Source organism: Streptomyces sp. NPDC026092 (genome assembly GCF_040638605.1).
Classification (GTDB): domain Bacteria; phylum Actinomycetota; class Actinomycetes; order Streptomycetales; family Streptomycetaceae; genus Streptomyces.
Window position 1 is genome coordinate 267138 of record NZ_JBEZYN010000005.1, and the last position, 57671, is coordinate 324808.

Below are 57671 nucleotides of genomic sequence, written 5' to 3' on the forward strand. Positions count from 1 at the left end.
AGCGCGGGATGGAGCTGGTGGACCAGGCCGTCGGCGCCGGTCTCGCACAGCAGCGGGAGGCGCTGGAGACCGCGCTCACGGCCGAGGAGGCGGAACAGCTGGCGGGGCTGCTGCGCAAGCTCCTGGCGACGACGGTGGTCTGAACGGGGGCGAAGGGCGGGGCCTCGAGCCCCCCGTGGGAGTACACACGAGGGCGCCGCGCCGGTACGCGTGTACCGGCGCGGCGCCCTCGAAAAGCGACGGGGTCGTCAGGCCTTCTTGGGCCTGTCGGACTTGTCGAGCACCATCACGAGACCGGCGATCACCAGGAACAGCACGATCGGCGCGGCCACGAACAGGCCGAGGGTCTCCACGACACTCAGCTTGGGGGCCGGGTCGTCACCGTCGTCGCGGGTCAGCGCGAGCGCGGGGGACGACATGAGCAGCATCATCAGCGTCGTACCGGCCGCGACAGCACCGGCGCGCAGGGCGTTCTTCTTGTCCACGGTGCAAACGTAGCGAACAGCTAAACGGGGCGCGCGTCCGGGGGTGCCGTACGGGACCCGGCGAGGGGGGCGAAGACCTCGAACAGGCGGTGTGCCCGGGGCGAGGCGGCCAGCTCCTCCAGGGTCGTCGGCTGCCCCTCCGGGCCCGCCACCGGCAGCCGCCAGTTGGGGTACTGGTCCCAGGTCCCGGGCAGGTTCTGGGGCCGCCGGTCCCCCACCGCGTCCGGCAGCCACACCCCGACCATGGCGGCCGGGGTCCGCAGCAGGAACCGGTGGACGGCCCTGACCTCGGCCTCCTCGTCGCCCGGGCCCTCGGGCAGCAGCCCGAGCAGCTCCAGGTACGTCAGCCACTCGCCGACCTCCGCCGCGTCCCTGGCGCGCTCGTGCCCCAGGTCGCCGGTGAGCAGCCCGAGCCGGTGGCGCAGGGCGACGTGGTCGCCGGAGAGCCGGGCGGCGGTGGAGGGCAGGTCGTGCGTGGTGGCCGTGGCCACGCAGTCGGTGCGCCACTCCTCGGGGGCCAGCGGGCGGCCCGTGCCCGCCCAGTCCCGTTCGAACCAGAGCACGGAGGTGCCGAACACCCCGCGCCGCGCGAGCGCGTCGCGGACCCCCGGCTCGACCGTGCCGAGGTCCTCGCCGATGACGACCGCTCCGGCCCGGTGGGCCTCCAGGGCGAGGACCGCGAGCATCGCCTCGGAGTCGTAGCGGACGTAGGTGCCCTCGGTGGGTTCGCGGCCCTCGGGGACCCACCAGAGCCGGAACAGGCCCATGACGTGGTCGATCCGCAGCGCGCCCGCGTGCCGCAGGAGCTCCCGCAGCAGGCCGCGGTACGGGGCGTAGCCGGAGGCGGCGAGGGCGTCAGGGCGCCACGGCGGCAGACCCCAGTCCTGGCCGCGGGAGTTGAAGGCGTCGGGCGGGGCGCCGACCGACATGCCGGCGGCGAACGCGTCCTGGAGCGCCCAGGTGTCGGAGCCGTCGGGATGGACGCCGACCGCGAGGTCGTGGACGATCCCGACGGCCATCCCCGCCTCCCGCGCGGCCGTGCTCGCGGCGGCCAGCTGGCGGTCGGTCAGCCAGGCGAGCCGGCAGTGGAAGTCGACCCGGGCCGTCAGCTCCTCGTCGGCGCGGACGGCCGCGGCGGCGGAGAGCGGATCACGCAGCTCCTCGGGCCAGGACCGCCAGTGGTGGCCGTGCCGTTCGGCGAGGGCCTGGTAGGTGGCGTGGTCCTCCAGGGCGCGGCCCCGCTCGGCGAGGAAGTCGCGGTACTCGGCGCGCCGGCCGGGGCCGAGCTCCACCGTCGCCACCAGCGCCAGGGCGCGCCGCTTCAGCTCCCACACCGCGTCCCGGTCGATCAACGCGCCTTTGCGCAGCACGCGTTCACGCAGCTCGGCGGCGTCGGCGAGGATCGCGTCCAGGCGGTCGCGGTACTCGGGGCCCACGAAGTCGTACTCGGGGATGTCCTCGATCCGCAGATGCACGGGGTCGGGGAAGCGGCGGGAGGACGGGCGGTACGGGGACGGGTCGGAGGGCGCCCCGGGCACGCCCGCGTGCAGCGGGTTGACCTGGACGAAGCCGGCGCCGTGCGTCCGGCCCGCCCAGGTGGCGAGTTCGCGCAGGTCGCCGAGGTCGCCCATGCCCCAGGAGCGGGCGGAGAGCACCGAGTACAGCTGGGCGAGCAGCCCGAAGACCCGCCCTTCGGGCCGGGGCACGCGCGCGGGGGCGACGATCAGCGTGCCGGTGTCGCTCCGGCCGTCGGGGGCCTCCGCCTCGATCCGGTGGACGCCGAGCGGCAGGCCGGCCCAGTCGGGCCCGTCCACCCGCTCACCCCGCTCCGTCGTCACACGGAGCCGGGTGCCGGGCGGCAGGCCCTCGGGGGGCCGCGCGGGGCCGTCCTGCCGGTGGACCAGCGTCGGCGGGAGCAGCCGGGCCTCCCCGGCCCGCCGCGCGGCTTCCAGGGCGGCGGCGACCGCCTCGGGCGTACCGGCGTCGACGTCCAGGGCGGCGAGCACGGCCACGACCGTGGCGTCGGGCACCTGGACGGTGACGCCCTCGGACGGCTCGTACGCGGTGGCGACGCCGTGGAGGGCGGCGAGGCGGGCCAGGGTCACTTCACACTCCAGAGGTCTGGGTCGGTGGTGGACCTCGCCTGCGGCCCGGCGCGGCCCGGCGGTCACATGCCGGGGGACTCCGGGCCGCCCGAGGTCCAGGGGGCGGTGGGTTCGCTGGTGAGCGGGGCCGCCGGGGTCAGGGGCGGTTCGCTGGTGAGGGGGGCCGCGTCCGCGAGGGGCGGTTCGCTGGTCAGGGGCGCCGCGTCGGCGAGGGGCGGCTCGCTGGTGAGCGGGCCCTGTTTCGGTACCGGTATCTCGGCGAGGTGGGGGGTGGTCACGGTCACGGGGGTACTCCCGGCTTCGTCTCGACAGGTGGAACGAGCAAGCCCTACCCACCGCACCCCGTTTTACCGGCGGAACTTGGCGCGGCGGCGCCACCTCGCCGAAAGCCGGGCGGGCAAACCGGGCACATCGGCCACGCACGTTGACACCCCGCCGGACGGGTGGTGGGGTCGTGACCTACTCGTGACCAACGGGGGAGCAGAGAGGAGTTCGGCGTGCACCTCGGGCGCAGGAAGCGGACGGCGACGGCCGTGGCCGCCGCCGTGATCGGCGGGCTCCTCGGCGGCGGCGTCCCCGGCGCGGCCCAGGCCGCCCCGGTCTCCCCCGTCACCACCCCCGACGCGCCGCAGAGTCCGGCCCAGCCGGCCGTGTGGCCCCGCCCGCAGTCCCTGCGGGCGACGGGTCCCGCCGTGCGGCTCGGCGGCGAGGTGACGCTGCTCGCGGACCCCGACGCCGACCCGTACGCGGTCGCCGCGCTGCGCGAGGCGCTGCGGACGGCGGGCGTACGGACCGTCCACACGACCCTGCCGGGCGGCGGCCCCGTGCTCCGCGTGGGCGCCGCGGCCTCCCATGAGGCCCTGCGGGCGCTGCGCGTGGCCGATCGGGGCGATCTGCCGCGCGGCGGCTACCGGCTCGCCACGGGCCCGGTGGGCGGCCGGGACACCGTCGCCCTGGACGGCGTCGGCCCGGAGGGCCTCTTCCACGGCGTCCAGACGCTCCGTCAGCTGATCGAGGGTCAGGACGAAGGTCACGCCGCAGGTCAGGACGCACGTCAGGACGCCGACGAGGGGCTGATCCCCGGCGTCGTCGTCCGCGACTGGCCCGCGACCGCCGTGCGCGGCCTCACCGAGGGCTTCTTCGGCCACCCCTGGAGCCACGAACAGCGGCTCGCCCAGCTCGACTTCATGGGCCGCACCAAGCAGAACCGGTACCTCTACGCGCCCGGCGACGACCCGTACCGCCAGACCCAGTGGCGCGACCCCTACCCCGCCGAGCGGCGCGCCGAGTTCCGCGCGCTCGCCGAGCGGGCCCGCGCCAACCACGTGACCCTCGCCTGGGCCGTGGCACCCGCCCAGTCCATGTGCCTGGCGTCGGACGCCGACGTGAAGGCGCTGACCCGCAAGGTCGACGCGATGTGGGCGCTGGGGGTGCGCTCCTTCCAGCTCCAGTTCCAGGACGTCAGCTACAGCGAGTGGCACTGCGAGAAAGACCGGGAGACCTTCGGGCGCGGGCCCGAGGCGGGCGCGACCGCCCACGCGCGCGTGGCGAACGCGGTGGCCCGCCACCTGGCCGAGCGGTACCCGGACGCGGAGCCGCTCACGCTGATGCCGACGGAGTACTACCAGGACGGGGCGACCGCGTACCGCACGGCGCTCGCCGCCGGCCTCGACACCGGCGTGCAGGTCGCCTGGACCGGCGTCGGCGCCGTGCCGCGCGCCATCACCGGGCGCGACCTGGCGGGCGCCCGCGAGGCGCTGCGCAGGCCGCTGGTCACGATGGACAACTACCCGGTCAACGACTACGCCCAGGACCGGCTCTTCCTCGGCCCCTCACAGGGCCGTGAGCCGGCCGTCGCGGCCGGTTCGGCCGCGTTCCTCGCCAACGCCATGGAGCAGCCGGCGGCCTCCCGGATCCCGCTCTTCACCGCCGCCGACTACGCCTGGAACCCGAAGGGTTACCGGCCCCAGGAGTCCTGGCGGGCCGCCGTCGACGAGCTGGCGGGGCCGAACCCGGCGGCCCGCGAGGCGCTGCGGGCCCTGGCCGGCAACGACGCCTCCTCGCTGCTCGACCCGGCGGGCGAGTCGGCGTACCTGAAGCCGCTGATGACCGCGTTCTGGAACACCCGTACCTCGCAGGACAAGGCGGTACGGGAGAAGGCGGCGCGCGAGCTGCGGGCGGCGTTCACCGTGATGCGGGAGGCCCCGCAGCGCCTTGCCGGGGCCGCCGACGGCACCCTGGACGACGAGGTCGGGCCCTGGCTGGAGCAGCTCTCGCGCTACGGCCTCGCGGGCGAGACCGCCGTCGACATGCTGCTCGCCCAGGGCCGCGGCGACGGCGCCGAGGCCTGGCAGGCCCAGCTGCGCCTGGAGCCGCTGCGCGAGGCGGCGAAGGCGAGCGGGGCGACCGTCGGCGCGGGCGTCCTCGACCCCTTCCTCACGCGCGCGGTGACGGAGGCCGCGGCCTGGACGGGCGCCGACCGCGAGCGCCGGACCGGACGTCAGCCGGACGTGGCCGTCGAGCCGGACGCGTACACCCTGCGCCTCGACCGCTCACGGCCGGTGGAGACGGTGACCGTGATGACGGAGCCCGGTTCGGACGACTCCGCGCGCGTGGAGGCGTTGGTCCCCGGCGAGGGCTGGCGGGCGCTCGGCCCGGTCTCCCCGACCGGCTGGACGCAGACGGACATGAAGGGGCTGCGCGCGGAGGCGGTCCGGGTCGTGTGGGACGGCGCGGCCGGGCCGGTCGCCCCGAAGGTGCGCTCCCTGGTGCCCTGGTTCGCGGACGAGCCGCGCGCCGAGCTGGAGCTGGCCCGGTCCGCGACGGACGCCGAGATCGGCGGACCCGCGCAGAGCGTGGACGTCCGGCTCGTGGGCCGGTCCACGGACGAGGTGCGCGGGGCGCTGACGGCGCGGGCGCCGAAGGGCATCCAGGTACGGATGCCGTCGGAGGCCCGGATTCCGCGCGGCACGCGCGCGACGGTGCCGCTCCAGGTGTCGGTCGCCCCGGACGTGCCCGTGGGCGAGTACCGGGTGCCGGTCTCCTTCGCGGGCGAGGAGCGGGTCCTGACGGTCCGGGCGTTCCCGCGCACGGCGGGCCCGGACCTGGCGCGCACGGCGACGGCCTCGTCGTCCGGTGACGAGACCCCCGACTTCCCGGCGGTCTCGGCCCTGGACGGCGATCCGGCCACCCGCTGGTCCTCCCCGGCGGAGGACGGCGCCTGGTGGCAGCTGGAGCTGGCGGACCCGGCCCGGATAGGGCAGGTGGTCCTGCACTGGCAGGACGCGTACGCCACCCGCTACCGCATCCAGGTCTCCCCCGACGGCCGCACCTGGCGCACGGCGGCCACGGTCGCCGAGGGCCGGGGCGGCCGCGAGAGCGTCCGCATGGACGCGGCGGACACCCGCTTCCTGCGGGTCCAGGGCGACACGCGGGCGACACAGTACGGCTACTCGCTCTGGTCGGTGGAGACGTACGCGGTGGCCCCTCCGGCCGCACCGAGGACCTCCGAGACGCCGGAGACACCCGAGACGCCCGAGGCACCGGAGGGCACGGAACAGCCGAAGACCCCCGAGGGAGCGCGGTAGCGCCAGGGGCGCCTCGGTGAGGCGCCCCTGGCGTACGGCACGGCGTGACGACGACGAAGGCCCGGCTCAACCCGCCTTCACGGCCCCCGTGGGGGCGGTGGAGACGGCGTCGATCCGGGCCATCACGTCGTCGGCGCCGTACGGCTGCAAGTACGGCAGCCAGCGTGGGTCCCGATGTCCGGTCCCGATGATCCGCCAGGCCAGGCCGCTGGGCGGCGCGGGCTGATGGCGCAGCCGCCAGCCCAGGTCGTGCAGGTGCCGGTCGGCCTTGACGTGGTTGCAGCGGCGGCAGGCCGCCACGACGTTCTCCCAGGCGTGCGTGCCCCCGCGGCTGCGCGGAATGACGTGGTCGACGCTGGTTGCGACGCCACCGCAGTACATGCAACGCCCGCCGTCACGGGCGAAGAGGGCTCTGCGGGTCAGAGGAACGGGCCCCCGGTAGGGGACCCGCACGAACCGCTTCAGCCGGACCACACTCGGTGCGGGGATGACGCGGGTCTCGCTGTGCAGGAAGGCGCCGGACTCCTCGAGGCAGAGTGCCTTGTTCTCGAGGACGAGGACGAGCGCGCGGCGGAGCGGTACGACGCCGAGGGGCTCGTACGACGCGTTGAGGACCAGGACATGCGGCACGGATGCCTCCTAATACGCCGGCGGCGCGTGGCTCGCGCCGGGACGAACTGCTCTCAGTCTCTCCTCATGCCTGGTCGGAGCGCCACCACGTACCCGTAACGGGCTTGGAGTGTTCTCGACCACATCGGCATCGTCACCGGGTACATCCCCGCGTGAGGTCGGTCTCTCCCCCGAACAGCACAACAGGAGCACTCCTTGTGCCCCGTTAGTGTGGATGTTCGCGTACACCACGCCTGGAGGTTTCTCGTGCTCTGGTCCGCCCCGCAGACCGCCGACGATCCGCAGAAGGTCCCCGTCACCCTCGACGAGGCCGCGGAGAAGGCGACGAACGCCGCGGGCTGGGTGGAGGAGAACTGGTCCACCTGGCTGAACACCGGCCTGCGGATCCTGCTCATCCTGGTCGTCGCCCTGCTGCTGCGGATGGCGATCCGGCGCGCGCTGACCAAGCTGATAGAGCGGATGAACCGCTCCGCCCAGGCCGTGGAGGGCACCGCGCTCGGCGGGCTCCTGGTCAACGCCGAGCGGCGGCGCCAGCGCTCGGAGGCGATCGGCTCGGTGCTCCGCTCGGTCGCGTCGTTCGTGATCCTGGGCACGGCGGGGCTGATGATCCTCGGCGCGTTCCAGATCGACCTGGCACCGCTGCTCGCCTCCGCCGGTGTCGCCGGTGTCGCGATCGGCTTCGGCGCGCGGAACCTGGTCACGGACTTCCTCTCCGGCGTCTTCATGATCCTGGAGGACCAGTACGGCGTCGGTGACTCGGTGGACGCGGGCGTGGCCTCGGGCGAGGTCATCGAGGTCGGTCTGCGGGTGACGAAGCTGCGCGGCGTCGACGGCGAGATCTGGTACGTCCGCAACGGCGAGATCAAGCGGATCGGCAACCTGAGCCAGGGCTGGGCGACGGCGGCGGTCGACGTGACGGTCCGCCCGACGGAGGACCTGGACCGGGTGAAGTCGGTGATCGACGAGGCCACCGCGTCCATGGCGAAGGAAGAGCCGTGGAACGAGCGGCTGTGGGGTCCGGTGGAGATCCTCGGCCTCACCGAGGTGCTGATGGACTCCATGACCGTCCGGGTCTCGGCGAAGACGATGCCGGGCAAGGCCCTGGGCGTGGAGCGCGAGCTGCGCTGGCGGATCAAGCGCGGCCTGGACGAGGCCGGCATCCGGATCGTCGGCGGCATCCCGCTGCAGGCGGAGGACTCCCCTTCGGCCGACCCGACCGCCGGCATGGCGGCGCCCTCGGCCTTCGCCTCGGCGACGTCCCCGCAGGGCATGGCGGCCAGCCCGCTGCCGAAGCCGGACCTCACGAAGTAGCCCACCGCCCGTTTCACGGAGCCCCCGCAGGTAACGCTTTGGTTGCCTTCGGGGGCTTCGCGCGTACCCGGGTATTGACGCCCCGGTGACGGCCGCCCTACCGTCCTCCCACCGAATAGGAAACTTTCCTAACAGTGCACCTCACGTGCAGAGAGGCAGGTGCGTCGTCATGGCCGGTACGACCCCGGGCACCCCCGGCACCCCGCGCGTGCTGCGAGCCATGAACGACCGCGCCGCCCTCGACCTGCTCCTGGAGCACGGCGCGCTCTCCCGCACCCGGATCGGCAAGCTCACCGGCCTGTCGAAGCCGACCGCCTCCCAGCTGCTCGCCCGCCTGGAGGCCGCCGGGCTCGTCGTCGCCACCGGCACCACCGCGGGCCGGCCGGGCCCCAGCGCGCAGCTGTACGCCGTGAACGCCCGGGCCGCCTTCGCCGCCGGCATCGACGCGAACCCGCACCGGATCCGCGCCGCCGTCGCCGACGTCACCGGCACGGTCGTCGGCGAGTTCGAGCTGCTCACCCCCGGCCGCGGGAACGACGGCGTCGTCCGCCAGGTCACCACCGCCCTCGACGGCGCCGTCAAGGACGCCGGGATCACCCGCGCCGACGTGCACCGGCTCGTCATCGGCACCCCCGGCGCCTTCGACCCGGCCACCGGCCGCCTGCGGTACGCCTCCCACCTGCCCGGCTGGCACTCCCCCACGCTCCTGGAGGAGCTGGCGGCCGTGCTGCCGATGCCGTTCGAGTACGAGAACGACGTCAACCTGGTGGCCGTCGCCGAGCAGCGCCTGGGCGCCGCCCGGGGCCACGAGGACTTCGTGCTGCTGTGGAACGAGGAGGGCCTCGGCGCCGCCCTCGTCCTCGGCGGCCGGCTCCACCGCGGCTTCACCGGCGGCGCCGGCGAGGTCGGCTTCCTGCCCGTGCCCGGCACCCCGCTCGTACGGCAGGTCACCAAGGCCAACTCCGGCGGCTTCCAGGAGCTCGCCGGCGTCCAGTCCGTACCCCGGCTCGCCCGGTCGCTCGGGATCGAGACCGCCGAGCAGCCCTATGTGGCCACCGCCGCCCGGCTGCTCCGGCACGCCGCCGCCCACCACGGGGACGACCCCCGGTACGCGGCGCTGCTCGACCAGTACGCCGAGCGCGTCGCCACCGGTCTCGCCTCTCTCGTCGCCGTACTCGACCCCGAACTCGTCGTCCTCTCCGGTGACGCGATCGTCGCCGGCGGGGAGCCGCTGCGCGAGCGCGTCCAGTCCGAACTGGCCGAGCTCGCCGCCTCCCGGCCGCGGCTCGTCCTCGGCGACGTCGACCGGGACCCCGTCCTGCGCGGGGCCCTCGAGAGCGCCCTCGCGACCACCCGCGACGAGGTCTTCGACACGTCCCGGTAGCCCCGACCCTCGATCTCCCCTCTCCGAGAACAGCCAGCACTTCCCCCGCCCGCAGTTCCCCTCCGTCCGCCCCAGGGAGTCCTTGTCATGCCCGCACGCACGCGCAGAGCAGCCGTCGCGCTCGCCGCCACCGCCTCCGTCGCCCTCCTCGCCTCGGCCTGTACCGGCTCGGCGGACAACAAGGCGAGCGACGACCCGAACGCGCAGACCACGATCACCTTCTGGCACGGCTGGTCGGCCCCCTCCGAGGCCAAGGCGATCCAGGACAACGTCGCCCGCTTCGAGAAGGCCCACCCGAACATCAAGGTGAAGGTCGTCGGCAACATCAACGACGACAAGCTGAGCCAGGCGCTGCGCGCGGGCGGTTCGAACGGCCCGGACGTGGCCGCCTCCTTCACCACGTCGAACGTCGGCAAGTTCTGCCACACCGGTTCGTTCGCGGACCTCAAGCCCTTCCTGGAGAAGGACAAGGTGGACCTGGACAAGACCTTCTCGAAGGTCCTGCAGGACTACACCCAGTTCGAGGGCAAGCGCTGCTCGCTGCCGCTGCTCTCCGACGCGTACGGGCTCTACTACAACAAGGACGCCTTCAAGGCGGCCGGCATCACCGCCCCGCCGAAGACCTGGTCGGAGTTCTCCCAGGTCGCGAAGAAGCTGACCAAGGAGAAGGGCGACAGCTACGAGCAGCTCGGCTTCATGCCGAACTACCTCGGCTACGAGACCGTCCCCTCCCACTACATGTCGCAGTGGAACCACAAGTACTTCGACGAGAGCGGCACGTCGCTCCTCGCCAAGGACCCGGGCTTCGCCGAGATGCTGACCTACCAGAAGTCGCTGGTCGACGGCCTGGGCGGGTTCGCGAAGCTGGACAAGTACCGCACCACCTTCGGTGACGAGTGGGGCGCGAAGCACCCCTTCCACACCGGCCAGGTCGCCATGCAGCTGGACGGCGAGTGGCGGCTGAACTTCATCAAGGACGCCAAGGTCGGCTTCGAGGTCGGCGTCGCGCCGCTGCCGGTCGCCGACGACGAGGTGGCCGAGTACGGCAAGGGCTACCTCTCCGGCACGATCATCGGCATCGCGCCGCAGAGCAAGAAGCAGAACGCGGCCTGGGAACTGATCAAGTACATGACGATGGACACCGACGCGGTGGTGGACTTCGCCAACGCCATCGGCAACGTCCCCTCCACCCTGGAGGCGCTGAAGTCGCCGAAGCTGAAGGCCGACGCGAACTTCAAGGTCTTCCTGGACATCGCCCAGCACCCGCAGTCCTCCACCTCCGACGGCGCGGTGAACGGCTCGACGTACCAGGACACCTTCCAGGACTTCGCCCAGAAGTACGAGAAGGGCCAGGTCAAGGACCTGAAGAAGGGCCTTGAGGACACGGCCGCCCAGATCGACCGCGACATCGCCCAGGCGAAGTAAGACCCGGGACCGGTACCTCATGTCCTCCGACACCCTCGACGGGCGTCAGGCGGCGCTGCGGTCGAAGCGCGTGCGCAACGCGCTTCGCACCGCGGCGTTCATGTCGCCCTGGCTGATCGGCTTCAGCGTCTTCTTCGCGTACCCGCTCGTCTCGACCGTCTACTTCTCCCTGATGAAGTACGACGGGCTGAACCCGCCGACCTGGCGGGGCCTGGACAACTGGACGTACGTCTTCTCCGACCTGCCGAAGTTCTGGCCGGCGATGCAGAACACCCTCTGGCTCGCGGTCGTCATGGTCGCCTGCCGGGTGGCGTTCGGTCTCGGCATCGGCCTGCTCATCACCAAGATCAAGCTGGGTGCCGGGGTCTTCCGCACCCTCTTCTACCTGCCGTACCTGGCCCCGCCGGTCGCGGCGACGCTGGCCTTCGTCTTCCTGCTCAACCCGGGCACGGGACCGGTCAACTCGGTCCTGGAGGCCGTCGGCATCCCGGCGCCCTCCTGGTTCAACGACACCGCCTGGGCCAAGCCGGCCCTCACCGTCCTCGCCGTGTGGGGCGTCGGGGACCTGATGGTCATCTTCATGGCCGCACTGCTCGACGTACCGAAGGAGCAGTACGAGGCGGCGGAGCTGGACGGGGCCTCGGCCTGGCAGCGCTTCCGCTACGTCACCCTGCCGAACATCTCGCCGATCGTCCTCTTCGCGGTCGTCACCGGGATCATCGGCGCGATGCAGTACTACACGCAGCCGATCGTGGCCGCGAAGGTCGCGTCGGGTGTGATGGGCGGCTCCGGCCAGACCTTCGAGCCGGGCTACCCGGACGACTCGACGCTGACGCTGCCGCAGCTGGTCTACAACCTCGGCTTCGGCCGCTTCGACTACGGCGCGGCCAGCGTCGTGGCCCTCGTCCTGTTCGCGCTCTCCATGGCCTTCACCGCGCTGCTCATGCGCCGGCGGGGCGGCCTGATCGGCTCGGGTGACTGACCATGAGCTCCCTTTCCACGCTCGACCGGCCCGTGCGCGAGGCGTCCGCGGGCGCAGCCGAGAAGACGGCCCGCCGCAAGGCGCTCCTGCACTGGATCGCCGTGCACTCCCTGGGGATAGCCGCGGCCCTGTTCTTCGTGCTGCCGTTCGTCTTCGTCTTCCTGACCTCGCTGATGAGCGACCAGCAGGCGCTGACCCGCGACCTCACCCCGAACAGCTGGCACTGGGACAACTACGTCCGGGTCTTCAAGACCCCGGGCTTCCTGGACTGGTGGAAGAACTCCCTGCTGTACGCCGGGCTCGGCACCGCGCTCGTCGTGGTGTCCTCGATCCCGGTGGCGTACGCGCTCGCCAAGTTCCGCTTCCGGGGCCGGCATCTGTCGCTGCTGCTCGTCATCTCGATGATGATGCTGCCGCCGCAGGTGATCATCATTCCGATGTACCTGTTCTGGGCCAAGCAGATGGACCTCTCCGGCACGCTGTGGCCACTGATCATCCCGATGGCCTTCGGTGACGCCTTCGCGATCTTCCTGCTGCGCCAGTTCCTGCTGACGATCCCCGACGAGTACATCGAGGCCGCGCGCCTCGACGGCTGCGGCGAACTGCGCACCCTCCTCAAGGTCGTGCTCCCGATGGCGAAGCCCGGCATCGCCGCCGTGGCGCTGTTCCAGTTCTTCTACTGCTGGAACGACTACTTCGGACCGCAGATCTACACATCGGAGAACCCGGCGATGTACACGCTGAGTTACGGCCTGGAGTCCTTCAAGGGCGCGCACCACACCGACTGGAACCTGACCATGGCCGCGACCGTACTGGTCATGGCCCCCGTGATCCTCGTCTTCTTCTTCGCCCAGAAGGCGTTCGTCGAGGGAGTCACCCTGACCGGAGTGAAGGGCTAGCTGAACGATATGAAGCTCGCTGTCGTGGGGGGCGGCTCCACCTACACCCCCGAACTGATCGACGGATTCGCGCGGTTGCGCGACACCTTGCCCATCACCGAACTCGTCCTCGTCGACCCGGCCGCCGACCGGCTCGAACTGGTCGGCGGGCTCGCCCGGCGGATCTTCGCCAAGCAGGACCACCCGGGAAAGATCGTCACCACCTCCGACATCGACGCCGGCGTCGCGGGCGCCGACGCCGTCCTGCTCCAGCTGCGGGTCGGCGGGCAGACCGCCCGGAACCAGGACGAGACCTGGCCGCTGGAGTGCGGCTGCGTCGGCCAGGAGACCACGGGCGCCGGCGGTCTCGCCAAGGCGCTGCGGACCGTGCCGGTGGTCCTGGACATCGCCGAGCGGGTCCGGCGCGCCAACCCGGACGCCTGGATCATCGACTTCACCAACCCCGTCGGCATCGTCACGCGCGCGTTGCTCCAGGCCGGCCACAAGGCCGTGGGCCTGTGCAACGTGGCCATCGGCTTCCAGCGGAAGTTCGCGAAGCTGCTCGACGTGGCGCCGTCCGAGGTCCACCTCGACCACGTCGGGCTCAACCACCTCACCTGGGAGACCGCGGTCCGCCTCGGCGGCCCCGAGGGCGAGAACGTGCTGCCGCGGCTGCTCGCCGCGCACGGCGAGACCATCGCCGACGACCTGCGGCTGCCGCTGTCGGTGGTGGACCGCCTCGGCGTCGTCCCCTCGTACTACCTGCGCTACTTCTACGCGCACGACGAGGTCGTACGGGAGCTGGGCACCAAGCCCTCGCGGGCGGCCGAGGTCGCCGCGATGGAGAAGGAACTCCTGGAGATGTACGGCGACCCGGCGCTCGACGAGAAGCCGGCCCTGCTCGCCAAGCGCGGCGGCGCCTTCTACTCGGAGGCCGCCGTGGACCTCGCGGCCTCGCTGCTGGGCGGTGGGGGCTCGCCGTACCAGGTGGTGAACACGTACAACAACGGCACGCTGCCGTTCCTCGCCGACGACGCCGTCATCGAGGTGCAGGCGGCGGTCGGGCCGAACGGCCCGGTGCCGCTGCCGGTCGCCCCGCTCGACCCGCTGTTCGCCGGGCTGATCGCGAACGTCACGGCGTACGAGGACCTGGCCCTGGACGCCGCCCTGCGTGGCGGCCGCGACCGGGTGTTCAAGGCGCTGCTCGCGCACCCGCTGGTCGGGCAGCACGCGTACGCCGACGGGCTCACCGACCGGCTGATCGCGCACAACCGGGAGCACCTGGCGTGGGCGTGAACCTCAACGGCACGCTGCTGGCGGTCGACGCGGGCAACAGCAAGACCGACGTGGCGGTCGTGGGCGCGGACGGGAGCGTGCTCGGCTCGGCGCGCGGCGGCGGGTTCCAGCCGCCGGTGGTCGGGGTCGAGGAGGCGGTGGACGCGCTCGCGGAGATCGTCGGCCGCGCCGCGGCCGAGGCGGGCCTTCCCCTGGAGTTCGCGCACGTCTCCGCCTGTCTCGCCAACGCCGATCTCCCCGTGGAGGAGGCGGAGTTGACCGCCGCCCTGGAGGTTCGGGCCTTGAGCCCCTCGGTCCGGGTGTACAACGACACCTTCGCCATCCTGCGCGCCGGGCTCGACGAGCCGCGCGGGGTCGCCGTGGTCTGCGGCGCGGGCATCAACTGCGTCGGCATGCTGCCCGACGGGCGCACCGCCCGGTTCCCCGCGATCGGCAAGATCTCCGGCGACTGGGGCGGCGGCAGCGGACTCGCCGAGGAGGCGCTCTGGTTCGCCGCCCGCGCGGAGGACGGCCGGGGCGAGGCGACCGCGCTCGCCCGGACGCTGCCCGCGCACTTCGGGCTTCCCACCATGTACGCGCTGATCGAGGCGCTGCACCTGGGGTCCATCCCCTACGAGCGGCGCCACGAGCTGACGCCCGTGCTGTTCCGTACGAGCGCGGAGGGCGACCCCGTCGCCCGCTCGCTGGTGCACCGGCTGGCCGAGGAGGTCGTCGCGCTGTCGACGGTCGCGCTCGGCAGGCTCGAACTCCTCGACGAGGAGGCGCCGGTGATGCTGGGCGGCAGCGTGCTTGCCGCGCGGCACCCCGAGTTGGACGACCGGATCGCCGAACTCCTCGCCGTCAAGGCGCCGAAGGCCGTGATCGGGGTGGTCACGTCCCCGCCGGTGCTGGGCGCCGCGCTCCTCGCCCTGGACGCGGTGGCGGCCGGGCCGGAGGCAGCGGCGCGGCTACGAGGCCACTACGCCTGAAGTCCCACAGGCGTGGTGACACCGGGGCGCTCCCTTCGCGGGGGCGCCCCGGTCGTCGTTCGCCCCGGGTGTCATTCACCCCGGTCGTCGTTCACCGCGGTCGTCGTTCGCCCCGGGTGTTCACCCGTTCGAGGAGGCGCGCGAGGGAACCGATCGCGTCCGAAAAGCGTATTCATGGCAGGGGATTCGCCCACGGGGGTGGCGCGCGATGGGGCACGATAGAAACAAGATCCAGTCAATCCTGGTGTGCGGGCAGGGTCCCTGACGCCATACTGCTGGCCGGGAACGTCGGACCGAGGGGGAGGCCACGTTGACACACCCGCCGAATGCGCCTGCCGCCTCGGCAGCGGGTTCCACGCCCGTGCGCCCGGGGAGCGGTGTGCCCGCGCAGGCGACTCCGCCCGGCGCGTCGCCCGCCGCCGCCTACGTCGTCTCCACCTCCCCCGGCTCGTCGCCCGCGGCCGCGCCCGGCGGCCGCGGGGCCTGGGGCGAGGTCCGGGTGGTGCTGCGCCGCGCCGCCACGACGGAGCCGGGCAGGCTGCAGATCCTGGGCGCCGTACTGGCCCTGCTGGTCGTCGCGTTCGGGGCCGTCACCGCCTACGAGGTGTCGGACCGGGCCGGTTCGGCCGACGACGTGGTGAGCCGCAGTCAGCCGCTGAGCGCCGACGCCGCCGCGATCTACCGCTCGCTCGCCGACGCCGACACGGCCGCCGCCAGCGGCTTCCTCTCCAAGGAGCGGGACCCCGCCGGCCTCCAGAAGCGGTACAGGGACGACATCGGCACCGCGTCCCGCCTCCTGGTGAAGGCCGCGGCGAGCACCGAGGGCTCGGCGCAGTCGGCCCGCGAGATCACCGTCCTGAACGAACGACTGCCGCAGTACACGGGCCTGATCGAGCGGGCCCGCGCCGCCAACCGGCAGGGCCTGCCCCTCGGCGGCGCCTATCTGCGGTACGCGAACCAGCTGATGACCACGCAGCTCCTGCCGGCCGCCGAGCGGCTCTACGAGGCGGAGACCGCGCGCCTCGCCCAGGACGACGAGGACGCCCGCGACTGGCCGTTCCTCTCGCTCGCCCTCGGCATCGCCGTCCTCGCCGTCCTGGTCTGGGCCCAGCGCCGCACGTACGCGCGGACGAACCGGGTCTTCAACCAGGGACTCCTCGCCGCGACGGCCGCCTCCGTCGTCGTACTGCTCTGGCTGGCGGCGGCGCACACCGTCGCCCGCGCCGGCCTCGACGACGCCCGCACGCAGGGGCAGAGCTCGCTCCAGGTCCTCAACACCGCCCGGATCAGCTCCCTGAAGGCCCGGGCCAACGAGAACCTGACGCTGGTCGCGCGGGGCGCGGTCCTCACCGACGACGGCAAGAACGACAAGTACGAGACCGACTACGCGGCGAGCATGAGGACCCTGACGGACTCGCTCGCCGAGGCCCGCGAGCTCGCCGACGACGACGCCGGGCGCGACCCGCTGGCCGCCGCCGCCGAGCGTACGGCCGAGTGGCAGACACGTCACAAGAGCGCCCGGGAGAAGGACGACTCGGGCGACTACGAAGGCGCGCGCGTCAGCGTCGTCGGCCCCGACGACTCCGGTGCCGGCCCCGACGAGTCCACCGGGCAGACGTTCGACCAGGTCGACGCGGCGCTGAAGAAGGCCCTCGACCACGAGCAGCGCGAGTTCACCCAGGCCGCCGAGGGCGGCAGGGGCGCGCTCACCGCCCTCCCGCTCGGTGCGGCGGCGCTCGGCGCCCTGGGCGCCGCGGGCGCGATCATGGGCATCAACCGCAGGCTGTCGGAGTACCGGTGAGAGGGGGCGGGATGCGGAAGAGCGTCGACGGCGCGAGGCACGGCATGGCCGCGCTCCTGAGCGGTCGGCGCCCCCTGGCGCGCCCGCGCGGCTGGGGCGGGGTGGCCGCGATGGCCGTGGCCTGCGGCCTCACGGCCTCGCTGACCCTGCTGCCGCTCGCGCACGGCGGAAGCGACTCCGCCGCGGCGCCCCAGGTGACCGGCCCCGGCGTCGGCACGGGCGTCCAGGTCAAGGCGGACACCTGCCAGAACCCGGAGGCCTCGCTCACCCCGGACACCCAGGACGGCCCGGCCGTCCAGGCGATCAAGGCGCGCGGCAAGCTCGTCGTCGGCGTCGACCAGAACAGCTACAACTGGGGGTACTTCAACCCCGAGAGCAGGCAGCTGGAAGGGTTCGACATCACGCTGGCCAAGGCGATCGCCAAGGATCTCCTGGGCAGCGAGGACGCGATCATCTACCGCACGATCCCCACCAACCAGCGGGTCGCCGCCCTGGATTCGGGCAAGGTGGACCTCGTCGTCCGCACGATGACGATCAACTGCAAGCGGATCCAGCAGGTCGCCTTCTCCACCGCCTACTTCCAGGCCGGCCAGCAGGTCCTGGCCGCCAAGGACGACTCCACGATCACCGGGTACGACTCCTCCCTCGCCGGGAAGCGGGTCTGCACGGCGGAGGGCTCCACGGCGTACGAAGCCCTGGAGAAGAACTCCTTCGGCGCCACCTTCAAGGACGAGGGCGACGGCACCAAGGCGGACAAGGACCTGTACACCGTCCCGAACCAGCTGGACTGCCTCGCCCGGCTCCAGATGGGCGAGGTGGACGCCGTCGTCACGGACAACGCGCTGGCGGCGGGACAGGCCGCGCAGGACCCGGCCGTGGAGCTGAAGGGCGAGCCGTTCACCACCGAGTACTACGGAGTCGCCGCCAAGCTGGGCAACGACGACCTGGTCCGCCGGGTCAACCAGGTCCTCGTCGAGTACCGCAAGAGCGCGTGGCAGGCCGCGTACGACGACTGGCTGAAGGCGGACCTGCCCGGGATACCCGGGCCGCCCGCACCCCTGTACAAGTAGAGCGAGAGGTGATCGATGGGCGTCGCGGGCACCCCCGGCCCTGTGATGGACCGGGACGAGGTGGACCGTGCGCTGGCGCGGCTCGGCGCGGAGCACAAGGCGATCGAGGACTCGCTGCTGGCGCTCCAGGACCACGCGGGCCGCAGGCTGCTCGAAGGCGCCGAGCTGACCGGGACCACCCGGGACCGCTGGCAGACCACCGAGCGCACGATCACCCTGCTCTGGACGTACTTCGAGGCGTACACCGGCGCCCTGTACGGCGCCCGTGAGCTGCGGGCGCGCCGGCGCTGGGCCAGTCGCGAGGACCTCGTGGAGCTGACCGACCGGCTGCGCGGGGAGAGCGTGCTCGTCGCGGGCGGTGCCCAGGCGCCGGCCGCGCCGACGCTGACCGGTCCCGCCCGGCTCTCCGAGCGGTTCAGCCTGGAGCGGCTCGTCGCCCGGATGAACGAGCTGTACGCGTCCTCGCTCGACATGGTGGTGACGGCCGACGCGGTCTGGTCCGCGCTGCCCGCGCGGATAGACCTTCTCGCGGCCGAGCTGGGCCGGACGCGCTCGCTCGCGCACTCCGTCGGGGTGCGGCCGGGAGAGCATCCGGCCGGCGACGAGCTGGAGTCGATCACGGCCGAGCTGACCACGCTGCGGTCCCAGGTCGTCACCGACCCGCTGGCCTTCTGGCGGCCCGCCGTCGGGAGTTCGGCGCCGGGTGGCGGCCGTCCCGACACCGAGCGGTACGACCGGGCCGCGCGCGCCCTGGAGGACATCCGGCGGGAGATCGAGGCGGTCCTCGCCGTCCGGCAGGACTCCGAGGAGCGGCTGCTGCGGCTGCGGGACGTCCTCTCGCGTGCCGACCGGACACTCGCCGAGGCACGGGTGGCGCGCGGCGAGGTCCTCGCCAAGATCGCCGCCTCCGAGGTGCCGGCCGTCAGCGGCCCGCCGACGGTCCTCCACGAGCGTCTGGCGACGGCCGCCGAGTACCGCAGGCACGCCCAGTGGCACCGGCTCTCGCCGCTCCTGGAGTCCCTGGAGGTGGAGGCCGAGGACGAACTGCAGCGCGCCCGCGCGTCCTTGACCGCCGTCACCGCGCCGCTCGCCGTCCGCGCCGAGCTGCGCGGCCGGCTCGACGCGTACAAGGCGAAGGTGGCCCGGCTCGGCGCGGCGGAGGATCCGCTCCTGATCGAGCGGTACGACGCGGCGCGCCGAATGCTGTGGAGCGCGCCCTGCGACCTGCGGGTCGCCGAGCAGGCGGTGTTGCGGTACCAGCACGCGGCGGCCGAGGTGCTGTCCGGCCCGAGAGACGTGAGGGGGAACCAGTGGTGAGCGGGGAGTCCGTGGTGAGCAGCTGTCAGCGTCCCTCCTGCGAGGGTTCGTACGAGGACATGGGTGGCGGCGAGCTGTACTGCGACACCTGTGGGCTCGCCCCCGTCGTCTCGTCCGGGGGCATGCTCCAGTCCAATCCGACCGGCATGGCCGTGTCCGGCAAGGAGTCCGGTGCGTCGCGGTCGAGTTCGCGGGCCTCGGGCCGGGCCTCCTCGCGCTCCTCCCGCTCCTCGACCTCGCGCCGCTCGGTCTCCGGCCGGCTCTCGCGCTCGCTGTCGGGCGGCTCCACCGGCCGTTCGGTGTCGGTGCGCAGCTCCGGCTCGTCGACGGCGCAGTCCGGCCGCAACCGGCTGGGCGCGGGCCTGGTGACGATCCCGGAGGTGCCGCGCCCCGACCCGCGCGCCGCGGTGATGGAGAACCCCGAGGTTCCCGAGCGGAAGCGATTCTGCTCGCGCTCCGACTGCGGCGCCCCGGTGGGCCGTTCTCGGGGCGAGCGGGCGGGCCGTACGGAGGGCTTCTGCACCAAGTGCGGCCACCCGTACTCCTTCGTGCCGAAGCTGACCGGCGGGGACGTCGTGCACGGGCAGTACGAAGTCGTGGGCTGCCTCGCGCACGGCGGTCTCGGCTGGGTGTATCTGGCGGTCGACCGGGCGGTCTCCGACCGCTGGGTGGTCCTCAAGGGCCTGCTCGACACCGGCGACCAGGACGCGATGGCCGCGGCGATCTCCGAGCGCCGCTTCCTCGCCGAGATCGAGCACTCCAACATCGTCCGCATCTACAACTTCGTCGAGCACCTCGACCCGCGGACCGGCTCCCTCGACGGCTACATCGTCATGGAGTACGTCGGCGGCAAGTCGCTCAAGGAGATCGCCAACGACCGCCGGTCGCCGGACGGCCGGCGCGACCCGCTGCCGGTGGAGCAGGCCTGCGCGTACGGGATCGAGGCCCTGGAGGCGCTCGGCCACCTGCACAGCCGGAACCTGCTGTACTGCGACTTCAAGGTCGACAACGCGATCCAGACCGAGGACCAGCTCAAGCTGATCGACATGGGCGCGGTCCGGCGGATGGACGACGACGAGTCCGCGATCTACGGCACGGTCGGCTACCAGGCGCCGGAGGTGGCCGAGGTCGGTCCGTCGGTGGCGAGCGACCTGTACACGGTGGCGCGCACGCTCGCCGTGCTGGCCTTCGACTTCCAGGGCTACACCAACGTCTTCGTCGACTCGCTGCCCGACCCTGAGAACGTCCAGGTCCTGCGGACCTACGAGTCGTTCTACCGCTTCCTGGTCCGGGCGACGGACCCCGACCCGGCGCGCCGTTTCGCCTCCGCGCAGGAGATGGCGGAGCAGCTGACGGGCGTCCTGCGCGAGGTCGTCGCCCTCCAGACCGGCCGTCCGCGCCCGGCGCTCTCGACGCTGTTCGGGACGGAACTGCGGGTCACGGACACGGAGTTGTTCACCGAGCTGACGGGTGACGTCTCGGCCCTCGGCGCCCGGACGGGCGGCGGCGCGCGCGGCGGCCGCAAGGCCCTGCCGGCCGCGCCGGTTCCGGTTCCGGTTCAAGGTGGCGCGCTCGCCCCCGGAGCCGTACCGGACGGGCCCTTCCTCGCGCCGCTCGACGGGCGGGCCGCGGCGCTCGCGCTGCCCGTGCCGCGCGTCGACCCGACCGACCCCAACGCAGGTTTCCTGGCCGGCCTGCTGGCCTCCGCGCCCGCAGAGCTGATCGGCGCCCTGCAGACCGCGCCCGCCCCCTCCCTGGAGCTGCGGCTGCGCGAGCTGCGGGCCCGCCTGGAGATGGACGACCCGGGCGCCGCCGGGCGCGCCCTGACCACGCTGGAGGAGCGGCACCCGGACGACTGGCGGGTCGTCTGGTACCGGGGCATCACCTCGCTGGTGACCGGCGACCACGAGAACGCGGCGCTGTCGTTCGACGCGATCTACGACGCCTTCCCCGGCGAGCCCGCGCCCAAGCTGGCCCTCGGCATCTGCGCCGAGGTGCTCGGCCAGTTGGACAACGCGGCCGAGTACTACCACCTGGTGTGGGCGACCGACCCGAACCATGTCAGCGCGGCCTTCGGGCTCGCCCGGGTCCGGCTCGCGGCCGGCGACCGTACCGGAGCCGTGGGGACCCTGGAGTCCGTACCGGAGGCGTCGATCCACTACACGGCGGCCCGGGTCGCGGCGGTGCGCGCGCGGCTGCGCCGGCGGGCGGCGCACGAGCCGCTCGGCGCGGACCTGACGGCCGCCGCCGCGCAGGTCTCCGCGCTCCAGGACTTCGGTCTGGACGCGGTGCGTCAGGAGCGGCTGTCGACGGAGGTCCTCGGTTCGGCGCTCGACTGGGTACTCTCCGGTAGTCCCGGCGCGGCTCCGGACGGCGCGCGGCTGCTCGGCAGCGAACTGGACGAGCGCGGGCTGCGCTTCGGCCTCGAACGCTCGTACCGGGTGCTCGCCCGGCTCGCCCAGCGGGGCGAGGAGAGGATCGAACTGGTGGAGCGGGCCAACCGTTTCCGCCCCCGGACGTGGGTGTGAGTATGTCCCAGTTGCCCCAGCACGACCTGTCCGCCTGCCCGGGCTGCGGAGAGCCGCCGGCCTCGGCCGACCGGTTCTGCGGGGCGTGCGGCCACGACCTCACGGCCGTACCGGAGGCGGCCGCGGGGCCGGACCGTCCGACCGTCGCCATCGGTACGCCCGTGGCCTGGCCCGACCCCCCGGCGCGCGACCCGAACTCCCTCACCACGGCGACCCAGCACCCGGGCGACCTCCCGGGCACCGACTCGGGCGGCCGTGACCTGCCGACGATGGCGGTCCGCACGGACACCCCGAAGGCGGCCCCGGAGGAGGGCGACTTCACGCTGGCCGCGCCCGACCCGCGGGCCGCCGCCGCGCAGAGCGCCACCCCGCCCGCCGGGACGCCCGCCGGGGCCAAGCTGTGCGTGGCCTGCCGGTCCGGGGCAGTGGACCCGGACGGGTACTGCGAGAACTGCGGGCACGCCCAGCCGCGCGAGCGCGACCACATGGAGGAGGAGCTCTCCTCGGTCGCGGCCGTCAGCGACCGGGGCCTGCGCCACCACCGCAACGAGGACGCGTTCGCGGTCTCGGCCACCGCACTGCCCGACGGCTCCCCCGCCTCCCTGGCGATCGTCTGCGACGGCGTCTCCTCGGCGACCCGCCCCGACGAGGCCTCGGCCGCCGCCGCCCGCGCGGCCGGCCAGGCGCTGCTCACCGCCCTGCCGCGCGGCACGCACCCGCAGCAGGCCATGCACGAGGCGATCGTCGCCGCCGCGGAGGCGGTCAACTCGCTGGCCGAGGAGCCCGGCCAGGACGGCCAGGACCACGACCCGCACCGCCACCAGAACGCCCCGGCCTGCACGATCGTCGGCGCGATCGTCGCCGACGGCCTGCTGATCGTCGGCTGGGTCGGCGACAGCCGGGCGTACTGGGTGCCGGACGACCGCACCTCGCCGCCCGCGCGGCTGACCCAGGACGACTCCTGGGCCGCCCAGATGGTCGCGGCGGGCCTGATGAACGAGGCGGAGGCGTACGCCGACGAGCGCGCCCACGCCATCACCGGCTGGCTCGGCGCCGACGCGTACGAACTGGAGCCGCACACCGCCGCGTTCAAGCCGGACCGGCCGGGCGTGGTCGTGGTCTGCACCGACGGGCTCTGGAACTACGCCGAGGCCGCCGACGAGATGGCCCGGGTGGTGCCCGCGGACGCCGCCGGGCGACCGCTGCACGGCGCCCAGGTCCTGGTCGGCCACGCCCTGGACGGCGGTGGCCACGACAACGTAACAGTGGCGCTGCTGCCGTTCACCCTCTCTCCACAAGGGGCAGGATCGGCCTGAGCGGTCGCCGGCCTTCTGTCCCCCTTCACACTTGTTTGTCGAGGAGCCTCAACCCATGGCGAACTTCTCCAAGTCGCACGCGCCCCAGTTCTCGGTGGACGTGTACCAGAACGAGTTCCTGCCCGAGGGCGGGCGGGACGTCAGCGCCATCGTCACGGTCTCCTCGACCGGCGGCGGGACCAGCCGCGGCGCGGGCCTCGGCGGTAACAGCGCGAGCAGCGGCGCGGCCGTGGTGATCATGATCGACTGCTCCGGTTCGATGCACTACCCGCCGACCAAGATGCGCGGCGCCCGGGACGCGACCGCCGCCGCCATCGACGCCCTGCGCGACGGCACCCTGTTCGCCGTCGTCGCCGGCACGCACGTCGCGAACGAGGTCTACCCCGGCAACGGCGGGCTCGCCGTCGCCTCGCCCGCCACCCGCGGCCAGGCGAAGGACGCCCTGCGCCGGCTCAGCGCCGGCGGCGGTACGGCGATCGGCACCTGGCTGAGCCTCGCCGACCGGCTGCTCGGCTCGGCCGACGTGTCGATCCGGCACGGCATCCTGCTCACCGACGGCCGCAACGAACACGAGGCGCCCGAGGACCTGCGCGCCGCGCTCGAAGCCTGCGCGGGCCGCTTCACCTGTGACGCGCGCGGTGTCGGTACGGACTGGGAGGTCAAGGAGGTCACCGGGATCGCCTCGGCGCTGCTCGGCACGGCCGACATCGTGGCCGATCCGCAGGGCCTCGCCACGGACTTCACGGTGATGGTGGAGAACGCCATGGGCAAGGAGGTCGCGGAGGTCGCGCTCCGGCTGTGGACCCCGGTCGGTGTGGAGATCGTCTTCGTCAAGCAGGTCGCCCCGACGGTCGCGGAGTTGACCGCGCGCCGCACGGAGGCCGGGCCGCGCGCCGGGGACTACCCCACCGGCTCGTGGGGCGACGAGTCCCGCGACTACCACGTCTGCGTGCGGGTCCCGCAGGCCGGGATCGGGCAGGAGATGCTCGCCGCCCGGGTCTCGTTGATCGTCCCCGACCGGCTCGGCGGCACCCCGACGACACTCGGCCAGGGCCTCGTACGGGCCGTGTGGACGGACGACATGGCGATGTCCACGTCGATCAATCCGCAGGTCGCGCACTACACGGGCCAGGCCGAGTTGGCGCAGGTCATCCAGCAGGGGCTGGACGCCCGCAAGTCCGGGGACCACGACGGGGCGACGGCCAAGCTGGGGCGCGCGGTGCAGTTGGCGGCCGCTTCCGGCAACGAGGACACTGCGAAACTGCTTTCGAAGGTGGTCGACGTCGTCGACGCGGCGACGGGTACTGTGCGTTTGAAGGCGAAGGTCGCGGAAGCGGACGAGATGACTCTCGAGACCCGCTCCACCAAGACGGTTCGCGTCAAGAAGTAGCCCGGCCAGGGGGCCGGACGACGAGAGGGGGAAGCACCGACATGCCGACCTGCCCGAACGGACACCAGTCGGTCTCCGACGACTGGTGCGAGGTCTGCGGACACCGCATGACCGGGGCGGGTGCGCCGGCGGGTGCCGTACCGCCGCCTCCCCCGCCGCCGCCCGCCTTCGGCTACCCGGGGCCCGGCGGCCCCGGCGCTCCCGGTGCTCCCGGCCAGGGGCCCGGTCCCGGGGGTTACGACCCGAACGCGACCGCCCAGGCCGAGCTCTGCCCGCAGTGCCGCACCCCGCGCGAGGCCATGGCCCCGTTCTGCGAGGAGTGCCGCTGGAACTTCCTGACCAACACCGCGACCTCGTACACGCCGGTGGCACCGCCCACGCCGCAACAGAGCCCGCCGCCCGGGCTCAACCTGCCGCCCGGCTTCCAGACCCCGCCCCGGCCCGTGCAGCCGCAGCCTCAACCGCCGCAGCCGGATCCGTACGAGTACCAGGGCTCGCGGCCCTCGCAGATGAACCGGCCGGCCGAGCCGCTCTCCGCCGACCCCACGCCGCCGCCGCAGATGCAGCCGCCGCAGGGGTTCCAGCAGGGACCGCCGCCGCCGCCGTCCTTCTTCCAGGCGCCGCCGCAGGCCCCCGCGCCGCCCGCGCCCCCGCAGCACCAGGGGCCGCCGCCGGGCGGCGACGACTGGGTGCTGCCCCCGCCCTCGCAGCACCAGGCTCCCCCGCAGGCTCCGCAGTCCCCGCAGAGCCAGGCCCCGCAGGCCCCGCAGCCGCAGTACCAGCCGCCGCGGCCCGCCGGGGGCTGGTCGGCGTACATCGGCCCCGACCGCGACTACTTCCTGGCGATGATGCAGCGCAGCGGTCCGGAGGCGACGGGCCTGAACCTGCCCGCGTACTCCCCCGCACAGCACCTGCCGCTCCAGGGCAACCAGATCAGCATCGGCCGGCGCCGCCACTCCACGGGCGAGTCCCCGGACATCGACCTGTCGGTGCCGCCGGAGGACCCGGGCGTCTCGCACCAGCACGCCGTGCTCGTGCAGCAGCCGGACGGTTCGTGGGCCGTGGTGGACCAGAACTCCACCAACGGCACGACGATCAACGGCGCCGAGGAACCGATTCAGCCCTATGTGCCGGTCCAGCTCCAGGACGGCGACCGGGTGCACGTCGGCGCCTGGACGACGATCACGATCCGACGCGGATAGCGGAGCGCGCGTCCCGGTCAGCCGGCGGGAAGGGGCCAGGCGTACGGCCCCTCCGGGTCGTCCAGCCAGGCCCACTGCCGACCGCCACTCACCGTCACCCCGAAGCGCTCCCGCTCCGGCCGCCCCTCGCGCTGCCAGAGCGAGAGCGCTTCGCGCACGTCGAGGGTCTCCTCGGTCAGCGTGCGCAGGAACTGGAAGCGGTCGTCCTCGAAGACGTGCCGGGGCAGCCCCATCGGCCGCCCGCGCGGGAAGCGGGCGTTGCCGCCGCGCAGGGCGACGAAGTACGCGGACGTGGCGAGGAAGCGCCCCTCGGCATGCGCCTCGTCGCCGACCCGGAGCAGGAGCAGCCCCGTGGAGAGCGGGGTCAGGACGAGCGCGTCGGGGCGGCACTGCGCGAGCCAGGCGTACGGGACCGAGGGCACGGTGCAGGTAGCGACGATCCGGTCGAAGGGGGCGCGGCCCGGGCAGCCCCGGGCGCCGTCGCCGGTGAGCACGGCGGGCCGGTGCCCGGCGGCGGCGAGATGGGCGCGGGCGGACTCGGTGATCTCCTCGTCGATGTCGACGGTGGTGACGTGCTCGCCGCCGAGCCGGTGGCTGAGCAGGGCGGCGTTGTAGCCGGTGCCGGCGCCGATCTCGAGGACGTCGTCCCCGTCTCGCACGTCGAGCGCCTCCAGCATCTGGGCCATGAGGGAGGGCTGGCTGGAGGAGGTGACCAGCTCCCCGTCCCGTACCCGGGTCGCCAGCGGCACGTCCCGGTAGGCCCCGCGCAGCCAGCGGGTGCGGCGGGCCGGGTCGGGGTCGCCGGACCAGCGGCGTTCGTAGCCGGCGGACCCGGAGACGTAGTAGTAGGGGACGAACAGGTGCCGGGGCACGTCGGAGAAGGCCGCGTGCCAGGCGGGGTCGTGGAGCACGCCGTACGCCTCAATCTCCCGCACGAGCGCCCGTCGCGCCCGAGCGCCCGCATCGGCGTAGTCGTCCCGCTGAGCGCCCATGCCTCCACTGTCCTGCGTGCGGGGTGGTGGGGCGAGCGCTCCCGGCGGGAGTCCTGAACCCTCGGGTCCGGGAGTCCTGGACCTCCGGTCCTCGGCCCGGGCATCTGAGACGATGGAACGGTGAACGAGATTCCGCGCGGCACGCTTCAGGAGCAGACCTTCTACGAGCAGGTGGGTGGCGAGGAGACCTTCCGACGTCTCGTCCGCCGCTTCTACCAGGGGGTCGCGGAGGACCCCCTGCTGCGCCCGATGTACCCGGAAGAGGACCTCGGACCGGCGGAGGAGCGTCTCGTGCTCTTCCTGATCCAGTACTGGGGCGGCCCCCGGACGTACAGCGACAACCGCGGCCACCCCCGGCTGCGGATGCGGCACGCGCCGTTCCAGGTCGACCGGGCCGCGCACGACGCCTGGCTGAAGCACATGCGCGCGGCGGTGGACGAGCTCGGTCTCGCCCCCGAGCACGAGAGTCAGCTGTGGAAGTACCTGACGTACGCGGCGGCCTCCATGGTGAACACCGCGGAGTGACGGCACCAACGGACGGATCCGGCGCGGAATGACCCGGCACGCGGCCTGACGGCGCGGACTGACAGATTCCGGAGTGTGAACGCCGGATAACGGTCACGATCCAGTCAAGGTCCGCCTGCAAGCGGTTTCCAGCGGCACGTGCCCTCTGAAAACATCGGACGAACGTTCGGCGGGGTTCAGGGGGATGCGTGACCGGTTTTGTACTGCTGCGTGTCAGAGCCCACCGGTTGCTGCTCGCCGCCGCGCTCCTCGCGGTCCTCCTGACCACGTCCGTCCTCGCCTCCCTCGCCGCCTTCTCCGGCTCCATCGGCAACGCCGCCCTGCAGGGCACCCTCCAGGGCCGGGCCGCGCCCGGCGCCGCGCTCGTCGTCACCGGGCAGGTGCCGGTGGACAAGCGGGAGAGCGCCGACGCCGCCGTGCGCGCGTCGGCCGGCCGGACCTTCGACGGGCTGCCGGTGGGCGTACGGAAGCTGGAGCGCTCGGGCCCGTACGCACTCCCCCGCACCCTCCAGAGCCCGGCCGCGCGCCAGGGCGAACCGGACCTCACCCATGTCGCGGCCCTCGACCGGTCGCGGCTCGCGCTCGTCAAGGGCGCCTGGCCGGGCACCGGCGCGAACGGGTCCACCATCGACGTCGCCGTCCCCGAAGAGGCGGCGAAGCGGCTGCGGATCAGGCCCGGTACCCTCCTCGACCTCGCCGACCGGCTCGGCGGGAAGCCCGTGCGGGCCCGGGTCACCGGGCTTTACCGGCCCGTCGACCAGAGCGACCTCTACTGGCAGCTGGACCCGGCGGGCGGCCGCGGGGTGAAGACCGTCGTCTTCACGACGTACGGCCCGCTGCTCGCCGACCCCGCCGTGCTCGCCGCCGGGCGGGTCAGCTCGGGCGAGACGTCCTGGATGGCGTCCGCCGACTACACCGGCGTCACCACCGAGCGCATCGCCGCCCTGAGTGCCGCCGCCTCGGCCGAGCCGAAGGCGCTCGCCACCGCCACCGCTCCGTTCGGCACGACCGTCACCGCGCGCACCTCGCTGCCCACGGTCCTGGCGCAGACCGAGCGGGCGCTGCTCGTCTCCCGTTCCACGCTGATGATCGTCGCGGTGCAGCTGGTGCTGCTCGCCGCGTACGCCCTGCTGCTCGTCGCCCGGCTGCTCAGCACCGAGCGGTCCGGGGAGACCGCGCTGCTGCGGGCCCGGGGCGGTTCGCGGCGCCGGATCGCCGGGCTCGCCGCCGTGGAGGCGCTGCTGCTCGCGCTGCCCGCCGCCGTGATCGCCCCGCTGCTCGCGGGGCCGCTGACCCGGCTGCTCGCGGACCGCTCCGCGCTCGGCGCGCTCGGGGTCCGGCTCGACGACATCCCGCTCGGTCAGGTGTGGCTGGTCGCGGCGCTCGTCGCCGTGTGCTGCGCGGCCGCCGTCGTGGCGCCCGCGCTGAGCACCGGGGACGGCGCGGGCGTCAGCCTGCGCAAGAAGCGGGCCGCGTCCCTGCCGGCGCCGGTGCGGGCCGGGGCCGATGTCGGCCTGCTGGTCGTCGCGGCCGTCGCGTACTGGCAGCTCGACCGGCAGACCGGCGGCGCCGAGGGCGTGGACTCCGTCGACGGGGGTTCCGGGGCGCTCACCGGTGACCGCGCGGGCGCCCTCGGCATCGATCCGCTGCTGGTCGCCGCCCCTGCGCTCGCGCTGCTCGCCGGTACCGTCCTGACCCTGCGGCTGCTGCCGCCCACGGCCCGGCTCGCCGAGCGGCGCGCCGCGAGCGGCCGGGGGCTGCCGGCCGCGCTCGCGGGCTGGCAGTTCAGCCGTCGGCCGCTGCGCGGCGCGGGCCCGGTGCTGCTGCTCGTGCTCGCGGTCGCGATGGGCATGCTGGCCATCGGGCAGAGCGCCTCCTGGGAGCGTTCGCAGGAGGACCGGGCCGACTTCCGTACGGGGACGGCGGTACGGGTCCTGACCAACGGCGCCGCCGAACCGGCGCAGGCCGGGCAGTTCACGGCGCTGCCCGGGGTCGGCTCGGTCGCCCCCGCGCACCGCTCCACGACGAGCCTCGCGGGCAACCGCACCGGGACCGTCCTCGCCCTCGACATCGAGCACGCCGCCGACGACTTCCGGCTCCGCGAGGACCTCGCGGACGTCCCGACCGGCCGGCTGCTGTCCTCGCTCACGGGCCGGGACGAAGCGGAATCCGGGATCGCGCTGCCGAAGGGCACCCGGGGCCTGGCCCTCGACCTGCGGCGCACGGCGCCGCGCGACACGGCGCCGGTCCAGGTGACGGTCGTCGTGGAGGACCAGTACGGGATTCCGTACCGCAGGCTCGCCGGCCGGCTGCCCTCCGACGGTCAGCGCCACCGGCTCACGCTCGACCTCGCCGCGACGCCGCAGGGCACCCGGAACGTCGGGCCGATGAGGCTGACCGGCGTCGAAGTCGACGGGACGGTCCTCGAAGGGAGCGGCGGGCCGCAGACCTTCGCGATCGAGGGGCTCCTCTCCCGCCACGAGGACGGCACCGAGCGCCCGGTCGAGGCCGTGCGCTCCCTCGCCTCCTGGCCCACCCACTACCAGGCGGTCGAGGACGGCGAACCCGAGAAGCCCGTCGCGCTGACCGGGCGTACCGCCGGGGCGACGCCCTACACGGTCGGGTTCACCGCCGGCTGGTCCGCCGGCGCGACGACACCGGACCCGATGTGGGGCGAGCAGGAGTACGGCCTGCGGATCACCGCCCCGCGCCCCGCGCCGCCCAAGACGCTGAGCGGGGTGGCCACGGACGCCTTCCTCACCGCCGCCGGAGCGAAGAAGGGCGACCAGGTCGAGGTGTCCCTCGGCGGTCTGCGGCTGAACGTGACGATCGTGGGCACGGCCCGCGAGCTGCCGACCACGGGCCCCGGCGCCACGGCCGTGACCGCGGGCGCCCCGGCCGCCACGCCCGACGACGGGGGCGCGCTCCTGGTGGACCTGCGGGCGGCCAACACCTTCCTCTCCACCGACCCCACCGCGAGCCTCGCGCCCACCGAGTGGTGGCTGACCACCGCGCCAGGCCGCGCCGGCGAGGTCGCCGACGCCCTGCGCGCCCGGCCCGACGCGGACCCCGCCCAGGTGCTCGTACGGGACGAGGCGGCGGCCGAGCTGCTCGGCGACCCGCTCGGCGCGGGCCCCAACGTGGCGCTGATGGCCGTCGCGGCGGCCGCGGCGGCGCTCGCGGCGGTCGGCTTCGCGGTGAGCGCGGCCGGCTCGACGCGTGAACGGTCGGCGGAGTTCGGGGTGTTGCGGGCGCTCGGCGCCCCGCGCCGCCAGCTCGCCCGGCTGATCGCGGCCGAACAGGGCCTGCTCGTGGGCATCGGCCTCCTGGTGGGCGTGGCCCTCGGCACCGTACTGACCCGGGCCGTCGTGCCCCTGATCGTGCTGACCGGTCAGGCGGCCCAGCCCGTCCCGCGCGTCCTGGTCCAACTTCCGCCCGGTCATGTGGCCCTGCTGCTCGCCGGGGTCGCCGCGCTGCCGCTGCTGATCGTCGCCGGGATCGCGCTCCGCCGCACGGACCCGGTCGTGACCCTGCGCCACCAGGGGGACCAGTGAAGCGCGGCGACACGACCGGCGAGTCGGCCGACGACGGCACGACCGGCTCGGAAGCCGTCGCCGACACGACCGGCTCGGAACCCGTCCCCGACACGACCTCCAAGGCCTCCGTCGACGACACGACCCGCACGGCCTCGGCAAGGAAGGCGACCGACACCATGCCCCGCAAGGACGGCCGATCGGCCTCCCCGTCGGCCGCCGGCCCCCGTAGCCGTCCCGCCCGCGCCGTCGCGCCCTGGGTGCGGACCCGGCTGCGGACCGCGCCGGGGACGGCAGCGGCCTTCGCGCTCCTCGTCCTGGTCACCGCGTTCCTCGCCGCCGCGCTCCCCAGGACCGTCGACCGGTACGAGACATCGGGTCTGCGCCACGACATCGTGACCGCCAGGCCCAGCACCACGGTCCTCGACATCACCGCCGCACAACCGACCGGGGACCTCCCCCCGGAGACCCGCGCGGACATGGTGTCTCCGGAGCACCTCGCGCGGAAGGGGGCCGAGCTGCGGGACCTGCTGCCCGCGCCGCTGCGCGTCGACCCGACCCAGTCGGCGCACGGCGTCCGTACCACCAAGCGGGTCGCCGGGCTCGACCCCTGGCTCCCGAAACCGTCCGGGCTGCCCCCGGAGTTCACCCTCACCACGGTCCCGGAGCTCGACCGCCACACGACCGTACGGGAGGGCAGGCTGCCCACCGGTGCCGAGCCCGGCCGGGCGAGCGAGGTCGCCGTCACCGCGGAGACGGCGAAGTCGCTGCGCCTGAAGGTCGGTTCGGTCGTCCACGTCCCGGAGCTGTTCGCCAAGGAGCCGCTCGCCCTGACCGTCGTCGGGATCGTCGAACCCCGCCTCCCCCAGGGCTCCTACTGGTCCGCCGACACGCTCCTGCGCACCCCGGTGCTCGCGTCGAAGGTCAGCGGCGGCGGCACCTACTTCTACTGGCAGGCCGGCCTGCTGCTGCCGCCCACCGGCACCACCACGATCCTCGCGAGCCCCGGCGAGCCCGAGGTGTACTGGCGTTTCGCCCCCGACGTCGGCGAGCTCACCGCGCAGGACGAACCCCGGCTGACCGCCGTCCTCGCCTCCGTCGCCACAGGACCCGACCTGGTGCGGATCAGGGAGACCGTCGGCGGGACCGCCTCGACCGCCACCGGCCTCGACGACATCGTCGAGGCGTACGACGGGATGCGGTCGGCGATCACGCAGGTGGTCACCGTCGCCGCCTTCGGCATCGGCGCGGTCGCGGCCGTGGTCCTCGCCATGACCGGCGGCCTGTTCGCCGCACGACGCGCCGCCGAACTCGCCCTGCTGCGCTCGCGCGGCGGTTCGCTGACCGGGATCGGCATCCGGCTGCTCGGCGAGACGGCCGTCCTGGCCCTGCCCGCCGCCGCGCTCGGGCTGCTGCTCGCGGTCCTCGCCTTCCCCGAGGCGCGGTTCCTGCCCGCGCTCGCCGCGGCCGGGGCGGTCGCGCTGCTCGCCGCGCTCGCGCTGCCCCTGCGGGCGCTGTTCCTGCACCGCAAGCCGCTCACCCACGGCGGGCGCGAGGACCTCGTCGACGCCCGCCCCTCCCGGGGCCGTACCGTCGCCGAACTCACCGTCCTCGTCCTGGCCGTCGGCGCGGTCGTCGCGCTGCGCCGGCGCGGCACCGGGGACTCCGGTGACCACCTGGTGAGTTCGGCTCCGGTGCTCGTCGCCCTGATCGCCGCGCTCGTCCTCGTACGGCTGTATCCGCTGCCGCTGCGGTGGGCGGCCCGGCCCGCTCGCCGGCTGCGGGGCGCGGTCGGGTTCCTGTCGCTCGCCCGGGCCGGGCGTTCCTCGGCGACGGGCGTGCTGCCGCTGCTCGCCCTGCTGGTGGCGCTGACGACGGCCGCGTTCGGCGGTTCGGTGCTCGCGGGGGTCGCCGACGCGCGGGACCGGGCGGCGCTCCTGGAGACCGGAGCGGACGCACGGGTGACCGGGAACGCGGACCTGGTGCCGCTCACGGACGGGCTCACGACGGCGGTGCGCGGGACGGCGGGGGTGACGGACATGACCACGGCCCAGGTCGAGTACGGCGTCGAACTGCCGAGCGGGACGGGCCTGTCGCCGGAACTCCGGACGACCGCCCTGGTGGGCGTGGACCCGGAGTCGTACAACCGGCTCGCGGGCCGGACCGGCTTCGGCCCGTTCCCGCCGGGGCTGCTCAAGTCGTCGGGCAAGGCGGGCGGCAAGCCGGTCCTGCCGGCGATCGCCTCGCCCGCGGTCGCGGAGCGGCTCGGGACCGAGCCGCGGGACCTGGTGGCGGCGGCCGGCGAGTTCGCCGTACGGGTCGTGGCGGTACGGACCAGCACGCCGGCCCTGCCCGAGCAGGACTTCCTGCTGGTCAACAGCGCCGACCTGCCGCGCGGCGAGGACACCGTCGTGCTGGCCTCCGGGCCGGCGCTGGACGCGGCGGCGCTCCGGAAGGCCGTCGCGGCGAACTCCAAGGACTTCGCGGTGGTGCTGCGGGCCGAGCGGCGCGCGGCCTACGTCGACTCGCCGATGCAGAAGGGCGCCGAGCGGATCTACCTGGCGGCGATCGGGGCGGGCGCGGGCTACGCCGTCCTCGCCCTCCTGTTGTCGCTGATGCAGTCCGCGCCGGAACGGGCCACGCTGCTCGCCCGGTTGCGGACCATGGGCCTCACGCGGCGGCAGAGCAGAAGGCTCCTCGGTCTGGAGGCGCTGCCGCAGGCGCTGCTCGCGGCGGTCGGCGGCACGCTCGTCGGCTGGGCCACGATCCTGCTGCTCGCACCGGGCGTGGACCTGGTCCGGCTCTCGCTGGCGGCGCCGCCGGGGATCGCCACGCTGGACACCGCGCCGCTGCGGGCGGACGCCTGGTCGCTGGTCCTTCCGGCGGCGGGCGTGGTGCTGCTGGCCGCCCTCGCGGCGGGGCTTCAGGCGTGGTGGTCGGCCCGTACCGGATCGATCAAGGAACTCAGGGCAGGAGACGCACGATGACGACGACCGACACCACGCTGGCCGAGCTGGAGCAGCGGGCGACGGCGCACCGGGACCGGCCCTCGTACGGGCACGACGCCCTGATCGCCTGCGATCGGCTCGTCCGGATCTTCACCACGGACGGCGTGGAGGTGCAGGCGCTCCAGGGTCTCGATCTGCTCGTCAGGGAGGGCGAGTTGATGGCCCTCGTCGGGGCGTCCGGCAGCGGCAAGTCGACGCTCATGAACATCCTCGCCGGCCTCGACGTGCCGACGGCCGGCGCGGCGAAGGTCGCGGGCTGCGACCTGCTCGCGATGGACGCGAAGGCACGGCTGCGGTACCGGCGGGACGTGGTGGGCTTCGTCTGGCAACAGACGGCGCGCAACCTGCTCCCGTACCTGACGGCCGCTCAGAACGTGGCGCTGCCGATGCAGTTGCGGGGCGGCCGGGTGCGGTCCAGGCGGAAGGCGGAGCGGGCGGAGGAGCTGCTCGCGATGCTGGAGGTGGCGGACTGCCGGGACCGCAGGCCGCACCAGATGTCCGGCGGCCAGCAGCAGCGGGTGGCGATCGCCGTCGCGCTCGCCAACTCCCCCTCGGTCCTGCTCGCCGACGAGCCGACGGGCGAGCTGGACTCGGCGACGGGCGAGCAGGTCTTCGCGGCCTTCCGGCGTGCCAACGAGGAGCTGGGCACGACGATCGTGATCGTCACCCACGACCAGGCGGTCGCCTCGGAGGTGCGCCGCACGGTCGCCATCCGCGACGGCCGCACGTCCTCGGAGGTGCTGCGCCGCACGGAGGTCGACGCGGAGGGCCAGGAGTCCCTGGTGTCCCGCGAGTACGCGATGCTCGACCGCGCGGGGAGGCTGCAACTCCCGGCAGAGTACACGGAGTCCTTGGGGATGGAGCACCGCGTTCTTCTGGAGCTGGAGCAGGACCACATCGGGGTGTGGCCGGACGAGAAGAAGAGCTGAGCGCCGTCCTTCGCCTTGTGGCTCAGGCGAAGGGCAGGGAGGACGGAAGGGTCCGTACGGCTATCGACCCGTAGGGCGTACGGAGCCGGAGCCACGGACCCGAGGCGAGCAGGGCCACCGGCACCCCCTCTCCTGGCAGGAAGCCGAGGGACTGCGCGGCGTGGACGGCGCGCAGCGGAAGCCCGGTCGTCTCGACCGTACGCGACCAGATCTCGCGCCCGATCCGGTCCCGCTCGGCGCGCGTGCGCCGTTCCGCGGGCAACTCCTCGTCCCGCGCCCGGAATTCGGCGACGGCGACGGCGACGGCGCCCCGCAGACCGGCCGCGCCGGGCAGTCCGGCGACCGGCTCCCAGCCACCTCGGGGCGGCAGGACGCCGGCCCAGGGCGGCCCGGTGACGGCGTCGGGGACGACGGCCTTGCCGGCCGACTCCTCGATGCCTTCGAGGAGTTCACCGGCGGAGACGGTGACGTCCAGCTCCACGGCGTCGACGAGGCGTGCCGTACGGATCGCGAGCACCTCGAACGACGGCGGCCGCCCGAAGACGGCGAGCGCGCCGCCACCGGCCTGGAGGCGGACGGCGGCGGCGCGGTCGTAGTGGATCAGCCGGGCCAGGAAGGCGGCGAGGTCCGCCGCCTCCCTGGCGTCGGCGAAGTGCAGCGGCGCGATCATGCTGCGGCGGCCCCGCCCTGCATCCCGTCGTCCATGTACTCCTCCAGGAACGACCGCTCCTCGGCGGAGATGCGACGCGGCCGCTGGGCCTCCAGGTCGAAGGGGACGACGACCGTCGAGGCCCGTACGTACGTCGTCTCCGGGTCCTTGATCTCGTACGCGATCGTCAGGGACGCCGCGCCTATCTTCGTGACCCAGGACTCGATGGTGACCGGCGCGTGCCGGTGCACCAGCGGACGCACGTAGTCGATCTCGTGCCGGGCCACGACGGACCCGCCGGAGAACGACGGCGAACCGTCGCCCGGCGCGAGCCGGAACATGAAGTCGATCCGCGCCTCTTCCAGGTACCGCAGGAAGACGACGTTGTTGACGTGCCCGAAGGCGTCCATGTCCGACCAGCGCAGGGGACAGCTGTAGATATGTCGCACGCTCAGCCTCGGGTCAGCTTCTTGTACGTCGCGCGGTGCGGACGGGCCGCGTCCGGGCCGAGGCGCTCGATCTTGTTCTTCTCGTAGGACTCGAAGTTGCCCTCGAACCAGTACCACTTCGACTCGCCCTCGTACGCGAGGATGTGCGTGGCGACTCGGTCGAGGAACCAGCGGTCGTGGGAGATGACCACGGCCGCACCGGGGAACTCGAGCAGCGCGTTCTCGAGCGAGGACAGGGTCTCGACGTCGAGGTCGTTGGTCGGCTCGTCGAGGAGCAGCAGGTTGCCGCCCTGCTTGAGGGTGAGCGCCAAGTTGAGGCGGTTGCGCTCACCACCGGAGAGCACACCGGCCGGCTTCTGCTGGTCCGGCCCCTTGAAGCCGAAGGCGGACACGTACGCCCGCGACGGCATCTCGACCTGACCCACGTTGATGTAGTCCAGCTCGTCGGAGACGACGGCCCACAGGGTCTTCTTCGGGTCGATGTTGGCGCGGCTCTGGTCGACGTACGAGATCTTGACGGTCTCGCCGACCTTGACGGAGCCGGAGTCCGGGGTCTCCAGACCCTGGAGCATCTTGAAGAGCGTGGTCTTGCCGGCGCCGTTCGGGCCGATGACACCGACGATGCCGTTACGCGGCAGGGTGAAGCTGAGGTCGTCGATGAGGACCTTGTCGCCGAAGGCCTTGGAGAGGTTGTTGACCTCGACGACGATGGAGCCCAGGCGCGGGCCCGGCGGGATCTGGATCTCCTCGAAGTCCAGCTTCCGCATCTTGTCGGCCTCGGCGGCCATCTCCTCGTAGCGAGCGAGACGGGCCTTGGACTTGGCCTGACGCCCCTTGGCGTTCGACCGCACCCACTCGAGCTCTTCCTTCAGGCGCTTGGCGCGCTTGGCGTCCTTCTGGCCCTCGACCTTGAGGCGGGTCGCCTTGTTCTCCAGGTAGGTGGAGTAGTTGCCCTCGTAGGGGTGGGCGCGACCGCGGTCGAGCTCCAGGATCCACTGGGCCACGTTGTCGAGGAAGTACCGGTCGTGGGTGACGGCGACGACGGTGCCGGGGTACTTGGCGAGGTGCTGCTCCAGCCACTGCACGGACTCGGCGTCCAGGTGGTTGGTGGGCTCGTCGAGGAGCAGCAGGTCGGGCGCCTCGAGCAGGAGCTTGCAGAGCGCGACGCGGCGCTTCTCGCCGCCGGAGAGGTTGACGACCGGCCAGTCGCCGGGCGGGCAGCCCAGCGCGTCCATGGCCTGCTCGAGCTGCGCGTCGAGGTCCCAGGCGTTGGCGTGGTCCAGGTCCTCCTGGAGCTTGCCCATCTCCTCCATGAGCGCGTCCGAGTAGTCGGTCGCCATGAGCTCGGCGACCTCGTTGAAGCGGTGAAGCTTCCCCATGATCTCGGCGGCGCCGTCCTGGACGTTCTGGAGGACGGTCTTGGACTCGTCGAGCGGCGGCTCCTGGAGGAGCATGCCGACGCTGTACCCGGGCGACAGGAACGCGTCACCGTTGGACGGCTGCTCGAGGCCGGCCATGATCTTGAGGACGGTGGACTTACCGGCACCGTTCGGGCCGACCACACCGATCTTCGCACCGGGCAGGAAGCTCAGCGTCACGTCATCGAGGATGACCTTGTCGCCGTGCGCCTTGCGCGTCTTGCGCATCGTGTAGATGTACTCAGCCAAGAGAAACCGTCCGGCAAAGAGTGAGTGGGCAGATACACCCCATCTTGCCTGACCGCCACCCCGTGATGGAAACCAGTACTGCCCGGCTCCCCCGATCTGCCGCTTCCCGGGGCAGCTCGCGTAGCGGAACGCCCACTGTCGGTAGCCACCGCTCACTCCTGCGTCGGCCCCCAGAGCCTCGTCCAGCGTCACGTTCCGTGGGCGGGGAGTGTGGGTGGGAGGCCGAACCGGGGGAGCAGGGTCTCGTCGAAGCGGGTGAAGGCGCTGATGCGGTCGCCGGTGGGGGTGGCTGTGAGTGTGAGGACGAAGAGGCCTGAGGCGGGGTGGGTGGGGGTGCGGAGGTAGGCGGCGAAGGCGGGCTGGCCGTTGGCTCGGGTCGGGACCAGGTCGACCCGGCGGCCCGAGTCGAAGATCGTGGCGAAGAGGCGGGCCGCTGCGGGGCGGCCTGCGTACGTGAGGGGGATCGGCGGCATGGAGACGAGGACGTCGTCGGTGAGCAGGGCGAGCAGCGCGTCCAGGTCGCCGGATTCGTAGGCGCGGACGAAGGCGGTCACGAGTGCCTGCTCGGAGGGGCTGCCGGGGGCGGGTGTCGTCCCGTCGCTGCGGTGCTTCAGGGTGGCGCGGGCGCGTTTGAGGGCGCTGTCGACCGCGCCCGGGGTCGCGTCGAGCATCTCGGCGACCTCGGCCGCGTGGAATCCGAGGACGTCGCGCAGGACGAGGACGGCGAGCTGGCGGGGCGGGAGGGTCTGGAGCGCGGTGACGAACGCCAGGGAGAGGGACTCCGTCTGCTCGTAGCGGGCCTCGGGGCCGAGCGGCGTGTCGGTCGCCCCGTCGAGGAGGGCGTCGGGGAGGGGCTCCAGCCAGGGGACCTCGCCGCGCCGGGTGGGCTCGGGCGGTGGGACGCCCGGCATGTCCCACTCGCGGGCGCGGCGCCGGTTCGCGGAGCGGCGCGCGTTGAGGCAGCGGTTGGTGGCGATCCGGTAGAGCCAGGTACGGACCGAGGCGCGGCCCTCGAAGCCGCCGAGGCCCTGCCAAGCGGCCAGCAGCGTGTCCTGGAGGACGTCCTCGGCGTCCTGGAGCGAGCCGAGCATCCGATAGCAGTGCACGTGCAGCTCGCGGCGGTGCGGCTCGGTCAGCGCGCGGAACGCCTCACCGTCGCCGTCCCGCGCCCTGGTGATGAGGTCGGCTGTGGTCAGGTCGGTTGTCGTCGGGTCGGCTGTCATGGGCTCCACCACCTCCATCCTGTACGGACACCGGTCGGGCGGCGAACCGGGCGCCCGGTTCGTGTCGGGCGCGGTGTCTGTCTCTTCGGGAGGGATGAAACGGAGAGGAGTCGTCGCGATGTTGCTGCTCAAGGACAAGGTCGCCGTCATTCACGGGGCCGGGGGCGCGATCGGCGGTGCCGTCGCACGTACGTTCGCGGCGGAGGGCGCCGAGCTCTTCCTGGCCGGGCGCCGCCTGGGCCCCGTCGAAGCCGTCGCCGAGGATGTCGTCGCGGCCGGCGGGTCGGCGGTGGCGGCGGAGGTGGACGCACTCGACGAGGGGACGGTGGACCGGTACCTGCGATCGGTGACCGAGCGGGCGGGGCGGATCGACGTCTCGTTCGACGCCGTCGGCATCCCGAACGCCGAGATCCTGGGCGTCCCGCTGACGGACCTGGACGCCGAGCGCTTCGCCCTGCCGATCGCGGCGTACACGCGCGCGTACTTCCTGACGGCGCGGCTCGCGGCACGGCGGATGGTCGAGCGGGGATCAGGGGTGATCATGACCGTCACCGCGCTCCATTCCCGTACCGGCATCCCCCTGGTGGGCGGTTACGGCCCCGCGATGGCGGCGAAGGAAGCCCTCACCCGCGCGCTGTCCGCCGAACTCGCCCCGCTCGGCGTCCGCGTCGTCGGCCTGCGCCCCCAGGCCATGCCGGAGACCCGCACGATCCGCGAGGCCTTCGCACCGCGCGCCGAGGCCTCGGGCCTGACGTGGGAGCAGTGGCAGCAGGCTCTCGCGACCCGGACCCACCCGCGACGGCTCATGTCCCTGGACGAACTGGCGCACGTGGCGGCCTTCCTGGCCTCCGACCGCGCGAGCGGGCTGACCGGGACCACCGTCAACCTGACGATGGGCAGCCTGGACGACTAGGACCACCCGCGTGCGGACGCGCGACGGCCCCGGCGCGCGGAGTGCGCGCCGGGGCCGTCGGCTGCCGTGAGGCGGGGTACTACCCGTGCTTGGCGGGTACTACCCGTGCTTACTGGCCGGCCGTCTTCTTCTTGCGGAGGAAGAAGACCGCGCCGCCGCCGAGAACCACGAGGAGCGCGGCGATGCCGGCGATCATCGGGGTGGCGTTGGAGCTACCGGTCTCGGCGAGGTCGCCACCACCGGTGGTGGAGCCGGTGGTCTCACCGGTGGTGGAGCCACCGGCCGTGCCCGCGGTGGGCGTGGGGGAGACGGACGGCTCGGTCGACGGGGTCTCCGACGGGAGCGGACCCGGGGTGGCCGTCTTGCAGTCGAGAACGCCCTTGAAGTTCTTCTCGAAGCCGTTCGGGCCGGTGATCGTGAAGTCGTAGGCCTCGTCCTCGGCGAGCGGGATCGTGACCGTCTTCGACTGGCCGGCGCCGATGGTGACCTTCTGGCCCTTGACCTCGAAGTTGAAGTCCTCGTCACCCTCGTTGGAGGCCGTGACGTCCAGGCCGCCCTTGGCGCAGTTCTTCTCGGCCGAGACGGCCGGGATCGCGCCCTTCTTCGCCCACGTGGCGTTGGCCTTGGCGGTGACGCTGGAGGTGCTGGTGCCGGCCAGGATCAGGGTCTGGCTCTTGACCTTGGTGGAGACGAAGGCACGGCCGATCGGAACGGTCGTGTCGGCCTGGACCTTGAGCTCCGCGGCGCCGTCCGGGGTGCCGGCCGGGATGTCGAAGAACACCTGGCTGCCCTTGGCGACGTTGGTGACGACCTTGCCGTCCTTGTCGACCAGCTTGACGCCCGCGGGGGCGCCCGGCGCGAGGGAGACCGCGGCCGAGGCGGCGTTGGTGTCGACCGTGATCGGGCCGAGGCGCTCGCCCGACTTACCGGCGACGGAGGACGGGGAGAGGCTGAGGGAGGCCTTGGGCTCCTCCAGGTTCACCGCCTCCTTCTCCAGGTACGCCGTCAGCTTCTTGGCGTCCTTGTTGACCGGCTTGGCGTTGACGTTGTCCGAGAAGTGCCAGATCGCGGCCTGCGTGGCAGCGGCGGCGGTCTTCTCGGTCAGGTTCTTCGCGCCGACCTTCTTCGCGAGGGCGTTGAGGTCGTTCACCTGCGGGTACGAGTTCTGCAGGATCCAGCGGATCTTGCCCGCGTTCTTGTTGTTGTGCAGGGACGACTGGTCCCAGCCGACCTCCTTGTACTCCTGGCCCGTCTTGGCGCCGGTGTACAGGTCGATGCAGTAGGTCTGCAGCGTGCCGCCGGGGGTCGCCTGCATCTGGAACAGGCCGGCGGAGATCGCGCCCTTGCCCTTGATCTCGACCGTGTCGAAGACGGTGAGCTTGCCCAGCGTGGCGGTCGCGCCGCCGGTGCCGTCAGCGCCGTCCTCGGCCGCCGCCGGTCCCGCTACGGCTATCGCACCCGCAGCGACGAGGCCGGAGACCACGGTCGCGGCGGCAAGGCGGGCAACGCCGCGCCTCCGAACAGAAAACATGAATTTCCCCTCCGGGCGAGCTGCTCCGTGCCATCCGGTCATGACATGACACGTGGGGGGAGCGCATCGCCAGCAGAATCACAGACCCGGTTGACTCACTGTCGACTCAAGTGCTTACTCAAGTCCCGTATGAGTACCTGGGAATCCTAGGGACGGGGAAGCCCCGAGTGCCCGCCCATACGAGCTGATAACCATACCGACTCAGAATCGTTATGACCTGGCCCCTCCGAACGGGAATCCGCAGGTCACCGAGTCGACAAATCTCCTCACAACTCCCGTTCATCGCACGGGTTCGAGCACCTGGGCCGTCCTCGAGGGGTCCGGAGCCTCCCAGGGGTCCCGCTCCACCGCTCCCCCGGCTCCGTTCCCTTGACGTTCCGTCGCGCGTGGTTCGCCCTTCACCACCCGCCGGAACGCCGCCGTTCCGCGCGTCAGATCGTGGCCCACCGCCACCGCGTCGACGTCCACGAACGTCCTGCGCCGGCCCTCCGGCACCCCGGCGCCGTCCTCCCCCGTGACCTCCTCCTCCCGCACCCGCAACCGGCCGTGCACGACCAGCGGCTCCCCCACCGAGACCGACGCGGCGAGGTTCGCGCCGAGCGCCCGCCACGCGAACACCGTGTAGAAGCTGGTGTTTCCGTCCGACCAGGCGCCCCGCTCCCGGTCCCAGCGGCGCGCGGTCACCGCGAACCTGAACCGGGCCACCCCGCCCGTGGCGGTGTCCCGGTACTCCACGCTCGTCGCCACGTTCCCGACGAGCGTCACCATCGTGTCGTTCATGCCGTTCCCCCCGTTTCGCGCCATTCAGAGTGCTTCGGTGCGCTCCATGACGTTCATGGCCTTCATGACCTTCATGGTGGACCAGTTCGCCGAAGTGCGCCGAGGCCTGTGGAGGGAGGGCGGGTTGGGGAAAACTCCGTCACCCCGGAGGGCAAAGGCTCACCGCAGCCGCGCCCCCGGCCTCGTACCGCCCCACCGCATCCCGACCGCGCCGAGCCGCGCCATCCGTGCCCCCGAGCGCGTCCCCGACACCGTCACGTACTGGTCGCGCACCTCCCGGTACCGCATCAACTCCGCCGCGATCGGGTCCAGGACGCGGGCCCGGCCGCACGCGGCGGCCGCCTCGCGCAGCTTCCGTTCGGCCTCCTGGCCGTACCGCCGGGCGGGCCCCTTCACCGCAGCCGCGCACGCCCACTCCACCAACGGGCCGCCGGCGATGCCGCCGAGCATGATGAGGACGGGCGGCAGCAGACCGGGCTCCACGACGCCGACGATCTGGCCGACCAGCCACAGCGCGCCGAAGATCTGCAGGAACGTCATCAGGACCTGGGCCAGGACCGCCGCCGGCCACCACGCCGGGCGCGGGGGCCGGGCGGCCGGGTCGCCGATGGTCGTGGCGAGTTCGTCGAGCGCCTCCGGCAGCCCGTCGGCGCCGCGGGCCGCCGCCTCGCGCACCGCCTGCGCCCAGGGCGCCGGGAGCCCGCGCGAGGCGTCGTCGGCGACGACCCGTACGGCCTGTTCCACCCGTTGCCGGGCGGTGAGTTCGTCCTCGAGCGGCGCCTGGAGGCGGGGGTCGGTGGAGCCGTGCGCGCGGAGCCGTTCGTACCAGCGGTAGAGGCGCAGCCACGGCGTGCCGCAGGCGCGGATGGCACCCCTGCGCCAGACGCGTTCGGCGGCCTCGCCCGCCGCGGTGGCGCCGACGGCGACGGCGAGCCGGGCCGCGAAGTCCTCCCGGGCCCGCTCCCCCAGGCCGGTCTGGCCGTCGGAGACGTACGCCGTGCGCAGCCGGGACGCCGCCGCGTCGACGTCGGCCGAGAGGCGGAGTGCGGGGGCGGTGCGTTCCTGGACGAACCCGCCGAGGAGTTCGCGCAGTTCGCCGACGCCCTCGCCGGTGAGGGCGGAGAGGGCGAGGACGGTGGCGCCGGGTTCGCCGTGTTCGCCGAGGGCCATGCCGTCCTCGTCGAGGAGGCGGCGCAGGTCGTCCAGGACGAGGTCGGCGGACTCGCCGCCCAGCCGGTCGATCTGGTTGAGGACCACGAAGGTGACCTCGGCGTGGCCGGCGAGCGGCCGCAGATAGCGCTCGTGGAGCGCGGCGTCGGCGTACTTCTCCGGGTCCACGACCCAGATCACGGCGTCGACCAGGCCCAGGACGCGGTCCACCTGGTCGCGGTGGCCGGTGACGGCCGAGTCGTGGTCGGGCAGGTCGATCAGGACGAGGCCCTGGAGGTCCTCGTCGGCGGCCCCGCCCGCGAGGGGGCGGCGGCGGAGCCGGCCGGGGACGGCGAGGCGGTCGAGGAGTCCGGCGGAACCCTCGGACCAGCTGAGCGCGATGGGCGCGGAGGTGGTGGGGCGGCGGAGCCCGGTCTCGGAGACGGGGACGCCGGCGAGGGCGTTGAAGAGCGTCGACTTGCCGCTGCCGGTGGGTCCGGCGATCGCGACGACGGTGTGCCGGGCGGAGAGCCGCTGGCGGGCGGCGGCCTCGTCGAGTACGCGTCCGGCCTCCGCGAGCGTGTCGTTCGCCAGGCGCGTACGGGAGAGGCCGACGAGTTCGTGCAGGGCGTCGAGGCGGGTACGCAGAGGGCCTCCGTACTGCCCGCCGAGGGCTGGAAGGCTGTCCTCCGCAGGGTCGTCGGGGGCGTCCTCAGGGATGTGTACGCCGTCCCGCTCGGCCGCCCTCCGCGCGATCAGCCCGTCGTCCCAACGATCGTCCACCGTGCTACTGCTCACCGGTCCTCACTTCTCCTTCTGCAGTACGGAGAGCGCGGCGATCAGTTCCGCCTGCGGCTCGGGGGTCACGTCGAGGGCGTCGAGGGGGGCGAGCCGCCGGTCGCGTTCGGTGTGCAGCGCGCGGTCGAGGTACGTCATGACCAGCGCGCCGCCCTTGTCGCGCAGGCGCAGGGCGGCCTGGGCACCGAGGAGTTCGGCGAGGCGCTCGCCGGCGCTGCGGGTGCGGCGGCCGCCGAGGAGGGCGGCGGCGAGCAGGGCGGCGACGGTGTCGGCGTCGGGCGCGGCGGTGCGGGCGGTGCCCGGCCGCTCGGTGGTGCGCAGCTCCTCCTCGGCCAGCTCGTCGAGTTCGCGCCGCCAGCGCCGTACGGTCATGTCGATCCGCTCGGCCGCCTCCCGGTCGGGGGCGGTGTGGGCGGTGCCGAGGGCGGCCGCGGCGGGTTCGCGGCGCCAGGCGTCCCGTACGCGCTCGTCGGCGGCGGCCGCCGCGCACTGGAGCAGGGCGGCGAGCGACTCGACGAGGGCGTCGAGCAGTTCGCCGGCGGAGCTGTCGCGGGGGTAGCCGCGCCAGCGGGTGCGGGCGTCGCCGGCGAGGACGGCGCCGCGGCCGAGCTGCTGCCGGACGCGCTCGCGCTGCTCCGCGTACGCCCCCTCGACGGCGCCGCCGAGCCGGACGGCGGCGGCGTACTGGGCGGCGACCGCCGCGGCGAGTTCGGGCATCCGGGAGTCGAGGGAGTCGATGACGCCCGTGGCGGTCCGGCCGACGGCCTGCTGGCGGGCGGCGGGGTCCTGGGCCCGGTGGGCGAGCCAGGCGCGGAGCGGGGCGACGGCGTTGTCGGGCAGCAGCCCGCTGCCGCCGCCCGCGGACTCGGGCAGCTCGGGGATGGTGAACCGGGGCACTTCTCCGAGCCCGGCCTTGTCGAGCAGGGCCTCGTACTGCCGGGAGACCTCGCCGATGATCTGGTGCGGTACGCGGTCGAGGACGGTGACGAGCATGGCGTCGTACTCCTTGGCGGTACGGAGCAGGTGCCAGGGGACGGCGTCGGCGTACCGGGAGGCGGTCGTGACCATGACCCAGATGTCGGCGGCGCACATCAACTCGGCGGCGAGCAGCCGGTTCTCGACGACGAGGGAGTCGATGTCGGGGGCGTCGAGCAGGGCGAGCCCGGGGACGAGGGCGGAGGAGGTCTCGACGCGGAGCGCGTTCTCCTCCGGGGGCTCGTCGCCGGCCTCCTCCTCCTGGGGCAGCCAGACGCGGGTGAGCTGGGGCAGGACGCGCATGCCGGCGAACCAGTGGTGGTCGTCGGGGTGGCAGACGAGCACGGGCGTACGTGTCGTGGGCCGGAGCACTCCGGCCTCGCTGACGCGCCGCCCCACAAGGGAGTTGACGAGCGTGGACTTCCCGGCCCCGGTGGACCCGCCGACGACGGCGAGGAGGGGGGCGTGGGGGTCCTTCAGCCGGGGCACCAGATAGTCGTCGAGCTGGGCGAGCAGCTCGGCCCGGCTCTGGCGGGCGCGTGGGGCGCCTGGGAGGGGGAGTGGGAGACGCACGGCGGCGACACAGTCGCGCAGGGCGGAGAGTGCGTCGATCAGCTGAGGCCGTTCGTCCAAGGTCACCACATGCGAAGAATGCCCAATTTTGGAGCCTTTTTGAAGCGTATAAGGGCCCTGCGCGCCGACGGAACGCAGGATGACGGGAGCCTCAGGCATAACGAGTGCACAACACCCGGGCCGAGTGGCGTGAAAAACACTGCGGGAATCGCACCTGCCTGCGATTATCGTTCCGCTTCACCGAACCTCCACATCGTGGCACGCAGGTGAAGCAACCGGGCCAAGGGGATCGGAGCCCTATCCTTGACCCGACCGGCCAAGCCCCACCCACCAGGGGCTCCCGGCCACCGACCCACCACCCGGCCCCCGTAGCTCAGTGGATAGAGCAGGTGCCTTCTAAGCACTTGGCCGCAGGTTCGAGTCCTGCCGGGGGCGCTCCACCACAGACCCTCCTCCTGGAGGGTCTTTTTTGCTGGTCATGGCCGGTTCTGGGTGGGCACGGCGGCTGCGTACAGTGGCCGGCATGTTCGTCAAAGTCTGTGGGCTGCGCACCGAGTGCGACGTGGAGGTCGCCGTCGAGGCCGGTGCCGATGCCATCGGGTTCGTCTTCGCCGAGAGCCCGCGCCGTATCGACCCCGACGCGGCCGCCCGGCTCGCCGCCCGCGTGCCGGACGGCGTCCTGACCGTCGGCGTCTTCCGGGACCAGCCGCTCGACGAGGTACGCGCCCTCGCCGACGCCACCGGTGTGCGCGCCGTCCAGCTGCACGGGCACGAGGACCTCGCGTACTTCGACGCCCTGCGCGCCGTCCTGCCCAGCGGGCGGACCTTCATCCGCGCGGCGTCCGTGCGCGACGAGGCCCCCGCCTTCGGTGAGCGCGGCGAGGACGTGCTGCTCCTCGACGCCCCCGTCCCGGGCGCGGGCGAGACCTGGGACCTCACCGGCAAGCGGCTCCCCGGGCCCGGGGTCCGCTGGCTGCTCGCCGGCGGCCTCACCCCCGGGAACGTCGCCGCGGCCGCCCGCACCGCCCGCCCCTGGGGCGTCGACGTCTCCAGCGGCATCGAGTCCAGCCGCGGGGTGAAGGACCCGGAGCTGATCCGCGCCTTCCTGGCGGCGGCCCGGGGCCCGCGGTCCGCGTGAAGGGGTAGTGGCCTTTCCTCAATCGCCCCGGGCCACATGGGGAGTTGAGCTATCTTGCCCGATGTGGATCAGTTGACCGCTGAAGACCCCAGCCACATCGGCGCCTATCGCCTGATCGCCCGGCTGGGCGCGGGCGGGATGGGCCTGGTCTACCTCGGGCGCTCCGAGGGCGGCCGCACCGTGGCCGTGAAGGTGGTGCAGGCCGAGCACGCCGGGCACCCCGAGTTCCGCAGACGCTTCGCCCGCGAGGTGGCCGCCGCACGGCGGGTCGGCGGGGACTGGACCGCCGCCGTGCTCGACGCCGACCCCGAGGCCACGATCCCCTGGGTGGCGACCCAGTACATCCCGGGCCCCGACCTCACCTCGGTGGTCGCGCGGGACCACGGGCCGCTGCCCGAGCACTCGGCGCGCGTCCTCGCCAACCGCCTCGCGCTGGCCCTGCGGGCGGTGCACGACGCGGGCCTGATCCACCGCGACCTCAAACCGTCCAACGTGCTCGTCACCGTCGACGGCCCCCGCGTGATCGACTTCGGCATCGCGCGGGCCATGGACAGCCTCGGCGGGGACAGCCTGCACACCCGCACCGGCATGCTGATCGGCTCGCCCGGCTTCATGTCGCCCGAGCAGGTCCGCGGCCTCGAACTCACCCCCGCCAGCGACGTGTTCTGCCTCGGTGCGGTCCTGGTGTACGCGACGACCGGACGGCTCCTGTTCGGCGCGACGGACACCGGTCTCAACGCGCACCTCTTCCGGATCGCCGAGGAGGAGCCGGACCTGGCCGGCGTGCCGGAATCGCTGGTCGGTCTCGTACGCGCATGCCTGGAGAAGGACCCGGCCCGGCGGCCCACGCCGCACGAGATCGCCGAGCGGACGGCGACGGACCGGACCGAGGAGTGGCTGCCGGGGTCGGTCCTCGCCCAGCTCGGACGGCACGCGGCCCGCCTGCTGGACTACGCCCCGACGGAGGCGGCCCGGACGCCCCACGCGGTCGACCCCGTGCGGCCTCCGTCCGACCCGCGCGTCGACCTCGCGGAGGCCGTGCCGTCACCGCCCGCGTACGCGCCGACCGCACCGGCGGGTTTCGTACCGGCGCAGGGGTTCGGCCCGCCGACGCCTGCGCCGACCGGGACGCCGTCGACGCCGTACCCGGTCGCGGACGCTCCGGCGGTGCCGCGGTCCGTGCGCCGGCGCTATGTGACCGTGGCCGTACTCGCCCAGTTCGCGGTGCTGTTCGCGGCGTCGGCGTTCAACGAGGCGCTGTCGGACATCCTGCGCGACCTCGGCCTCGACGTCGTCGGCCCCCTGCTCGGCGTGTACGCCGTCGCCTACGGCGCCCTGCTGCTGCTCGGCGGGCACCTTGCGGACGCCCTCGGCCCCAGACGGGTGACGGTCATCGCCCTGACCGGCTTCATGGCGGCCTGCGCCCTCGCCGGGTTGGCCGCCGGAAGCGGCGTGCTGCTCACGGCGCGCGGCCTCCAGGGCGCCTTCGCCGCGCTGCTGACGTCGGCCTCGCTGTCCCTGGTGACCGGGGGCCTCGGCGACCCGCGGGAACGCGGCAGGGCCTTCGGGCTCTGGGCCACGATCGCCGGCGGCAGCTCGGCCGTGACCCTGCTCGGCGCCGGCCCCCTCGTGGAGGCCCTGGCCTGGCGCTGGGCCCTCTACGCCGGCGTCCCCCTCGCCGGACTCGCCCTGATCGTCGCGCTCACGCTCCCCGCCGACGGGCCGCACCGTACCCGCCTCGACGTGCCCGGCCTGCTGCTGGGCTCCGCCGGCGTGGTGGCGCTGACCTTCGGCCTCACGCTCGACGTCCTGGGCGACGACCCGCGCGGCTGGGCGTCCCCGCTGACCCTGGGCCCGTGCCTCCTCGGCGTCGTGCTGTTCGTGTTCTGGCAGGACCGGGCGGACAGCCAGCTCGCGCCCTCTCTCGTCAGGGACCCCGGCCGTGTCGGCGGCTTCCTCGCCCTGGTCCTGGCCGGCGTCGGTGTCCTGGCGGGGACGTGGGCCGTGATCTGGCACCTCCAGGCCGTCGTCGGCCTCTCCCGGGTCGCGATCGGGAGCGCCTTGCTGCCCCTGCTCGCCGCGACGGCGCTCGGCGCCCTCGTGGCGGCCCCCGTCCTGGTGCGCCGCCTTCCGACGCGCGTGCCGGTCGCGGCGGGTCTGGTGATCGCGGCGCTCGGGACGGTCCTGCAGGCCCGGGTCGGCCTCGACGACGGCTACTCCGACGTCCTGCCCGGCCTGCTGCTGACCGGCTTCGGCATGGGCCTCGGCCTCGCGCCGCTGCTCGTCGAGGTGGCCGGCGTCGCCGTGCCCGGGCACGCGGGGAGGAGCGCGGTGGCCGTCACCCTGCCCCAGCATCTGGGCGACGTGACCGCCTCGGCGCTGGCCGTCACCGCCTTCTCCGCGGTGGGGAGCGGCGACGAGGACTGGGCGTCCCATACGCAGCACGCCCACGACATCGCCCTGTGGTGGGCCACCGGCGCCCTACTCCTGGCCGCCCTGCTCGCCGGCACGACGCTCAGAACGACCCCGACGAACGCCGTCCGCTGAGCGAGCAAGTCCGAAGGGGGGCCGACAGCCCCGTGGCGGCGCCCGCCACTGGGCGGACGCCCCCCGTCCCACGTCCGTAATACCCTCCTCCTTACCAAGTTGCTTACGGATCACGGCTACGAAGGACGACGAGTGGAACTGGCCGAGTACGCGGAGTACGCCGTGCGCCTCGTCAACACCGAGGTGCCGGCGAAGGGTCAGGACGCGCTCAGCTCCGTCGACGTGGTCAAGGAGCTCTTCGGGCCCGCCACGCAGATGGCCCGGCGGGTCACCGACGCCGACCTGACCCGGTTCCGGGCCGTCCGGGCGCGGCTGCGGGCCGTGTTCGTCGCCGCCGACACGGGGGACCACACCGGGACCGTCGATCTGCTCAACTCCCTCCTCCTGGAGTTCCCGGTCTCCCCGCAGATCTCCGGCCACGACCATCTCGACGACGAGGGCCGGCCCCGCTGGCACATGCACCTCGCCGACCACTCGTCCAACGCCACCACCGGGTACGCGGCGCTCTGCGCCATGGGGCTCGCCTTCCACCTCACGGCGTACGGGCCCGGTCGGCTCGGGCTCTGCGAGGCGGCGCCCTGTCGCAACGCCTACCTCGACACCTCCACCAACCGCTCCCGCCGCTACTGCTCCGACCGCTGCGCCACACGCGCCAACGTGGCCGCCTACCGGGCCCGCAAGCGTCAGGAGGGCGCCGCGGTCAGCGGGGCCTGACGGACCGGGCGGTCACGAAGCGGCTCTCGCCGAGGGCGTGGGCAGCGGGGTGAGGGAGGCGTACTCCAGGGGTGCGGACGGGTCGATCGACACGTCCAGGGGCGCGGGTTCGGCGCCGGAGCGTACGAGGAGGTCGCCGACGGCCGCGATCATGGCGCCGTTGTCGGTGCACAGCGTCATCGGCGGCACGCGCAGCTCCACCCCGGCGGCGGCGCACCGCTGTTCGGCGAGGTCCCGCACGCGCGAGTTCGCCGCGACGCCGCCGACCACGATCAGCGTCCTCACGTCGTACGCCTCGCAGGCCGCGAGCGCCTTGCGGGTCAGCACGTCGGCGACGGCCTCCTGGAGGGCGGCGGCGCCGTCGGCGACCGGAACGTCCCGGCCCTGGAGGCGATGCTTCTCGACCCAGCGGGCGGCGGCGGTCTTGAGGCCGGAGAAGGAGAAGGCGTACGGGGCGTCCCCGGGCCGGGTCAGCGGCCGGGGGAAGTAGACGGCGCGCGGGTCGCCGTCCCGTGCGGCCCGGTCGATGGCGGGCCCGCCGGGGTAGGGCAGGCCGAGGATGCGGGCGACCTTGTCGAAGCACTCGCCGGCGGCGTCGTCGAGGGTGTCGCCGAGGTGCAGGATCGGCTCGCGCACCAGGTCCCGTACGAGCAGCAGGGAGGTATGGCCGCCGGAGACGATCAGGACCACGCAGGGCGAGGGCAGCGGGCCGTGCTCCAGGGTGTCGGCGGCGACGTGCCCGGCAAGGTGGTGCACTCCGTAGAGCGGGACCCCCGCCGCGTACGCGAGCGACTTGGCCCCGGCGAGGCCCACTTGGAGGGCGCCGGAGAGCCCGGGGCCGGTCGTGACGGCGACCGCGTCGACCTGGCCGAGGCGCAACCCCGCCTGGTCCAGGGCCTGTCGCACGACCGGGTTGAACGCCTGGAGGTGCGCCCGGGCGGCGATCTCCGGCACGACGCCGCCGAAGCGGGCGTGCTCGTCCATGCTCGACGCCACCACGTGCGCGAGGAGCTTCCCGTCCCGCACGATCCCCGCACCGGTCTCGTCGCACGACGACTCGATCCCGAGCACCACCGGTCCGCCCACTGCGCCCCTCCTTCTGCACACGAACTGCACCACAAACGCACTTGCAATATATGTGCAACAAGAACGCCCGGCCCTCCCCTCCAAGAGGGCCTTCTCGTTGCCCTCATGGCGTTCAATCTCATTCCATTGCAACGCAATGAGAGCTCACCGTTGCATTGCAATCAATCCCGTTGCAACGAAATTGCCGCAACTACCTGCGATTACTGGTTTCTTGCGCAACAGGCTCGTTGCCAGACCCTCGAACGCAACGTAGTGTTTCATCCATCAGAAACAACGAGGTCAAGCAACGAAGTCAAGGAGAGAACCATGCAGACGTTCAAGACCCCCGCCCCCGTCACCGCCGTCCTCGACATCCCCGCGGGCGTCATCCGGCTCGTCGCCGCCGACCGGGTCGACACCACGGTCGAGGTCCGGCCCGCCGACCCCGCCAAGAGCCGCGACGTGAAGGCCGCGGAGGTCACCGAGGTCGCCTTCGCCGACGGTGTCCTGCGGGTCGAGGTCCCCGAGGCGAAGAACCGGGTGCTCGGCAACAGCGGCTCCATCGAGGTGACCGTCCAGCTGCCGGCCGGCTCGCGGGTCGAGGCGAAGGCGGCCGCCGGGGAGTTCCGCTCCACCGGGCGGCTCGGCGAGGTCGCGTTCGAGGGCCGGCAGTCCACGGTCGAGCTCGACGAGACCGCGGACGCCCGCCTCGTCCTCCAGGCCGGCGACGTCTCGGTGGCCCGCCTGGGCGGCTCCGCCGAGATCAGCACCCAGCAGGGCGACCTCCGCGTCGCCGAGGCCGTGCGCGGCACGGTCACCCTGCGCACCGAGGCCGGCTCCATCACCGTCGGCGCCGCCCGCGGCGTCTCCGCCTCCCTGGACGCCGGCACCGCCCACGGCCGGATCCACAACGCGCTCCAGAACTCCGGCGGCGCCGCCGCCGAGCTGACCATCCACGCGACCACCGCCCTCGGCGACATCACGGCCCGCAGCCTCTGAGCACCCTCGCCCCTCCCGCCTCCCCAAGGAGTGACCACCCATGAACGACCTCGCCATCACGGCGACCGGACTGCGCAAGTCCTACGGTGACAAGACCGTCCTCGACGGAATCGACCTGCACATCCCCACCGGGTCCGTGTTCGCGCTGCTCGGCCCGAACGGCGCCGGCAAGACCACCGCCGTGAAGATCCTCTCCACGCTCGTCTCCGCCGACCAGGGCGAGATCCGCGTCGCCGGCCACGACCTGGCCACCGCCCCGCAGGCCGTACGTGCCGCGATCGGAGTCACCGGGCAGTTCTCCGCCGTCGACGGTCTGATCACCGGCGAGGAGAACATGCTCCTCATGGCGGACCTGAACCACCTCTCCAAGCGGGAGGGACGGCGGGTCGCGGCCGAACTCCTGGAGCGCTTCGACCTCGTGGAGGCCGCGAAGAAGCCCGCCTCCACCTACTCCGGCGGCATGAAGCGCCGCCTCGACATCGCCATGACGCTGGTCGGCGACCCGCGGATCATCTTCCTCGACGAACCGACCACCGGCCTCGACCCGCGCAGCCGCCACAACATGTGGCAGATCATCCGCGAGCTCGTCTCCGACGGCGTCACCGTCTTCCTCACCACGCAGTACCTGGAGGAGGCCGACGAACTCGCCGACCGCATCGCCGTGCTCCACGGCGGGAAGATCGCCGCCGAGGGGACCGCGGAGGAGCTCAAGCGGATCGTCCCGGGCGGGCACGTACGGCTCCGGTTCTCCGACCCGGCCGCGTACCAGGCCGCCGGCGCCGCTCTCGGCGCCGACGCCACCCGCGACGACGAGGCCCTCGCGCTGCAGCTCCCCAGCGACGGCAGCCAGCGCGAACTGCGCTCCGTCCTCGACCGCTTGGACGCGGTCGGCATCGAGGCCGACGAGCTGACCGTGCACACGCCCGACCTCGACGACGTCTTCTTCGCCCTGACCGCCACCGCCGACATCCCCAACCAGCCCAAGGAGACAGTCCGATGAGCTCCCTCTCCCTCGCCGTGCGCGACTCCTCCACCATGCTGCGGCGGAACCTGCTGCACGCCCGGCGCTACCCGTCGCTCACCCTGAACCTGCTGCTCACGCCGATCATGCTGCTGCTGCTCTTCGTCTACATCTTCGGCGAGACGATGAGCGTGGGCATCGGCGGCGGCGAGCCGGACCGTGCCAAGTACATCGCCTACATCGTCCCGGGTCTGCTCCTGATGACCATCGGCAGCACCACGATCGGTACGGCGGTCTCCGTCTCCAACGACATGACCGAGGGCATCATCGCCCGCTTCCGCACGATGGCGATCCACCGCGGTTCGGTGCTCGTCGGACACGTCGTCGGCAGCGTGCTCCAGTCCGTCGTGAGCGTCGTCCTCGTCGGCGCGGTGGGCGTGGCCATCGGCTTCCGCTCCACCGACGCCACCGTCCTCGAGTGGTTCGCCGCCTTCGGTCTGCTCGTGCTCTTCGCCCTGGCGCTCACCTGGATCGCCGTCGGCATGGGCCTCATCAGCCCGAACGCGGAGGCCGCCAGCAACAACGCGCTGCCGCTGATCCTGCTGCCCCTGCTGTCCAGCGCCTTCGTCCCGCTCTCCTCGATGCCGGGCTGGTTCCAGCCCATCGCCGAGTACCAGCCCTTCACGCCGGCCATCGAGACCCTGCGCGGTCTGCTGCTCGGCACCGAGATCGGCCACAACGGCTGGCTCGCGGTGGCCTGGTGCGTGGGTCTCGCGGTCCTCGGCTACTTCTGGTCCACCTCGAAGTTCAACGACGACCCGAAGTAGTCGCCGTGACCACGCGGGCCAGATCCCGCGACGACCCCCTTGCCGACCCAGGGCGGCGTACACCGACCAACCGTCGGAGTACGCCGCCCTCTTCGTGTCGTCGTGACCCGTCCGCTTCGTGTCGTGCCCGGTCGAACCGGGCGCCCGTCAGCCCGCCAGGAACGAGCGGTACCAGGGGGCCGCCGCGGCCAGCCGGGCCAGGGGGCCGGGGCCCGGGGGGCAGGAGGCGGCGGGCCAGATGGACTCGCTCGCGTACCAGTGGTCCTGGGCCAGCAGCCCGAACTGGCGCTCGCTCGTCCGGCCGGGCACGGTACGGAGCCGGTCGAGGCACGCGTCCCAGGACCAGTCGGCCCCGTCCTCGACCTTCGGCAGGACGTCGAGCGCGGCCAGTTCCGCCATCAGGTCGCCGTTGCTCACCGGGACCGGGTGGCTCGCGTGGTGGACGCCGGGCGGCGGGGCCGCCGGCGACGTGGCCAGGCCGGCGATCAGGCGCGCGAGGTCGTCCACGTCCACGACGGAGAGCAGGGCGCGGCCGCCGTCCCAGCGAGCCGGGACGCGGGCGAGCAGCTCCGCGAGGGCGGGCACCACCCAGCGGTCGCCTGCGCCCAGAACGAGGCCCGGGCGCAGGACCGTTCCGCCCGCCGCGAGGACCGGGGTCTCGCCGGCCAGACGGGTGCGGCTGGCGGGCGACACGGGGGCGGGGGCGATCTCGTTCACCGCGATGCCGCGGTGCGGGCCCGGTCCGTAGACCGCGGCGGTGGAGAGGTGGACGATGCGGTCCACACCCCGGTGGACGGCCTCCTCGACGAGGGCCGTGGTGCCCTCGACGTTGACCGCGGCGCACTGGGCGTCGTCACCGGAGATCCGGGAGGCGAGGTGGATCAGGACGTCCGCGCCGCTCGCCGCCTTCCGCAGCGAGGCCCGGTCGGTCAGGTCCACGGACACCCATGTCACGCCCGGCGGGGCGGAGTCGGGGGCGGTGGCGGAGCGGCCGAGCGCCCGGACGGAGAGCGTCCGGCCGGTGTCGTGCGCGGTCGAGGTCAGGGCGTGCAGCACGCGGGAACCGACGAAGCCGGTCGCCCCGGTCAGAACGACACGCAGTGCGCTCACGAAGCGCCCACGGTGTCGTCGGCGGGGAGGCGCAGCCCGGCGACGACCTCGGCGGGGGCGAGGGCGGGGAGCAGACATCGCCACATGTCGCCGATCCGCCGGGGCAGGTCGGCGCGGCCGGTGGCGAGTTGGGACATGACCTGCGTACCGGTGTAGGCGGCGACGAGGAGCTGCGAGAAGGCGGCCACGTCCACGCCGTCGAGCAGCTGGCCCATCTCCCGGGCGCGGACGAACTCCTGGTGGAAGTGGTCGGCCCACCACTCGTAGATCTGGTACTCCTGCGGACCGACCACGCCCTGCTCGACCGCGAGCCGGACACCGGCCCGCAGCAGGGTGTTGGTCTGCATCTCGACGGCGAGGTAGCCGGTCATGTCCAGGAGCTGCTGGAGGCCGCCCTCCCCCTCGGGGAACTTCAGATCGGCCGCCTGCTCCAGGATGACCGCACGGGCCAGTCCCTCCTTCGACCGGAAATGGAAGTACACGGCGCCCGCCGTGACACCCGCCCGATCGAGGATCTTGGTGATGCTCGCGCCGAGGTATCCGGCCTCGTCGAACACCTCCGCCGCAGCTCGGAGCACCAACTCCCGCGTGCGGACCGCCCGTTCCTGCCTGTGTTCCGCCACTGCGCCTTTACCCCGTATACATCGACAAAGAAAAAGAGTGACCACTATCTTATGTGAGCGGCCGGCCACCACACCAGTGTGCAGGTCCGCGAATATCTGGAAACAGTCAGGGGAGAACTGTTGTGCCTCCGATAGAGCTCGCACCGGACCGGACGACCACCGGTCCCGTGCCCGTTCCGATGTCGTACACCCACAAGACCAACCCGGCCGAAGTGCTCCTCGTGAGCTGGTGCCGGACCGGGGCCGACACCTTCACCATCACCGCCCGCTGGCCGCGCGAGCACACCTTCTACCTGGCGCGACACGGCCGGTACGACCCCCTGTTCCTGACGGAGACCGTGCGTCAGACCCTGCCGATGCTCTCCCACGCCGCGTACGACGTCCCGTTCGGACACCAGCTGCTGTGGAAGGACTTCGCCTGGGACATCGACCCGGACGAGCTGTGGGACGACGGCCGGGACGCCCATGTCGAACTGCACATCACCTGCTCGGACGTGAAGTACCGCAAGGGGCGGGCGACCGCCCTCACCCTCGCCGTGGAGGCCACGCGCGCGGGGCGCCGGCTCGCCACGGCCCGGACCCGGTTCACCATCCAGGACCGTGCGGTCTACGAGCGGCTGCGCGGGCAGTACGCCGACATCGCGAGCGCCAACGCGCGCGTGCTGCCGCTGCCGCCGCCGTCCCCGACGCACGAGACGGGCCGGACCCGGTTCCAGGACGTCGTGCTCTCCTGCACCGACGTCCCCCTGCGCTGGCAGCTGCGGACGGACACCTCGCACCCCGTCCTCTTCGACCACCCCGTGGACCATGCCCCGGGCATGCTGCTCCTGGAGGCCGCGCGCCAGGCGGCGCAGGCTGCGGCCCAGCCGCGGCAGACCCTGGTCACCGCCATGAGCTGCGACTTCACCCGGTACGCCGAGCTCGACGCGCCGTGCTGGATCACCGCGAGGGCGCTGCCGGACGACCCCAACGGGCGGCGGTGGATGCTGGTGACGGCGCAGCAGAACGGCGAGGAGATCTTCACCTCGGTCGTCGCGCTGGCCGAGGTGCCCACCGAGCTCTGAGCTGTCTCACCTCACGCGAAGCCCGGGCGGCCGTCGGCCGCCCGGGCTCACGCGCGCGTGGATCAGGCCTCGTCCGCCGGCGCCGGGCGGGTGGCGAAGAGGGCGCCGTACTCGGTGACGCCCTCGCTGATGGCCGTCGCGCCGGCCAGGTGCAGGGCGTGCCAGAAGATCGCCTGGTTGGCGGTGACGACGTGGAAGCCCAGCTCCTCCTCCAGCGGCTTGATGGTGCCGACGGCGCGGATGCCGTTGCCCGCCACCAGGACGGCGTCCGGCCGGTGGGAGGCGACGGTGGTACGGAGCCACTCCGAGAGGTTCTGCGGCGTGATCGCCTTCTGGTTCGAGGGCAGCCCGCACGGCCCGTGGTGGACCACGTCGAAGCCGAACTCCCGGAAGTAGTCCGCGCCCTGGCCGGAGAGCTTGTCGTCGAACCACGGCGGGTTGACGAGGGCGATCCGCTTCGCGCCGAGCGCGGTGAAGGCGGCCCGGGCGGCCTTCGTGGTGCCGGTGATCGGCAGTTCCCGGGTGACCGGGCGCAGCCGCTCGTACAGCTCCCGCTCCCCCGCCGCCTTCAGCACGTAGCTGGAGGAGGTGAAGCCGAGGGTCAGCGCGTGCAGGGGGGATGCGGCGAGCTGCTCGACGGCGTGGTCCAGGAAGGGCGGTTCGACGAACGCGCGGACCGGGTCGTGCGGGATCTTCTCGTCCATCTCGCCGCCGGCGCGCATCGCGCCGAAGTGGACGCGGGAGCCGTGGATGGAGACCGACGCGGGGGCCATGGCCTGGAGTTCGGCCTCGGGGCCGACGTCGGCGTGCGGGACGACGACGCCGATCCTGATGGCGGCGTCCCAGCCGTCGGTGGGCGTGGCGGCCTGGGGCGCGTGGGCGGCCTCGGTGACCTGGGTCATGGGGTACGGCTCCTTACTTCGCTTCGTCGGCCAGTCGGCCGCCGGCCACCGTGCTCACGCCGGTGTCGCTGAGGAACTTGGGGTGGCGGGCGCGCATCGAACCGATGACGAACTCGTACGGGACGTCGTCGAAGGCGCCGTGGTCGGTGAGGAACTCCATGGCGCCGGCGCCGCCCTCGTACGGGTGGTACAGGCTGTCCGCGAGGCCGTCGAACTCCAGGGCCTCCATGCCGTAGAGCTTGCAGAGCATCTTGTTGAAGACCGGCGTGGCCTTGACCCACTTGCCGTCCAGGTAGACCTGGGTGAGGCCGTGGAAGAAGACGTCGCCGCCGATGTACTCGATCAGCCGGGG

At 73.2% G+C, this 57671-nt stretch carries 46 protein-coding genes and 1 tRNA gene (2 of these 47 cut by a window edge); 29 read left to right on the forward strand and 18 right to left on the reverse strand.

Annotation, left to right across the window (positions count from 1 at the left end):
* A protein-coding gene (locus AB0F56_RS10685) for a MarR family transcriptional regulator (RefSeq protein ID WP_362006671.1) crosses the window boundary here: on the forward strand, positions 1 to 143 show its end. 373 nt of this gene lie to the left of the window's left edge; the window shows 143 of its 516 coding nt (coding positions 374-516); its start codon lies off the left edge, out of view; it ends in the stop codon at positions 141 to 143.
* A gap of 105 nt (positions 144 to 248) precedes the next feature.
* Here AB0F56_RS10685 and AB0F56_RS10690 read toward each other — a convergent pair whose 3' ends face one another.
* From AB0F56_RS10690 to AB0F56_RS10700, 3 genes are all read right to left on the reverse strand, one after another.
* Positions 249 to 485 carry a hypothetical protein gene (locus AB0F56_RS10690; RefSeq protein WP_260226244.1) on the reverse strand — a complete coding sequence of 79 codons (237 nt, stop codon included), beginning with the start codon at positions 483 to 485 and terminating at the stop codon, positions 249 to 251.
* A gap of 20 nt (positions 486 to 505) precedes the next feature.
* Positions 506 to 2590 carry a 4-alpha-glucanotransferase gene (gene malQ, locus AB0F56_RS10695; protein WP_362006674.1) on the reverse strand — a complete coding sequence of 695 codons (2085 nt, stop codon included), beginning with the start codon at positions 2588 to 2590 and terminating at the stop codon, positions 506 to 508.
* Between the two features lie 62 nt (positions 2591 to 2652).
* Complete coding sequence (locus AB0F56_RS10700) at positions 2653 to 2874, reverse strand: hypothetical protein (protein ID WP_362006675.1); 222 nt, start codon at positions 2872 to 2874, stop codon at positions 2653 to 2655.
* Between the two features lie 213 nt (positions 2875 to 3087).
* Between AB0F56_RS10700 and AB0F56_RS10705 the strand changes: the two genes are divergently transcribed.
* Positions 3088 to 6177: a beta-N-acetylglucosaminidase domain-containing protein gene (locus tag AB0F56_RS10705; protein WP_362006678.1), complete on the forward strand. Its 3090-nt coding sequence runs from the start codon at positions 3088 to 3090 to the stop codon at positions 6175 to 6177.
* Between the two features lie 66 nt (positions 6178 to 6243).
* Here the strand turns inward: AB0F56_RS10705 and AB0F56_RS10710 are convergent, their stop codons facing one another.
* Positions 6244 to 6807: an HNH endonuclease gene (locus AB0F56_RS10710; protein ID WP_362006681.1), complete on the reverse strand. Its 564-nt coding sequence runs from the start codon at positions 6805 to 6807 to the stop codon at positions 6244 to 6246.
* Positions 6808 to 7053: 246 nt separating this feature from the next.
* Between AB0F56_RS10710 and AB0F56_RS10715 the strand changes: the two genes are divergently transcribed.
* The 14 genes from AB0F56_RS10715 (at position 7054) to AB0F56_RS10780 (ending at position 25675) form a co-directional block, all read left to right on the forward strand.
* Positions 7054 to 8118: a mechanosensitive ion channel family protein gene (locus tag AB0F56_RS10715; protein WP_362006683.1), complete on the forward strand. Its 1065-nt coding sequence runs from the start codon at positions 7054 to 7056 to the stop codon at positions 8116 to 8118.
* A gap of 169 nt (positions 8119 to 8287) precedes the next feature.
* Positions 8288 to 9502, forward strand: coding sequence for an ROK family transcriptional regulator (locus AB0F56_RS10720; RefSeq protein ID WP_362006686.1), 1215 nt, complete (start codon positions 8288 to 8290; stop codon positions 9500 to 9502).
* A gap of 87 nt (positions 9503 to 9589) precedes the next feature.
* Positions 9590 to 10927 carry an ABC transporter substrate-binding protein gene (locus AB0F56_RS10725; RefSeq protein WP_362006688.1) on the forward strand — a complete coding sequence of 446 codons (1338 nt, stop codon included), beginning with the start codon at positions 9590 to 9592 and terminating at the stop codon, positions 10925 to 10927.
* Between the two features lie 19 nt (positions 10928 to 10946).
* Positions 10947 to 11909 carry a sugar ABC transporter permease gene (locus AB0F56_RS10730; RefSeq protein WP_362006691.1) on the forward strand — a complete coding sequence of 321 codons (963 nt, stop codon included), beginning with the start codon at positions 10947 to 10949 and terminating at the stop codon, positions 11907 to 11909.
* A gap of 2 nt (positions 11910 to 11911) precedes the next feature.
* On the forward strand, positions 11912 to 12808 hold the full coding sequence (locus tag AB0F56_RS10735) for a carbohydrate ABC transporter permease (RefSeq protein WP_362006694.1): 897 nt from the start codon (positions 11912 to 11914) through the stop codon (positions 12806 to 12808).
* 9 nt (positions 12809 to 12817) lie between these two features.
* On the forward strand, positions 12818 to 14083 hold the full coding sequence (locus tag AB0F56_RS10740; protein WP_362006697.1) for a 6-phospho-beta-glucosidase: 1266 nt from the start codon (positions 12818 to 12820) through the stop codon (positions 14081 to 14083).
* A complete protein-coding gene (locus AB0F56_RS10745) occupies positions 14080 to 15051 on the forward strand; it encodes a BadF/BadG/BcrA/BcrD ATPase family protein (RefSeq protein WP_362006955.1) in 972 nt (323 codons plus the stop codon). The genes AB0F56_RS10740 and AB0F56_RS10745 overlap by 4 nt, the downstream gene beginning before the upstream one ends.
* A gap of 505 nt (positions 15052 to 15556) precedes the next feature.
* Positions 15557 to 16852: a hypothetical protein gene (locus AB0F56_RS10750; protein ID WP_362006957.1), complete on the forward strand. Its 1296-nt coding sequence runs from the start codon at positions 15557 to 15559 to the stop codon at positions 16850 to 16852.
* Positions 16853 to 16962: 110 nt separating this feature from the next.
* Complete coding sequence (locus AB0F56_RS10755) at positions 16963 to 17922, forward strand: glutamate ABC transporter substrate-binding protein (RefSeq protein ID WP_362006960.1); 960 nt, start codon at positions 16963 to 16965, stop codon at positions 17920 to 17922.
* Between the two features lie 15 nt (positions 17923 to 17937).
* Positions 17938 to 19239 carry a hypothetical protein gene (locus tag AB0F56_RS10760; protein WP_362006700.1) on the forward strand — a complete coding sequence of 434 codons (1302 nt, stop codon included), beginning with the start codon at positions 17938 to 17940 and terminating at the stop codon, positions 19237 to 19239.
* A gap of 11 nt (positions 19240 to 19250) precedes the next feature.
* Complete coding sequence (locus AB0F56_RS10765; protein WP_362006962.1) at positions 19251 to 21767, forward strand: tetratricopeptide repeat protein; 2517 nt, start codon at positions 19251 to 19253, stop codon at positions 21765 to 21767.
* 2 nt (positions 21768 to 21769) lie between these two features.
* Complete coding sequence (locus AB0F56_RS10770; RefSeq protein ID WP_362006702.1) at positions 21770 to 23083, forward strand: PP2C family serine/threonine-protein phosphatase; 1314 nt, start codon at positions 21770 to 21772, stop codon at positions 23081 to 23083.
* A gap of 55 nt (positions 23084 to 23138) precedes the next feature.
* Positions 23139 to 24473 carry a VWA domain-containing protein gene (locus AB0F56_RS10775; protein WP_362006704.1) on the forward strand — a complete coding sequence of 445 codons (1335 nt, stop codon included), beginning with the start codon at positions 23139 to 23141 and terminating at the stop codon, positions 24471 to 24473.
* 41 nt (positions 24474 to 24514) lie between these two features.
* Complete coding sequence (locus AB0F56_RS10780; RefSeq protein ID WP_362006707.1) at positions 24515 to 25675, forward strand: FHA domain-containing protein; 1161 nt, start codon at positions 24515 to 24517, stop codon at positions 25673 to 25675.
* Between the two features lie 17 nt (positions 25676 to 25692).
* Here the strand turns inward: AB0F56_RS10780 and AB0F56_RS10785 are convergent, their stop codons facing one another.
* Positions 25693 to 26667, reverse strand: a complete 975-nt coding sequence (locus tag AB0F56_RS10785) for a methyltransferase domain-containing protein (RefSeq protein ID WP_362006709.1) — start codon at positions 26665 to 26667, stop codon at positions 25693 to 25695.
* Between the two features lie 120 nt (positions 26668 to 26787).
* Here AB0F56_RS10785 and AB0F56_RS10790 point away from each other — a divergent pair, with 120 nt between their 5' ends.
* From AB0F56_RS10790 to AB0F56_RS10805, 4 genes are all read left to right on the forward strand, one after another.
* On the forward strand, positions 26788 to 27192 hold the full coding sequence (locus tag AB0F56_RS10790) for a globin (RefSeq protein ID WP_315893251.1): 405 nt from the start codon (positions 26788 to 26790) through the stop codon (positions 27190 to 27192).
* Positions 27193 to 27380: 188 nt separating this feature from the next.
* Complete coding sequence (locus tag AB0F56_RS10795) at positions 27381 to 30746, forward strand: ABC transporter permease (RefSeq protein ID WP_362006712.1); 3366 nt, start codon at positions 27381 to 27383, stop codon at positions 30744 to 30746.
* 158 nt (positions 30747 to 30904) lie between these two features.
* On the forward strand, positions 30905 to 33712 hold the full coding sequence (locus AB0F56_RS10800; RefSeq protein WP_362006964.1) for an FtsX-like permease family protein: 2808 nt from the start codon (positions 30905 to 30907) through the stop codon (positions 33710 to 33712).
* Positions 33709 to 34662 carry an ABC transporter ATP-binding protein gene (locus AB0F56_RS10805; protein WP_362006715.1) on the forward strand — a complete coding sequence of 318 codons (954 nt, stop codon included), beginning with the start codon at positions 33709 to 33711 and terminating at the stop codon, positions 34660 to 34662. Before AB0F56_RS10800 ends, AB0F56_RS10805 begins: the two co-directional genes overlap by 4 nt.
* A 22-nt stretch (positions 34663 to 34684) precedes the next feature.
* Here the strand turns inward: AB0F56_RS10805 and AB0F56_RS10810 are convergent, their stop codons facing one another.
* The 4 genes from AB0F56_RS10810 to AB0F56_RS10825 form a co-directional block, all read right to left on the reverse strand.
* Complete coding sequence (locus AB0F56_RS10810; protein ID WP_362006718.1) at positions 34685 to 35332, reverse strand: hypothetical protein; 648 nt, start codon at positions 35330 to 35332, stop codon at positions 34685 to 34687.
* Positions 35329 to 35760: a thioesterase family protein gene (locus AB0F56_RS10815; protein ID WP_362006721.1), complete on the reverse strand. Its 432-nt coding sequence runs from the start codon at positions 35758 to 35760 to the stop codon at positions 35329 to 35331. The genes AB0F56_RS10810 and AB0F56_RS10815 overlap by 4 nt, the downstream gene beginning before the upstream one ends.
* Positions 35761 to 35762: 2 nt before the next feature.
* The gene (gene ettA / locus AB0F56_RS10820; protein ID WP_362006723.1) at positions 35763 to 37427 is read right to left on the reverse strand and encodes an energy-dependent translational throttle protein EttA; all 1665 of its coding nucleotides are present in this window, start codon (positions 37425 to 37427) and stop codon (positions 35763 to 35765) included.
* A 188-nt stretch (positions 37428 to 37615) separates the two neighbouring features.
* Complete coding sequence (locus AB0F56_RS10825) at positions 37616 to 38650, reverse strand: RNA polymerase subunit sigma-70 (RefSeq protein ID WP_362006725.1); 1035 nt, start codon at positions 38648 to 38650, stop codon at positions 37616 to 37618.
* A gap of 118 nt (positions 38651 to 38768) precedes the next feature.
* On the opposite strand from AB0F56_RS10825, the gene AB0F56_RS10830 reads away from it, so the two are divergent.
* Complete coding sequence (locus AB0F56_RS10830) at positions 38769 to 39563, forward strand: SDR family oxidoreductase (RefSeq protein WP_362006728.1); 795 nt, start codon at positions 38769 to 38771, stop codon at positions 39561 to 39563.
* Positions 39564 to 39672: 109 nt separating this feature from the next.
* Here AB0F56_RS10830 and AB0F56_RS10835 read toward each other — a convergent pair whose 3' ends face one another.
* The 4 genes from AB0F56_RS10835 to AB0F56_RS10850 all read right to left on the reverse strand — a co-directional run bounded on the left by AB0F56_RS10835 (position 39673) and on the right by AB0F56_RS10850 (position 45429).
* Positions 39673 to 41094, reverse strand: coding sequence for a Cys-Gln thioester bond-forming surface protein (locus AB0F56_RS10835; RefSeq protein WP_362006730.1), 1422 nt, complete (start codon positions 41092 to 41094; stop codon positions 39673 to 39675).
* Between the two features lie 279 nt (positions 41095 to 41373).
* Complete coding sequence (locus tag AB0F56_RS10840) at positions 41374 to 41874, reverse strand: single-stranded DNA-binding protein (RefSeq protein WP_362006733.1); 501 nt, start codon at positions 41872 to 41874, stop codon at positions 41374 to 41376.
* A 159-nt stretch (positions 41875 to 42033) separates the two neighbouring features.
* A complete protein-coding gene (locus AB0F56_RS10845) occupies positions 42034 to 43821 on the reverse strand; it encodes a GTPase (protein ID WP_362006736.1) in 1788 nt (595 codons plus the stop codon).
* Between the two features lie 6 nt (positions 43822 to 43827).
* The gene (locus AB0F56_RS10850) at positions 43828 to 45429 is read right to left on the reverse strand and encodes a dynamin family protein (RefSeq protein WP_362006738.1); all 1602 of its coding nucleotides are present in this window, start codon (positions 45427 to 45429) and stop codon (positions 43828 to 43830) included.
* Positions 45430 to 45731: 302 nt separating this feature from the next.
* Here AB0F56_RS10850 and AB0F56_RS10855 point away from each other — a divergent pair.
* From AB0F56_RS10855 to AB0F56_RS10870, 4 genes are all read left to right on the forward strand, one after another.
* Positions 45732 to 45804 (forward strand) — tRNA-Arg (locus AB0F56_RS10855).
* Positions 45805 to 45892: 88 nt separating this feature from the next.
* Positions 45893 to 46507 (forward strand): phosphoribosylanthranilate isomerase, encoded by a 615-nt coding sequence (locus AB0F56_RS10860; RefSeq protein WP_362006740.1) that lies wholly within the window; start codon positions 45893 to 45895, stop codon positions 46505 to 46507.
* Positions 46508 to 46570: 63 nt separating this feature from the next.
* Positions 46571 to 49054, forward strand: coding sequence for a bifunctional serine/threonine protein kinase/MFS transporter (locus AB0F56_RS10865; RefSeq protein WP_362006743.1), 2484 nt, complete (start codon positions 46571 to 46573; stop codon positions 49052 to 49054).
* Positions 49055 to 49186: 132 nt separating this feature from the next.
* Complete coding sequence (locus AB0F56_RS10870) at positions 49187 to 49768, forward strand: CGNR zinc finger domain-containing protein (protein WP_362006745.1); 582 nt, start codon at positions 49187 to 49189, stop codon at positions 49766 to 49768.
* 12 nt (positions 49769 to 49780) lie between these two features.
* Here the strand turns inward: AB0F56_RS10870 and tsaD are convergent, their stop codons facing one another.
* Entirely contained in the window at positions 49781 to 50842 is a 1062-nt protein-coding gene (tsaD, locus tag AB0F56_RS10875; RefSeq protein ID WP_362006967.1) for a tRNA (adenosine(37)-N6)-threonylcarbamoyltransferase complex transferase subunit TsaD, read from the reverse strand.
* Between the two features lie 318 nt (positions 50843 to 51160).
* On the opposite strand from tsaD, the gene AB0F56_RS10880 reads away from it, so the two are divergent.
* The 3 genes from AB0F56_RS10880 to AB0F56_RS10890 are packed head-to-tail and all read left to right on the forward strand — an operon-like array spanning position 51161 to position 53620.
* The gene (locus tag AB0F56_RS10880; RefSeq protein WP_362006748.1) at positions 51161 to 51832 is read left to right on the forward strand and encodes a DUF4097 family beta strand repeat-containing protein; all 672 of its coding nucleotides are present in this window, start codon (positions 51161 to 51163) and stop codon (positions 51830 to 51832) included.
* 40 nt (positions 51833 to 51872) lie between these two features.
* Complete coding sequence (locus AB0F56_RS10885; RefSeq protein WP_362006751.1) at positions 51873 to 52832, forward strand: ATP-binding cassette domain-containing protein; 960 nt, start codon at positions 51873 to 51875, stop codon at positions 52830 to 52832.
* Positions 52829 to 53620, forward strand: a complete 792-nt coding sequence (locus AB0F56_RS10890) for an ABC transporter permease (protein ID WP_362006753.1) — start codon at positions 52829 to 52831, stop codon at positions 53618 to 53620. The genes AB0F56_RS10885 and AB0F56_RS10890 overlap by 4 nt, the downstream gene beginning before the upstream one ends.
* A 147-nt stretch (positions 53621 to 53767) precedes the next feature.
* On the opposite strand, the gene AB0F56_RS10895 is transcribed toward AB0F56_RS10890, so the two are convergent.
* Both AB0F56_RS10895 and AB0F56_RS10900 read right to left on the reverse strand, forming a co-directional pair.
* Entirely contained in the window at positions 53768 to 54730 is a 963-nt protein-coding gene (locus AB0F56_RS10895) for an NAD(P)-dependent oxidoreductase (protein ID WP_362006755.1), read from the reverse strand.
* On the reverse strand, positions 54727 to 55353 hold the full coding sequence (locus tag AB0F56_RS10900) for a ScbR family autoregulator-binding transcription factor (protein ID WP_362006756.1): 627 nt from the start codon (positions 55351 to 55353) through the stop codon (positions 54727 to 54729). Before AB0F56_RS10900 ends, AB0F56_RS10895 begins: the two co-directional genes overlap by 4 nt.
* 122 nt (positions 55354 to 55475) lie before the next feature.
* Between AB0F56_RS10900 and AB0F56_RS10905 the strand changes: the two genes are divergently transcribed.
* A complete protein-coding gene (locus tag AB0F56_RS10905) occupies positions 55476 to 56417 on the forward strand; it encodes a ScbA/BarX family gamma-butyrolactone biosynthesis protein (protein ID WP_362006757.1) in 942 nt (313 codons plus the stop codon).
* Positions 56418 to 56479: 62 nt separating this feature from the next.
* Here the strand turns inward: AB0F56_RS10905 and AB0F56_RS10910 are convergent, their stop codons facing one another.
* Both AB0F56_RS10910 and AB0F56_RS10915 read right to left on the reverse strand, forming a co-directional pair.
* Entirely contained in the window at positions 56480 to 57319 is an 840-nt protein-coding gene (locus AB0F56_RS10910; protein WP_362006760.1) for a maleate cis-trans isomerase, read from the reverse strand.
* A gap of 13 nt (positions 57320 to 57332) precedes the next feature.
* Positions 57333 to 57671, reverse strand: the 3' portion of a protein-coding gene (locus AB0F56_RS10915; RefSeq protein ID WP_362006761.1) for a transglutaminase-like domain-containing protein. The gene runs 333 nt beyond the window's last position; only the last 339 of its 672 coding nucleotides appear in the window; its start codon lies off the right edge, out of view — the gene reads right to left on this strand; its stop codon occupies positions 57333 to 57335.

Coding starts and splice junctions, on each gene's coding strand:
- AB0F56_RS10885 (WP_362006751.1), top strand. CDS start 51,873: ATGAACGACCTCGCCATCACGGCGACCGGACTGCGCAAGTCCTACGGT.
- AB0F56_RS10805 (WP_362006715.1), top strand. CDS start 33,709: ATGACGACGACCGACACCACGCTGGCCGAGCTGGAGCAGCGGGCGACG.
- AB0F56_RS10860 (WP_362006740.1), top strand. CDS start 45,893: ATGTTCGTCAAAGTCTGTGGGCTGCGCACCGAGTGCGACGTGGAGGTC.
- AB0F56_RS10800 (WP_362006964.1), top strand. CDS start 30,905: ATGCCCCGCAAGGACGGCCGATCGGCCTCCCCGTCGGCCGCCGGCCCC.
- AB0F56_RS10775 (WP_362006704.1), top strand. CDS start 23,139: ATGGCGAACTTCTCCAAGTCGCACGCGCCCCAGTTCTCGGTGGACGTG.
- AB0F56_RS10770 (WP_362006702.1), top strand. CDS start 21,770: ATGTCCCAGTTGCCCCAGCACGACCTGTCCGCCTGCCCGGGCTGCGGA.
- AB0F56_RS10785 (WP_362006709.1), bottom strand. CDS start 26,667: ATGGGCGCTCAGCGGGACGACTACGCCGATGCGGGCGCTCGGGCGCGA.
- AB0F56_RS10910 (WP_362006760.1), bottom strand. CDS start 57,319: ATGACCCAGGTCACCGAGGCCGCCCACGCGCCCCAGGCCGCCACGCCC.
- AB0F56_RS10740 (WP_362006697.1), top strand. CDS start 12,818: ATGAAGCTCGCTGTCGTGGGGGGCGGCTCCACCTACACCCCCGAACTG.
- AB0F56_RS10755 (WP_362006960.1), top strand. CDS start 16,963: ATGGCCGTGGCCTGCGGCCTCACGGCCTCGCTGACCCTGCTGCCGCTC.
- AB0F56_RS10880 (WP_362006748.1), top strand. CDS start 51,161: ATGCAGACGTTCAAGACCCCCGCCCCCGTCACCGCCGTCCTCGACATC.
- AB0F56_RS10830 (WP_362006728.1), top strand. CDS start 38,769: ATGTTGCTGCTCAAGGACAAGGTCGCCGTCATTCACGGGGCCGGGGGC.
- AB0F56_RS10835 (WP_362006730.1), bottom strand. CDS start 41,094: ATGTTTTCTGTTCGGAGGCGCGGCGTTGCCCGCCTTGCCGCCGCGACC.
- AB0F56_RS10780 (WP_362006707.1), top strand. CDS start 24,515: ATGCCGACCTGCCCGAACGGACACCAGTCGGTCTCCGACGACTGGTGC.
- AB0F56_RS10810 (WP_362006718.1), bottom strand. CDS start 35,332: ATGATCGCGCCGCTGCACTTCGCCGACGCCAGGGAGGCGGCGGACCTC.
- AB0F56_RS10890 (WP_362006753.1), top strand. CDS start 52,829: ATGAGCTCCCTCTCCCTCGCCGTGCGCGACTCCTCCACCATGCTGCGG.
- AB0F56_RS10825 (WP_362006725.1), bottom strand. CDS start 38,650: ATGACAGCCGACCCGACGACAACCGACCTGACCACAGCCGACCTCATC.
- AB0F56_RS10720 (WP_362006686.1), top strand. CDS start 8,288: ATGGCCGGTACGACCCCGGGCACCCCCGGCACCCCGCGCGTGCTGCGA.
- AB0F56_RS10725 (WP_362006688.1), top strand. CDS start 9,590: ATGCCCGCACGCACGCGCAGAGCAGCCGTCGCGCTCGCCGCCACCGCC.
- AB0F56_RS10735 (WP_362006694.1), top strand. CDS start 11,912: ATGAGCTCCCTTTCCACGCTCGACCGGCCCGTGCGCGAGGCGTCCGCG.
- AB0F56_RS10730 (WP_362006691.1), top strand. CDS start 10,947: ATGTCCTCCGACACCCTCGACGGGCGTCAGGCGGCGCTGCGGTCGAAG.
- AB0F56_RS10760 (WP_362006700.1), top strand. CDS start 17,938: ATGGGCGTCGCGGGCACCCCCGGCCCTGTGATGGACCGGGACGAGGTG.
- AB0F56_RS10840 (WP_362006733.1), bottom strand. CDS start 41,874: ATGAACGACACGATGGTGACGCTCGTCGGGAACGTGGCGACGAGCGTG.